This is a genomic window from Mesorhizobium onobrychidis (genome assembly GCF_024707545.1).
GTDB lineage: Bacteria > Pseudomonadota > Alphaproteobacteria > Rhizobiales > Rhizobiaceae > Mesorhizobium > Mesorhizobium onobrychidis.
Map to the genome: position 1 here is coordinate 4,388,490 of NZ_CP062229.1, position 55,950 is coordinate 4,444,439.

54 protein-coding genes and 6 pseudogenes (2 of these 60 running past the window's edge) are annotated in these 55,950 nt (G+C 60.3%); 30 read left to right on the top strand and 30 right to left on the bottom strand.

Annotated elements, in window-relative coordinates; genetic code table 11:
* The 4 genes from IHQ72_RS21780 to IHQ72_RS21795 all read right to left on the bottom strand — a co-directional run.
* Nucleotides 1-758 carry the 5' portion of a hypothetical protein gene (locus IHQ72_RS21780; protein WP_258117157.1) on the bottom strand. 493 nt of this gene lie to the left of the window's left edge, so only the first 758 of its 1,251 coding nucleotides appear in the window; the start codon lies at nt 756-758; the stop codon falls past the left edge of the window.
* Entirely contained in the window at nt 742-1,368 is a 627-nt protein-coding gene (locus IHQ72_RS21785) for a hypothetical protein (protein ID WP_258117158.1), read from the bottom strand. The genes IHQ72_RS21780 and IHQ72_RS21785 overlap by 17 nt, the downstream gene beginning before the upstream one ends.
* Nucleotides 1,358-1,906, bottom strand: a complete 549-nt coding sequence (locus IHQ72_RS21790; RefSeq protein WP_258117159.1) for a ParB/Srx family N-terminal domain-containing protein — start codon at nt 1,904-1,906, stop codon at nt 1,358-1,360. Before IHQ72_RS21790 ends, IHQ72_RS21785 begins: the two co-directional genes overlap by 11 nt.
* A gap of 175 nt (nt 1,907-2,081) precedes the next feature.
* Nucleotides 2,082-3,668: an adenylate/guanylate cyclase domain-containing protein gene (locus IHQ72_RS21795; protein WP_258117160.1), complete on the bottom strand. Its 1,587-nt coding sequence runs from the start codon at nt 3,666-3,668 to the stop codon at nt 2,082-2,084.
* A gap of 786 nt (nt 3,669-4,454) precedes the next feature.
* On the opposite strand from IHQ72_RS21795, the gene IHQ72_RS21800 reads away from it, so the two are divergent.
* The gene (locus tag IHQ72_RS21800) at nt 4,455-4,733 is read left to right on the top strand and encodes a hypothetical protein (protein ID WP_258117161.1); all 279 of its coding nucleotides are present in this window, start codon (nt 4,455-4,457) and stop codon (nt 4,731-4,733) included.
* 277 nt (nt 4,734-5,010) lie between these two features.
* Here IHQ72_RS21800 and IHQ72_RS21805 read toward each other — a convergent pair whose 3' ends face one another.
* From IHQ72_RS21805 to IHQ72_RS21825, 5 genes are read right to left on the bottom strand one after another with little or no spacing between them, the layout of a single operon-like run.
* On the bottom strand, nt 5,011-6,510 hold the full coding sequence (locus IHQ72_RS21805; protein ID WP_258117163.1) for an ABC transporter substrate-binding protein: 1,500 nt from the start codon (nt 6,508-6,510) through the stop codon (nt 5,011-5,013).
* 49 nt (nt 6,511-6,559) lie between these two features.
* Nucleotides 6,560-8,206, bottom strand: a complete 1,647-nt coding sequence (locus tag IHQ72_RS21810) for a dipeptide ABC transporter ATP-binding protein (protein ID WP_441338653.1) — start codon at nt 8,204-8,206, stop codon at nt 6,560-6,562.
* Between the two features lie 26 nt (nt 8,207-8,232).
* A complete protein-coding gene (locus IHQ72_RS21815; RefSeq protein WP_258117167.1) occupies nt 8,233-9,081 on the bottom strand; it encodes an ABC transporter permease in 849 nt (282 codons plus the stop codon).
* The gene (locus IHQ72_RS21820) at nt 9,078-10,016 is read right to left on the bottom strand and encodes an ABC transporter permease (RefSeq protein ID WP_095491566.1); all 939 of its coding nucleotides are present in this window, start codon (nt 10,014-10,016) and stop codon (nt 9,078-9,080) included. The genes IHQ72_RS21815 and IHQ72_RS21820 overlap by 4 nt, the downstream gene beginning before the upstream one ends.
* A gap of 51 nt (nt 10,017-10,067) precedes the next feature.
* Entirely contained in the window at nt 10,068-10,958 is an 891-nt protein-coding gene (locus IHQ72_RS21825) for a proline iminopeptidase-family hydrolase (RefSeq protein WP_258117171.1), read from the bottom strand.
* A gap of 116 nt (nt 10,959-11,074) precedes the next feature.
* Here IHQ72_RS21825 and IHQ72_RS21830 point away from each other — a divergent pair, with 116 nt between their 5' ends.
* The 4 genes and pseudogenes from IHQ72_RS21830 to IHQ72_RS21845 all read left to right on the top strand — a co-directional run bounded on the left by IHQ72_RS21830 (nt 11,075) and on the right by IHQ72_RS21845 (nt 16,117).
* On the top strand, nt 11,075-11,836 hold the full coding sequence (locus IHQ72_RS21830; RefSeq protein ID WP_258117172.1) for a LuxR family transcriptional regulator: 762 nt from the start codon (nt 11,075-11,077) through the stop codon (nt 11,834-11,836).
* A gap of 112 nt (nt 11,837-11,948) precedes the next feature.
* Nucleotides 11,949-12,065, top strand: a pseudogene (locus IHQ72_RS21835) (proline iminopeptidase-family hydrolase); the annotation flags it as partial.
* Nucleotides 12,066-12,226: 161 nt separating this feature from the next.
* Nucleotides 12,227-15,379: an ATP-binding protein gene (locus IHQ72_RS21840; RefSeq protein ID WP_258117173.1), complete on the top strand. Its 3,153-nt coding sequence runs from the start codon at nt 12,227-12,229 to the stop codon at nt 15,377-15,379.
* 327 nt (nt 15,380-15,706) lie between these two features.
* Nucleotides 15,707-16,117: a peroxidase family protein gene (locus tag IHQ72_RS21845; RefSeq protein WP_258117174.1), complete on the top strand. Its 411-nt coding sequence runs from the start codon at nt 15,707-15,709 to the stop codon at nt 16,115-16,117.
* A 225-nt stretch (nt 16,118-16,342) separates the two neighbouring features.
* Here the strand turns inward: IHQ72_RS21845 and IHQ72_RS21850 are convergent, their stop codons facing one another.
* The 5 genes and pseudogenes from IHQ72_RS21850 to IHQ72_RS21870 all read right to left on the bottom strand — a co-directional run bounded on the left by IHQ72_RS21850 (nt 16,343) and on the right by IHQ72_RS21870 (nt 20,611).
* A complete protein-coding gene (locus tag IHQ72_RS21850; RefSeq protein WP_027151090.1) occupies nt 16,343-16,525 on the bottom strand; it encodes a hypothetical protein in 183 nt (60 codons plus the stop codon).
* Between the two features lie 1,012 nt (nt 16,526-17,537).
* Nucleotides 17,538-17,675 (bottom strand): hypothetical protein, encoded by a 138-nt coding sequence (locus IHQ72_RS21855; RefSeq protein WP_258117180.1) that lies wholly within the window; start codon nt 17,673-17,675, stop codon nt 17,538-17,540.
* Complete coding sequence (locus IHQ72_RS21860) at nt 17,662-19,668, bottom strand: hypothetical protein (RefSeq protein ID WP_258117181.1); 2,007 nt, start codon at nt 19,666-19,668, stop codon at nt 17,662-17,664. Before IHQ72_RS21860 ends, IHQ72_RS21855 begins: the two co-directional genes overlap by 14 nt.
* Nucleotides 19,669-20,019: 351 nt before the next feature.
* A pseudogene (locus IHQ72_RS37415) lies at nt 20,020-20,206 on the bottom strand (hypothetical protein); the annotation flags it as partial.
* Between the two features lie 27 nt (nt 20,207-20,233).
* Entirely contained in the window at nt 20,234-20,611 is a 378-nt protein-coding gene (locus IHQ72_RS21870; RefSeq protein WP_258117182.1) for a hypothetical protein, read from the bottom strand.
* 228 nt (nt 20,612-20,839) lie between these two features.
* Here IHQ72_RS21870 and IHQ72_RS21875 point away from each other — a divergent pair, with 228 nt between their 5' ends.
* Entirely contained in the window at nt 20,840-21,055 is a 216-nt protein-coding gene (locus IHQ72_RS21875) for a hypothetical protein (RefSeq protein ID WP_258117183.1), read from the top strand.
* A gap of 207 nt (nt 21,056-21,262) precedes the next feature.
* Here IHQ72_RS21875 and IHQ72_RS21880 read toward each other — a convergent pair whose 3' ends face one another.
* Nucleotides 21,263-21,487: a hypothetical protein gene (locus IHQ72_RS21880; RefSeq protein WP_258117184.1), complete on the bottom strand. Its 225-nt coding sequence runs from the start codon at nt 21,485-21,487 to the stop codon at nt 21,263-21,265.
* Between the two features lie 394 nt (nt 21,488-21,881).
* Nucleotides 21,882-22,133, bottom strand: a pseudogene (locus IHQ72_RS37140) (hypothetical protein).
* A gap of 92 nt (nt 22,134-22,225) precedes the next feature.
* Here IHQ72_RS37140 and IHQ72_RS21890 point away from each other — a divergent pair.
* Entirely contained in the window at nt 22,226-22,510 is a 285-nt protein-coding gene (locus IHQ72_RS21890; RefSeq protein WP_258117186.1) for a DUF982 domain-containing protein, read from the top strand.
* A gap of 491 nt (nt 22,511-23,001) precedes the next feature.
* On the opposite strand, the gene IHQ72_RS21895 is transcribed toward IHQ72_RS21890, so the two are convergent.
* The 3 genes from IHQ72_RS21895 to IHQ72_RS21905 all read right to left on the bottom strand — a co-directional run bounded on the left by IHQ72_RS21895 (nt 23,002) and on the right by IHQ72_RS21905 (nt 24,970).
* Nucleotides 23,002-23,448 carry a carboxymuconolactone decarboxylase family protein gene (locus IHQ72_RS21895; protein ID WP_258117187.1) on the bottom strand — a complete coding sequence of 149 codons (447 nt, stop codon included), beginning with the start codon at nt 23,446-23,448 and terminating at the stop codon, nt 23,002-23,004.
* Between the two features lie 174 nt (nt 23,449-23,622).
* Nucleotides 23,623-23,844: a YjiS-like domain-containing protein gene (locus tag IHQ72_RS36910; RefSeq protein WP_309508606.1), complete on the bottom strand. Its 222-nt coding sequence runs from the start codon at nt 23,842-23,844 to the stop codon at nt 23,623-23,625.
* A 52-nt stretch (nt 23,845-23,896) separates the two neighbouring features.
* Nucleotides 23,897-24,970 (bottom strand): class I SAM-dependent methyltransferase, encoded by a 1,074-nt coding sequence (locus IHQ72_RS21905; RefSeq protein ID WP_258117189.1) that lies wholly within the window; start codon nt 24,968-24,970, stop codon nt 23,897-23,899.
* Between the two features lie 211 nt (nt 24,971-25,181).
* Here IHQ72_RS21905 and IHQ72_RS21910 point away from each other — a divergent pair, with 211 nt between their 5' ends.
* Entirely contained in the window at nt 25,182-26,237 is a 1,056-nt protein-coding gene (locus tag IHQ72_RS21910; protein WP_258117190.1) for a GlxA family transcriptional regulator, read from the top strand.
* Between the two features lie 40 nt (nt 26,238-26,277).
* Here IHQ72_RS21910 and IHQ72_RS21915 read toward each other — a convergent pair.
* Both IHQ72_RS21915 and IHQ72_RS21920 read right to left on the bottom strand, forming a co-directional pair.
* A protein-coding gene (locus tag IHQ72_RS21915; RefSeq protein WP_258116855.1) for an IS630 family transposase occupies nt 26,278-27,224 on the bottom strand; the annotation gives its coding sequence in 2 pieces (ribosomal slippage) (nt 26,278-26,883 and nt 26,886-27,224; 945 coding nt in all).
* 329 nt (nt 27,225-27,553) lie between these two features.
* The gene (locus IHQ72_RS21920; protein WP_258116659.1) at nt 27,554-27,805 is read right to left on the bottom strand and encodes a hypothetical protein; all 252 of its coding nucleotides are present in this window, start codon (nt 27,803-27,805) and stop codon (nt 27,554-27,556) included.
* A gap of 611 nt (nt 27,806-28,416) precedes the next feature.
* Between IHQ72_RS21920 and IHQ72_RS21925 the strand changes: the two genes are divergently transcribed.
* The 5 genes from IHQ72_RS21925 (at nt 28,417) to IHQ72_RS21940 (ending at nt 32,578) form a co-directional block, all read left to right on the top strand.
* Nucleotides 28,417-28,545 carry a hypothetical protein gene (locus IHQ72_RS21925; RefSeq protein ID WP_258117191.1) on the top strand — a complete coding sequence of 43 codons (129 nt, stop codon included), beginning with the start codon at nt 28,417-28,419 and terminating at the stop codon, nt 28,543-28,545.
* Nucleotides 28,546-29,195: 650 nt separating this feature from the next.
* Nucleotides 29,196-29,375, top strand: a complete 180-nt coding sequence (locus IHQ72_RS37145) for a hypothetical protein (protein ID WP_374120265.1) — start codon at nt 29,196-29,198, stop codon at nt 29,373-29,375.
* A gap of 37 nt (nt 29,376-29,412) precedes the next feature.
* Nucleotides 29,413-29,631 (top strand): DUF3072 domain-containing protein, encoded by a 219-nt coding sequence (locus IHQ72_RS21930; RefSeq protein WP_091591041.1) that lies wholly within the window; start codon nt 29,413-29,415, stop codon nt 29,629-29,631.
* Nucleotides 29,632-30,163: 532 nt separating this feature from the next.
* Nucleotides 30,164-31,624, top strand: coding sequence for a phospholipase D-like domain-containing protein (locus tag IHQ72_RS21935; RefSeq protein ID WP_258117192.1), 1,461 nt, complete (start codon nt 30,164-30,166; stop codon nt 31,622-31,624).
* 153 nt (nt 31,625-31,777) lie between these two features.
* Nucleotides 31,778-32,578 (top strand): endonuclease/exonuclease/phosphatase family protein, encoded by an 801-nt coding sequence (locus IHQ72_RS21940; RefSeq protein ID WP_258123903.1) that lies wholly within the window; start codon nt 31,778-31,780, stop codon nt 32,576-32,578.
* A 357-nt stretch (nt 32,579-32,935) separates the two neighbouring features.
* Here IHQ72_RS21940 and IHQ72_RS21945 read toward each other — a convergent pair.
* A pseudogene (locus tag IHQ72_RS21945) lies at nt 32,936-33,207 on the bottom strand (hypothetical protein); the annotation flags it as partial.
* A 51-nt stretch (nt 33,208-33,258) separates the two neighbouring features.
* The gene (locus tag IHQ72_RS21950) at nt 33,259-33,522 is read right to left on the bottom strand and encodes a hypothetical protein (RefSeq protein WP_258117193.1); all 264 of its coding nucleotides are present in this window, start codon (nt 33,520-33,522) and stop codon (nt 33,259-33,261) included.
* Between the two features lie 58 nt (nt 33,523-33,580).
* Here IHQ72_RS21950 and IHQ72_RS37420 point away from each other — a divergent pair, with 58 nt between their 5' ends.
* A complete protein-coding gene (locus IHQ72_RS37420; protein ID WP_441338638.1) occupies nt 33,581-33,709 on the top strand; it encodes a DUF768 domain-containing protein in 129 nt (42 codons plus the stop codon).
* 261 nt (nt 33,710-33,970) lie between these two features.
* On the opposite strand, the gene IHQ72_RS21960 is transcribed toward IHQ72_RS37420, so the two are convergent.
* From IHQ72_RS21960 to IHQ72_RS21970, 3 genes are all read right to left on the bottom strand, one after another.
* The gene (locus tag IHQ72_RS21960; protein ID WP_258117194.1) at nt 33,971-34,177 is read right to left on the bottom strand and encodes a hypothetical protein; all 207 of its coding nucleotides are present in this window, start codon (nt 34,175-34,177) and stop codon (nt 33,971-33,973) included.
* 531 nt (nt 34,178-34,708) lie between these two features.
* Complete coding sequence (locus IHQ72_RS21965) at nt 34,709-34,927, bottom strand: hypothetical protein (protein WP_095493706.1); 219 nt, start codon at nt 34,925-34,927, stop codon at nt 34,709-34,711.
* Nucleotides 34,928-35,018: 91 nt separating this feature from the next.
* A complete protein-coding gene (locus IHQ72_RS21970) occupies nt 35,019-35,789 on the bottom strand; it encodes a recombinase family protein (RefSeq protein WP_374120266.1) in 771 nt (256 codons plus the stop codon).
* A gap of 477 nt (nt 35,790-36,266) precedes the next feature.
* Here IHQ72_RS21970 and IHQ72_RS21975 point away from each other — a divergent pair, with 477 nt between their 5' ends.
* Both IHQ72_RS21975 and IHQ72_RS21980 read left to right on the top strand, forming a co-directional pair.
* The gene (locus IHQ72_RS21975) at nt 36,267-36,830 is read left to right on the top strand and encodes a DUF899 family protein (RefSeq protein WP_258117195.1); all 564 of its coding nucleotides are present in this window, start codon (nt 36,267-36,269) and stop codon (nt 36,828-36,830) included.
* 1,498 nt (nt 36,831-38,328) lie between these two features.
* Nucleotides 38,329-38,427: a hypothetical protein gene (locus IHQ72_RS21980; protein ID WP_374120403.1), complete on the top strand. Its 99-nt coding sequence runs from the start codon at nt 38,329-38,331 to the stop codon at nt 38,425-38,427.
* Nucleotides 38,428-38,479: 52 nt separating this feature from the next.
* Here IHQ72_RS21980 and IHQ72_RS21985 read toward each other — a convergent pair whose 3' ends face one another.
* The 4 genes from IHQ72_RS21985 to IHQ72_RS22000 form a co-directional block, all read right to left on the bottom strand.
* Complete coding sequence (locus tag IHQ72_RS21985) at nt 38,480-39,304, bottom strand: methyltransferase domain-containing protein (RefSeq protein ID WP_258117197.1); 825 nt, start codon at nt 39,302-39,304, stop codon at nt 38,480-38,482.
* 624 nt (nt 39,305-39,928) lie between these two features.
* Nucleotides 39,929-40,054: a hypothetical protein gene (locus tag IHQ72_RS21990; protein WP_258117199.1), complete on the bottom strand. Its 126-nt coding sequence runs from the start codon at nt 40,052-40,054 to the stop codon at nt 39,929-39,931.
* Between the two features lie 372 nt (nt 40,055-40,426).
* Nucleotides 40,427-40,660, bottom strand: coding sequence for a hypothetical protein (locus tag IHQ72_RS21995; protein ID WP_258117200.1), 234 nt, complete (start codon nt 40,658-40,660; stop codon nt 40,427-40,429).
* Between the two features lie 86 nt (nt 40,661-40,746).
* Nucleotides 40,747-41,049: a hypothetical protein gene (locus IHQ72_RS22000; RefSeq protein ID WP_258117201.1), complete on the bottom strand. Its 303-nt coding sequence runs from the start codon at nt 41,047-41,049 to the stop codon at nt 40,747-40,749.
* 229 nt (nt 41,050-41,278) lie between these two features.
* Here IHQ72_RS22000 and IHQ72_RS22005 point away from each other — a divergent pair, with 229 nt between their 5' ends.
* The 14 genes and pseudogenes from IHQ72_RS22005 to IHQ72_RS22070 all read left to right on the top strand — a co-directional run.
* Nucleotides 41,279-42,421, top strand: a complete 1,143-nt coding sequence (locus IHQ72_RS22005) for a helix-turn-helix domain-containing protein (RefSeq protein ID WP_258117203.1) — start codon at nt 41,279-41,281, stop codon at nt 42,419-42,421.
* A 295-nt stretch (nt 42,422-42,716) separates the two neighbouring features.
* Nucleotides 42,717-44,459, top strand: coding sequence for a putative bifunctional diguanylate cyclase/phosphodiesterase (locus IHQ72_RS22010; RefSeq protein WP_441338639.1), 1,743 nt, complete (start codon nt 42,717-42,719; stop codon nt 44,457-44,459).
* A 172-nt stretch (nt 44,460-44,631) separates the two neighbouring features.
* A complete protein-coding gene (locus tag IHQ72_RS22015; RefSeq protein WP_258117205.1) occupies nt 44,632-45,153 on the top strand; it encodes a ubiquinone biosynthesis methyltransferase UbiE in 522 nt (173 codons plus the stop codon).
* Nucleotides 45,150-46,325 carry a class I SAM-dependent methyltransferase gene (locus tag IHQ72_RS22020; RefSeq protein ID WP_258117206.1) on the top strand — a complete coding sequence of 392 codons (1,176 nt, stop codon included), beginning with the start codon at nt 45,150-45,152 and terminating at the stop codon, nt 46,323-46,325. The genes IHQ72_RS22015 and IHQ72_RS22020 overlap by 4 nt, the downstream gene beginning before the upstream one ends.
* On the top strand, nt 46,322-48,706 hold the full coding sequence (locus IHQ72_RS22025) for a SpoIIE family protein phosphatase (protein ID WP_374120267.1): 2,385 nt from the start codon (nt 46,322-46,324) through the stop codon (nt 48,704-48,706). Before IHQ72_RS22020 ends, IHQ72_RS22025 begins: the two co-directional genes overlap by 4 nt.
* Nucleotides 48,707-48,708: 2 nt before the next feature.
* Nucleotides 48,709-49,269 (top strand): slr1658 superfamily regulator, encoded by a 561-nt coding sequence (locus tag IHQ72_RS22030; protein ID WP_258117208.1) that lies wholly within the window; start codon nt 48,709-48,711, stop codon nt 49,267-49,269.
* Between the two features lie 25 nt (nt 49,270-49,294).
* Nucleotides 49,295-49,633: a slr1659 superfamily regulator gene (locus tag IHQ72_RS22035; protein WP_258117209.1), complete on the top strand. Its 339-nt coding sequence runs from the start codon at nt 49,295-49,297 to the stop codon at nt 49,631-49,633.
* 403 nt (nt 49,634-50,036) lie between these two features.
* Nucleotides 50,037-50,474 (top strand): IS66-like element accessory protein TnpA, encoded by a 438-nt coding sequence (gene tnpA, locus IHQ72_RS22040; RefSeq protein WP_258117210.1) that lies wholly within the window; start codon nt 50,037-50,039, stop codon nt 50,472-50,474.
* A complete protein-coding gene (tnpB, locus tag IHQ72_RS22045) occupies nt 50,471-50,821 on the top strand; it encodes an IS66 family insertion sequence element accessory protein TnpB (protein WP_258117211.1) in 351 nt (116 codons plus the stop codon). Before tnpA ends, tnpB begins: the two co-directional genes overlap by 4 nt.
* A gap of 71 nt (nt 50,822-50,892) precedes the next feature.
* On the top strand, nt 50,893-52,476 hold the full coding sequence (gene tnpC, locus IHQ72_RS22050) for an IS66 family transposase (RefSeq protein WP_258117212.1): 1,584 nt from the start codon (nt 50,893-50,895) through the stop codon (nt 52,474-52,476).
* Nucleotides 52,473-53,069: a UPF0149 family protein gene (locus tag IHQ72_RS22055; protein WP_258117213.1), complete on the top strand. Its 597-nt coding sequence runs from the start codon at nt 52,473-52,475 to the stop codon at nt 53,067-53,069. The genes tnpC and IHQ72_RS22055 overlap by 4 nt, the downstream gene beginning before the upstream one ends.
* 184 nt (nt 53,070-53,253) lie before the next feature.
* A pseudogene (gene istA, locus IHQ72_RS22060) lies at nt 53,254-54,508 on the top strand (IS21 family transposase).
* 53 nt (nt 54,509-54,561) lie between these two features.
* Nucleotides 54,562-55,358: pseudogene (gene istB / locus IHQ72_RS22065) on the top strand (IS21-like element helper ATPase IstB).
* Between the two features lie 162 nt (nt 55,359-55,520).
* Nucleotides 55,521-55,950, top strand: the 5' portion of a protein-coding gene (locus IHQ72_RS22070) for an ATP-dependent DNA ligase (protein ID WP_258117215.1). It continues 197 nt past the right edge of the window; the window shows 430 of its 627 coding nt (coding positions 1-430); it begins with the start codon at nt 55,521-55,523; its stop codon lies off the right edge, out of view.

The window sequence follows — 55,950 nt, forward strand, 5'->3', positions numbered from 1 at the left end:
TGAAGCTGCTCGCCGAAGGGAAGCGGCCGGAATTCCACGGGAACGAACTGGCCGGCCGCAGCCGCCGAAGTTATCGGCGCAAGCAAATCGAGGCTGAGCTGTTGCAGCGCGGCGCCTGCGCCAAGCCAGCGGATGAGCTGGTCTTTCCATACGCCGAGCGCGTAGAGACCGATGAAGACCCAAGTTGCGTCCGTCGCCACGATCAGTAGCCGCCAGTACGGGTGAGAGGCGCGCGCATTCAGTCGCTTGGCGGCAAAACGCACCAGCCAGCATATGACGATCGACAGGACCACGCCGCTTGACTGAAGAATGGCGAAGATGTCGACGCTCTTGCCGAGATCGGCCTGGGCCAGCGCCATGCGCGAATATTCGCGAACCGTATCGCCAAGGAAACCCCAGGCGGCATAGTAGGCGAAGAACGGCAGGATCGCGGCCGCGGTAATCGCCAGGATCGGCTCGCGTTTTGTTTCGTCCGCTTGCTTTTTCGCTTTTTGTCTCAGTGCCGCGACCGCCGGCATGTGCGGCCGGAGTACCACGAACATTATGACCAGTACCGTCAGCTTAGCGAGAACCACCAGCGACAGTATGACCATCCCGCCTAACGGGAATTGGAGGCCGATCCTCACGGCGCCCTGAAGCAGCAGATCATGAGCGATCACACCGAGGCAGCCGACAAGCAACAGCTGCGGCCAGCACTGGGCAAGCAACCGCGCGGTTAACGCCAGCGGCCGGTATATGTCGTCAATCGTCGTGGTCATCGCGCGTCGGGTGGCTTTCGTGACTCCGGTCCCGGACTTTAAGACCGCGTTCGCCAGACGATCCTCCTCCATTCCTGTAGGCCGTTGCGTCAAAATTCAAACCACCTGGGGTTGAATTTGATCGTAGGTAACGCAAGTTTACCTCATCCGCTTTTCCGGGCTTGACCCGACGGGCCTGACGGGCCGCGCGCGTTGAGGTCAGCACCGAGCATGCTGATTTCTTTGTGCGCAACCTTGTCGCCATCCTCGCCGAGGAAAGGATCGGTTTTGCCGTCAAGCAGCCGGCTGCCTGACCTATGACGGCCGCATGCCACACGTACATCACGTCTCCGGGGAACAGCGCCCATGCCTCGCGCCAATCAGACCGGTTGTCATTCAGGACCGTTCCGGTTGCCAAACCTTCTGCGGGGATGCCGAGCCTCACGCGCCAAGCCGGATCGTAGCTGACGCCAAAAGGCGGGTCTGTGACCAGCAGATGCGGCATCACTCCGGCGAGAACGCGCTCGACATCCTTCGCATTGGTGCTGTCGCCGCAAATCAGCCGATGCTTGCCGAGCGTCCAGACATCGCCCGGGAGGGTGGTTGGCTGCTCCGGCGGGTCAGCACGCATCTGGATCGGTAAGGCCAGGTTTACCAATGTTGGTCAGGGCGGCAATTTCCAAATCGTCGAAGCCGGTGAGGGACAGATTGAAGCCAAGCTCGCCCAGGTCGGCCAGTTCGAGACCCAGCAGCTCGGTGTCCCAGCCGGCATTGAGCGCCAGCTTGTTGTCGGCTATGACCAAGGCTCTTTTCTGCGCCTCGCTCAGGCCAAGGAGTTCGATAACGGGTACTTGCTGCAAGCCGAGCTTTCTCGCTGCCAGGAGGCGGCCGTGGCCAGCTATGATACCGTTCGCGCCGTCGACCAGGACCGGGTTCGTCCAGCCGAATTCCCGGATCGAGGCGGCGATCTGCGCCACCTGGGCATCGGAGTGGGTGCGGGCGTTCTTCGCGTAAGGGATCAGAGCCGCGGCAGGACGGTACTCCACTGCGAGGAGAGGAGGAGCATTCTCGACGCCGCCGATTTGACCGACAGCAGGCGGAGAGATAGCAGCCCCATCCGCCACAAGCGCGAAAACGATAAGGGCTTCATCGCCGTGGTCCACCTGCATCGGAGTTCCTTTCCGTGCAGGCTCATCGGCCATCCGCCTGCTTCAAGTCCCGATTATAGCAGGGCCGCTATGTGTCTGTAATCTCTGCTGTTCTTCGTGGGAGAACGATTCTTTGCGAAGAACTTCGATCGGCCCATGCAACGGGGAGTCCTGCGCCGGTCCCGCCGCTTCAAATTTATAAAGCGGCGGGCTTGCTTCGGATAGTTAAGGCCAGGAGCGCCTCCGAAAGTCTTTTCTTCGCCCGCTCGACCCCGTTCTCGTCGATTGCCTCAACATCGAGGAACAAGTCGAGGCCAGTCGCGTGCTCGCTGATGACCTGAGGGCGCTGGGCAAGTTCACCCAGGAGGCCCTCGACTTCGTAGGGGACAACCTCCCGGCTGATCCCCTTCATGGCAATTGGTGCTAACGGACGCGCCCGGACAAGGTCGCGGACGAGCGCGTAAGTCTCATAGCTGAGGCAGATGCCGCCGGGCTCGGCAATCGACTGCAGACGGGCCGCCAAGTTCGCTTCGGCTCCGATGATCGTGTAATCCATCCGATCATCGGAACCGAAATTCCCAACATTGCAATAGCCCGTGTTGATGCCCATGCGAGTTCGGAAGGGCCGTTCAACTCCGCGGTCACGCCACACCCTGTTCAACTGCTCCAGCCGACGCTGCATGTCGACAGCCATGCGCAAGCAGGCTCTCGCGTCGTCCTCGATGCCTTGCGTCTCGGGGTCTCCGAAGAACACAAGAAGCGCGTCGCCGATGAACTTGTCGACGGTGGCGCCGTGTTTGAGCGCGATCGTCGACATCTCGGTGAAGTACTCGTTGAGGAGAACCGTCAGGTCCTCGGGCTGGAGCCGTTCCACGATCGCGGTGAAATCCTTGACGTCGGAGAAAAAGATCGTGAGCTTCTTGCGCTCGGTGGCGATGGTGACGTCCTTCTGGCCGCTGAAGATGCTTTTGTAAATTTGAGGCGAGAGATATTTGGCGATCTTCAATGAAATCGCGGCCAGGAAGTCGTTTGCCTCGGAAAGCTCCTTATTGATGCCCTGAACCAAGGCGGACTGCCGACGCTGCAGGAGAATGAACGTCAGGCCCGCCGCCGCAGCGAAGCCGAAATATAGGAGCAGATACTTGAAGGTGAGGACGTTCGCAGCGATAGGCTGATTGACTGATATCTCCTGGATCCCTCGGACATCCCCTACCTTCCAGTCCGTCTTGGGGCTGTCCGGGTGTGAGTTATGGCAGGTCACGCAGACTTGTCCCATTACAACAGGGGCCGCGGCGCGGACGTGCCGGTCAAACAGCGAACCCGAGACTTCGATGATCGGCTCCCTCGGGTTGGCGCGCAAAGCAAAGATTGCATTCCGCTCGAATATATCGAGCTGGTGGGGGTCGCGACCTTTGAAAGGTAGATCCGAGACGAACCGATATTTGACGGACCCGTCGTGAGCGCTGATGCGCTTGCCGAGTTCGATCGAGAGGGTTGCTGGAATAGGGATCGCACCTGGCACGTCCCGGTAGTTGTGCGTCGCGGTCACGGCGTCGTCTGCTTGCAGCACGCGTCCCACGACGTCGCTGCCGTAGAATCCGCGCATTTCGTCGATGATCCGGCTGATTTCGCTGGCTTGAGTGCGCAGCATCCGTTCCGACAGGTCTCGGAGGTCGAGCCAGGCTGCGACGGGCAGACCTATAAGGCCGAGGACCACTGCCGCCACCAGGAGCGGTCCCATGGTGCGCTGCTGACGCGCAATCTGTTCACCCAGTCCAGCCATCGTCCAAGCGCCCGGCCGTCATTAGTATCTGAATTATAGCTCATTCCCGGCACGGTACTAGCGTCAGTCTTGGCTCGATGAAAACACGTCAGCCCTGCAACGACGGACCGACCTTGAGCGGTTGTTGCTAAGCCCCCACCGTCACAGCGGATTTCGCATTTCTGGCGCTAGACGGGCAGTGAATCAGTGAAGGGGATGTCGCAAAGTCGGTTGTGGCCCGGAATGCGCTCCGCGATAACCGCTCAGGGGTCAGAAGTTCACTTTGGCAAGGTTGAGACTTCTGCGGCCGGAGAGCGCGTCGGAAAAGAAAGTGTCCCGCGAAGCGTATCCTTCGGCGCCCGGCCAACTGCGGACTGTTCTCACGCTTGGAGAAGGAACGCTCAAAGCCACTGTCCGACTCTCTAGGGGTATGGGACAGGGGACAGCGTTGAAACATGAACCCATTGGGAGTTAGCGGCTTGCCTTTCACGTCCATCCACGGGATTCATCCGTGTTCTGCAAAGCCACAAGGATGGAGTCAGTGGCCAGAACTTCTCGGCTCCCGAAAAGCTCCTTCAGATCATTCAGTAAGCTAACGCCGAGGCTGGGAGTGCTCTCGTTGGAAAGCGTCCAGCTGCTGGCCGAACGCGTGGACGTGACGGTGGACAGCCTTTCCATCCGCCTACGCACCAAGAGTTGGCCGGTCTTGCGGTCGATCTCAACCAGCGTCAGGATGTCAGGAGCGCCGCGTGATGTCCGATGCTGAGGTCAACGGCAACGCAAGCATCATCACAATTGAAGGTTCCGTTGACGCTTCGCAAGCGGGGAGGGCGCAAGCTGATCGTCGCGCCGGTTGGCCAGGAGCAATGCGCCGCCAAGGCAGAAACAATCAGTCACTCCTACGTCAATCGTCTCTTGCAACTGATGCTGCTTTCTCCGGCAATCGTCGAGACGGTCCTCGACGGGCGCCAACCCGCCACGATGACCACCGCTGATCTACTTCAGCCGGTACCGGGCGCAATGGCACGCACAAAGGGCGCTGGTATGTTAGGTCCGCTTTGCGCCGCATATCGACCATTGAGGTGACCGTTCCCACTGACTGAAAGCAGACATTGTTGGCGACCACTCTGGAGGTCGCGGCTGCGCCATGAGCGGTCCTTCAAGCCGCTGTTATGGAACGACCTGTGTGGGGCCGAGTGCGGACCGTCCGCAATCAGCGCGGAACTGTCAGAAAGCGGAAGTAGCGACAGCAGCAGATCGCTCACCTACCAAACGACGCGCGGTGAGACGGGCGGCACGCAAACGTGCTGTCAGGGCTGGGCGGAACGCCGCAGAGCGGCGTTCCGTGGCTTCGTTCACAAGTCTAGTTCTTGACCACGTCTTCCAGAAAGAACCGGCCCAGCGGATTCTGGTAGAAGTTCTCGATGTTATTACGCGAGACGTTGATGAACGGGCTGTAGTACAGATCGATCCAGTTGACGTCCTCTTTGGCCATCTTCTGCAGATCAGTGTACATTTGCTCGCGCTTGGCCGGATCCATCTCGATGCGCGCCGCCGCGACCAGCTCCTTGACCTTCTCGTTGTTGTAGCGGGTCATGTAATTCATGTTCGCGTCGTGGCCGAGAACGAAGGTGGTCTTCTGGTCTGGGTCGAGGATGTCGTTGGTCCAGTAGCCGACACAGATGTCATAGTCGCCGGCCACCAGCATGTCCCATTCCTGGCTCGGGTCGACCTTCTGGATGTTGACGGTGACTCCGGCTTTGGCGAGCTGCTGCTGCAGCAGCACGGCCGTCTGCTCGACGATCTCGTCGCCGGCCCGCACGACGTAGTTGAGCGTCAGGTCCGAGGCCCCGGCGTCGGCCAGCATCTGCTTGGCCTTTTCCGGATCGTAGGGCCGCTTCAGATTGTCGGCGTAGTAATAGAGTGCGCCCTTCGGGACGTAGGAGTTTGCGACCTCGCCGTAGCCGAACGTCACCGTGTCGACCACAGCCTGCTCGTCGATGGCCATGTCGAGGGCCTGCCGCACCTCCTTCTTCGCCAGCGCGCCATGCTCGTGGTTAATCAGCAGGTGATCCTCGCGGGTCGACGGGTCGAGATGGACGGTGAGGTTGGAATCCTTCTGCAGTTCGGCGACGCGTGAGAACGGCACAAAGATCGCGGTGTCGAGCTGGCCGGCCTGCACGTTCAGCATGCGGGTGTTATCGTCCGGCACGGAGATCCACTCGATGCCGTCGAGGCTGACACGATCGGCCTCCCAGAAATGCGGATTTTTCGCCAGGATGACACGGTCGCCGCGCCTCCATTCCGTGATGGTGAAGGCGCCAGAGCCGATGGGTGTTTCGGCATATTTCTCCGGACCGAGCGTCTCGAAGCCCTTCTTGGAAAGAACCGAGGCGATCGGGAAGGCCAGCGTCGCCAGGAAAGGCGCGGTCGCCTGCTTGAGTTTGATCGTGACGGTCTTTGGATCGGTTGCCTCGACCGTATCCATCACCTTGAAAGGATCCGCCCATAGCGAGCCCTCGTCATCCCTGATGCGGGTGAGGCTGAACACCACGTCGTCGGCCGTCAGGTCGGAGCCGTCCGAGAACTTCGCGTCGCGCAGCTTGAGCGTATAGGTGAGGCCGTCCGGACTGACCTCCCAACTCTCGGCGAGACCGGGCTCCAGCTTGGTGCCCGTCTTGTCGACGCGGATCAGCACGTCATAGACGTTGGCGAACACCCACAGGTCGATGTTCTGGGCGGTCTTGATCGGATCGAAGGTGGTCGAGTCTTCGCGCCGGCCAATCGTGAGTACGCCGGCGGCTTCTGCGAGCGTCGCCCCCAGGGACAGGCTGGTCATAACGGTGACCAAGCCGATGCGCATCCATTTGCTTCTTAACATCGGTATTCCCCTTTTTGTTTTGCCGTTGGTTTCAGTTTGCGACCCCGTCGGCCTGCGGGGTCGCCATCTTCGAGGGAGCAAGCAGCGGCTTGTCCGGATCGATATGCGGAACGGCGGCAATCAGTGCGGCGGTGTAGGCATGCTTCGGCCGGGAGAACACTTCCTCCGACCGACCTTCCTCGACGATCACGCCGCGGTGCATCACCACAACACGCTGGCAGAGATTGCGAACGATTGCGAGATCGTGGGCGATAAATATCAGCGTGAGCGACATACGTTCCACCAGTTCGCGGAACAACTCCACGATCTGCGCCTGGATGGTGACGTCGAGGGCGGCCACGCACTCGTCCGCAATGATAAGTTTCGGGTCGACAGCGAGCGCGCGCGCTATGCCGGCCCGCTGGCATTGGCCGCCGCTCATCGAGCGCGGCTTGCGGTCGAGGAACGCGCGCCCCAAGCCGACCAGGTCGAGCAGTTCGCCGCAGCGTGCCGGAATTTGCGCGGTCTCGATCTTGCCCTGTACCCGCAGGACCTCCGCCAGCATCTTGCCAACGGTAAGATGAGGATTGAGGGCGTTGTAGGGGTCCTGGAAAACCATGGCGGTTTGACGTCGCAGCATGCCGAGGACTGCGCGACCCGATGCGATGTCCGTACCATCGAACCGTATCGTGCCTGACGAGACCGGCGTAAGTCCAAGGACGGCGCGCGCCAGAGTGCTCTTGCCGCTTCCGGATTCGCCGACAATGCCGACCGTTTCGCCCGGCATGACACGGAGTGTGACCCCATTGACGGCATCAACCGCGCCTCGCCGGAACAGGCCGCCCGTGGCGAAGCGCACGTGCAGCTTCTCGATGTCGACCACCGGCACCGCTCCGGGTGCCCGGAGCTTCTCAGCCTTTGCCGGCATGTCCTCCTCCGGCAGGGAGGGATGACTGGTGATCAGCGAACGGGTGTAGGCATGCGCCGGCGCCGCAAGCAGACCGCGCTTCTCTCCAATCTCCACCAGTCGACCTTGCCACATCACCGCGATGCGGTCGCAGACTTGGGCGACGATGCCGAGATCGTGGGTGACCAGGATCACCGAGAGTCCACGCCTGGCGCGGATGTCCATCAGAAGCCGCAGGATCTGCGCCTGTATCGTCACGTCGAGTGCCGTCGTCGGCTCGTCGGCGATCAGGATCCTGGGATTGCTCGATAGCGCCGCGCCGATCATGGCGCGCTGGCGCATGCCGCCGGAGAATTCGTGCGGGTAGCTATCGTATTGCCGAGCCGGATCCGGAAACCCGACCTGGGCGAGGATATCCACCGCCGCGGCGCGCGCCGCCTTGGCGTCCAGCCGCTGGTGAAAGCGGATGCCCTCGGTGATCTGGTCGCCGATCCTCATGACCGGGTCGAGATGGCTGCTCGGATTCTGAAAGATCATGCCGATTTCACCGCCGCGCACCGCGAGCATCTCGGCTTCCGGCGCGGTCGTCAGCTCACGCCCGGAAAGAGTGATCGAGCCACCGCTGATCCTGAGCCGGCTCGATGGCAGCAGCCTAACGAGTGAGCGGCAGAGCAGGCTCTTGCCCGACCCGCTCTCGCCGACCAGCCCGAGCACTTCTCCCGGGGCGAGATCGAGCGACACGGCATCAAGCAGGGTACGCTCCCCGCCGTCACCGTCATGGACGACCGTCAGGTCGGTGACCTTGAGCAGCGCCGCGATCACTCGTGAACCCCGAACAAATCGGCCAGCCCGTCGCCGATCATGCTGAAGGCGAAGGCGAGCGTCACGATCGCAAGCCCCGGGAACAGTGTAATCCACCAGGCGGTGGTGACGAAGGCTTGGCCTTCCGCCACCATCACGCCCCACTCCGCGACTGGCGGCTGCACGCCCAGCCCGAGATAGCTAATGGCCGCGCCATTCAGCAGGACGAGGACCGCGTCGGACATCGCGAAGACGACCGAGCCGGCAGCGGCATTGGGCAGGAGGTGACGGAACATGATGCGCATGCGGCTGAAGCCGAGGCTGACCGCCGCAACCGCGTAGTCGTGGTTCTTGAGCACGAGCATCTGGGCGCGGATGAGCCGCGCGTAGGAAACCCAGCCGACGAGGGCTATGGCGATGTAAAAACTGGCCAGGCCAGGCCCCAGGATCGCAATGATCGACAGCATCAATACCAGGAACGGGAAGGCCAAGATGACGTCGACCAGCCGCATGAAGATGGCGTCGACTATCCCGCCGAAGAAGCCGGCTACCGTACCCAGCGTGGTGCCGATGAGAAAGGGGAAGATAACGCCGATGACGGCGATCTTGAGGTCGATGCGCGTACCCCAGATGACGCGCGAGAGGATGTCGCGGCCGAAATTGTCGGTCCCGAACGGGTGCAGCCAGGACGGCCCCTGGAGCCGTGCTGTCGCGTCCTGGGCGATCGGATCGTAGGGCGCGATCAGCGGCGCGCCGAGCGCGAGGAAGACGAACGCCCCAAGCAGGAAGACGCCGGCCGCCAGCGTACCGCGGCGGCGAAAGCGGCCCTTCCTGCCGAGCGCGGGCGCGGCCAAGGGCTCGCTCACAGCTTCACCCTCGGATCGAGAGCCACCGTGACGATGTCAGCCAGGAAGTTGATCAGCACGGTGGCGCAGGCGAAGACCATCGCCACGCCCTGCACGACCATGTAGTCGCGCGAGAAGATGGCGCGCACCAGCAGCTGGCCCATGCCGGGCAGCGCGAATACGGTCTCCACCACGACGGTGCCGCCTATCAGCCAACCTATGTTTACGGCGAGAAGGTTGACGGTCGGCACCAACGAATTTGGCAGCACGTGGCGCCAGAACACGATGCTCTCCGGCATGCCGCGCGCGCGCGCGGCAGTCGCCACGTCGGACTTCAAGCCTTCGACCATCGCCGCACGCAAGCTGCGCGCCAGAACGGTCGACAGCGACAGCGAGACAGTGAGGCTCGGCAGCACGAGATGTGCAAGCTTTTCAGAAAGCGTGTTGCCGTAACCGGACACCGGGAGAATGGCGAGTTCGACGCTGAACAGGATGATCAGCATCAGGCCGAGCCAGAAGGGCGGGAAGCCGATGCCGAAGGTGGAAACGATGCGGATAACTTGGTCCGCCAGCCTGCCCTGATTGCGCGCCGCGATCGCCGCCACCGGCACGGCGATCAATACCGACAGCACAACGCTGCAAAGCACCAGCGTCAGAGTGGGCTCGATGCGCGTGGCGATCAGCTTCAGCACATCGATCTTGTAGAGGATCGAGCGTCCCATCTCGCCGTCGGCGAGGTTGCGCAGGAAGTAGAAATACTGGGCGAGCATGGGCTCATCGAGGCCGTACTGCGCGCGGATGCGGGCGATCGCTTCGGGGGTGGCGCGGGTGCCGAGCAGAACGCGAGCGGGGTCGCCGGGGATCAGCCGGACAAGGATGAACGTGATCACGCTGATGCCGAACAGCACCGGCAGGAACTGAAGCGGACGGTATAGAACGAACTTATAGCGGTGCATGGCCCTGAGGTGTTTCCCCGTCCGCTCCCTTCCCCCTGCATTCCGCCTGCATCAGCCTGCCTTGTTGCGCGAGAGGAACCCCGAAAGGATCGGATAGTATGCAGCTGGGTTCTCGTAGAAGGGCATGTGACTCGCATTCGGGATGATGTGCAACTCCGACTGCGGCAGGCCAAGCTTCATGCGCAGACCACAGGCTGGTGTCAGTTCGTCGTGCTCGCCATGCGTGATCAGCACCGGCACCTTGATCCTGGGCAGGTCGGGCACCCGGTTCCAGTCCTTGAGATTGCCGATGTAGAGAAACTCGTTCGGACCTTGCATGGTCGCGTAGGGTCCCATGTTCCAGTCGTCGAGCGAGCGGCGCACCGGCGCCGGCCATTCGGGCAGGCGGCAGACATGGCGGTAGTTGAGGATCGTCACCGCCGCCACGTATTCCGGATGATCGTAGGTTCCCTGCGCCTCGTGCTTCTGCATCATCGATACGGTCTCGGGTCCCAGCGAGGCGCGCAGGCGTTCCAGTTCCAGAACAAGATGCGGCATGTCGGCGACGGTATCCTCGAGGATCAACGTCTGCAGGTTCTCCTGGTAGGCAAGCGCATAGTCGATCGCCAGCCAGCCGCCCCAGGAATGACCCAGCATGTGTACCTTGCCGAGTCCCAGTGTCTTGCGAACCGTCTCGGTCTCCTCGACGTAGCGCGCGATAGTCCACAACGAGGTGTCCGTCGGCCGGTCGGAGGCGCCGGTGCCAAGCTGGTCGAACGCCACGACCCTGTATCCCTGGTCTACCAGGCAGGAGTGCGATTCGCGAAGGTAGTCGCAAGCCAGGCCAGGCCCGCCGTTGAGGCAGAACACCGTCTCGGTGCTGGAGCCGAAGCTGTAGGCGACGACCTTAAAGCCGTCGACATTTACCTCGATGCGATCGTCGGCCGCCATCTCACGCCACATGATACGCTCCGAATGCACAGCTTTTAGGCATGCTCATACTTTAAGCGAAACGTTGGGAGTGCGTCAGCTATAAGAAGTGATAGGGTGGGTCCGGGAGGATGTCGGCGGAAGAGCTCATGCTGGACGAAATCACAACGATCAGGCGGCGTTTCACTCGCCATGGCACCTTGGACGAATGCATCGACGAGGCGTTCGCCGCCCTGTCCGCTCTAGGCTACGACGCGCTGGTCTACGACTACACGCCCATCCCGTACGATCTCGACGGCGCTATCATGATCCCGTCGATGCTCAAGCTGCGTAACATCGATGACGACATGCGCGACTATTGGTGCGATCGAGGTTACTTCCGCATCGATCCGGTGCAGATCGTGGCGGCGCGCAGCTCCACCCCGTTCGCCTGGAGCTACGACAAGGAGATCGACACCGAGATAGGCGCGCTCCTCGACGAGACTACGGAACCCGTTGCGCGCTATCTGCGCGAGCGCGACCTCACTAGCGGCGTCACGATCCCTATCCACATGCCGCGCGGCGGCTATGCCACGGTTACTGGCATCCGCCTCGGCGCGGACGAGATGGTAGATCGGGATGCGGGAACCATCGCGCGCTTTAGCTTGCTGGCGCATGTCTTCCACGACACGGCCTACGCTCTCTACGACCGATCGGCTCTCAGTCCGCTCCTGCCGTCCTTGACTGAGCGCGAGCGCGAGTGTCTCCGCCATTCGGCTCATGGCCTCTCTGCCAAGGAGATCTCGCGCGTCATCGGGCGCTCGATTCCTACGGTCGTCATGCACCTCACCGCCGCCGCCAGGAAGCTGGGCGCCAGGAACCGCACGCAGGCCGTCGTTCGCGCCGCGCATTTCCGCCTGCTCGACAACTGACGAAAAGACCCTATCACTTTTCATAGCTGCCCCTCTGACAGGCTCGCCCTATGATGCTCGCCGCAACGAGGAGAGCCGTCGTGCCGGAAGCGAAGGAAGGCCATGTCGCGTTCGCGGCTACCGCACTTGGTACCGCATCACCGGCAACCTGGATTCGCCGAGGCTCCCCCTGGTTGTCGCCCATGGGGGACCAGGCTGCGGCCACGACGATGTCGACGGGAGTTTTGACCGGCGAGGAAACCGCTTTGTTCTTGTTGAGAAGCGGCTGTATCGTGAAATCAGCACCCATGACAGTCCGCAACTTGTCAGCGGCGTGGGGAGGCTAAGACCCGGAGCCGTGCCATGTCATCGGATAACCATCTCCGGCCGAACCCGAAGCGGAGGCCTAAGGTGGCTTCCTCGGTTTCAGCTAAGCCGGCCGCGCCGGAAGCGCGGGAGCCCGGGCCGGACGCCCGCAAGACGGTCACCATCCTCTTCGCCGACATCGTCGATTCCTCGCGGCTTAGCCTCTCCCTCGATCCCGAAGCGCTCCGGAACCTGCTCTCCCGGTACTTCGGCGAGTTGAGCGCCGTCGTTCAACGGCACGGCGGAATCGTGAACAACTATATCGGGGACGCGATCATGGCTGTGTTCGGCATGCCGTTCGTCCACGAAGACGACGCGCTGCGCGCGGTGCGGGCAGCGGTGGAGATGCGCGAAACACTTGCCATCCTTAACCACGAGCTCGAAGCCGGTTGGGGCGTCCGCCTTATGAACCGAATCGGCATCAACACCGGCGAGGTGATCGCCGGCGACCAAACGCAGGGATACTTGTCAGTCGCCGGAGAGGCCGTCATTGTCGCGAAGCGCCTTGAGGAGGCAGCGACGGCGAATGAGATCCTGATAGGGGAGCCGACGCACAAGCTCGTGCGCGATGCGGTCGTCGTCGAGCCGAGCGGGCCGCGCGCACTCAAGCGCGGCGCGACCATCCGCGCCCTCGTCGTGTTAGAAGTCCTCGCCCACGCCCCGGGCGTTGCGCGCCGCTTCGACTCGCCTTTCGTCGGGCGCGAACGCCAACGAGCCTTGCTTGAGACCGTCTTCCGCAACGCGGTCGGCGATAGAACCTGCCACCTGGTCACCATTCTCGCCGACGCGGGTGTGGGAAAGTCGCGGCTCGTACGGGAGTTCACGAGCGGCCTTGCCAAGGATGTCACAGTCTTGCACGGCCGCTGTCTGCCCTATGGCGAGGGCATCACCTATTGGCCGCTGGCCGAGATCGTCCGGGAGCTTACCCGCGCGGAGGGACCGGACTCCGGCAAGCAGCTCGCAGCGGTGATCGAGGCGCGGCTCGCAGGCGACGAGAAGGCCGGGCTGATTGCCGAGCGTGTGACCGGGGCGCTCGGGCTTGGCGGCGCGAGACAAGGGACGACCGAGGAGACCGCCTGGGCCGTCCGGAGGCTGTTTGAGGCGCTCGCGCGAGCGGGGCCGCTCGTCGTTGTGGTGGACGACGTCCATTGGGCCGAGTCGACATTCCTCGACTTAGTCGAGCACGTCGCCGACTTCTCACGCGATTTCCCGATCCTGCTCATCTGCATCGCGCGGCCGGAGCTCTTCGACTCGCGTCCTGGCTGGGGGGCCGGCAAACGCAACGCGACGTCGATCGTCCTCGAGCGGCTCAGCGACGCGGAATGCCGCGAGCTGATCTCCAACCTGCTTGGCCCCGCGCCGCTGCCGCCCGCTGCCGAGTCGAGGATCGCGAGCGCGGCCGAGGGCAATGCGCTCTTCGCTGAGGAACTCGTGGCGATGCTCATCGACGACGCGTTGCTCAGGCACGCGCCCGACAGCTGGGTCGCTGCGTCGGACCTCGTTGAGCTGCCCGTCCCCTCGACTATCAACGCGCTTCTCGCTGCCCGTCTCGAGGGCCTCCCGTCCGTCGAGCGCGCCATCCTGACGGCCGCAGCGGTCGAGGGCTCAGTATTCCATCGGAGCGCCGTCAGCGAGCTCGCCGGCCCGGTGCTCGACACATTCGAGGACGGCTTGCTCGCGCTCGTCCGCCGGGACCTGATCCGCCCGGAGGCGCCGTTGTTCGCCGGCGAGAAGGCCTATCGCTTCCGTCACGTCCTGATCCGCGACGCCGCGTATCGCTCCCTGCCGAAGAATACGCGCGCCGACCTGCACGAGCGCTTCGCCGCCTGGCTCGAGCTAGCGGCCGCGGACCGGCTACGCGAGTTTGAGGAGATTGTCGGCTATCACCTCGAACAGGCCTTTCAGTACCGTGTCGCGCTCGGTCCGCGCGACGTGCGCGCGGCCTCGCTTGCCGCCCGGGCGTGCGAACGGCTCGAGGCAGCCGGGCGGCGGGCGCTTGTTCGCAGCGACCTGCCGGCGGCGATCAGCCTGCTTGAGAGGGTTTCCCGGCTGCTTCCCACCGATGACACACGGCGGATCGCGCTGCTCGCCGAGTTGAGCGGCGCGCTGATCGAAAGCGGCCGGCTGGACGACGCCGGGCGCGCGCTGGACGAGGCGGAGCGCTTGGCCGCTGCCGCTGACGACCAGCGCTTGGCAGCGCATGTGCTCGTTCAGCGGCAGTTCCTCCGGATCTTCCACGGCGAAGAGGGCGGGCTGGAGGAGGCGGCACGCGCGGCAGCTGCGGTGATCCCGGTCTTCGAGCGCCTCGGGGACGACCTCGGCCTCTGCCGCGCACGGCGGCTCGAGGCCTGGCTATCCTTCACCGCGGCTCGCGGCGAGGCCGCCATTGCAGCTTGGGAGCAAGCTGCTGCTCACGCGCGACGTGCGGGGGATTGGCATGAGTACTACGAAATCCTCACGTGGATCGCTTCCTCCTTGTGGTTCGGGCCCACCCCGGCAGCCGAGGGCATCCGCCGTTGCGAGGCGATGCGCGTGCAGGTGGGCGAAAGCCCCGAGTCCGAGGCAGCGATCCTCCGCCAGCTCGCGTGCCTCAACGCGATTGTCGGCCGCTTCGCGATTGCCCGCAGGCTGATCGCGACGAGCAACGCCACCTACGCCGACCTCGGCCTTACGCTCTACGTGGCGTCCTCAGAGCACGAGGCCGTCATCGAGCTGCTCGCCGGGAACCCCGCTGCGGCCGAGACGAGCGCGCGCGCGGCGTATCGCGCGCTTGAGGAGATGGGCGAGCGCGCGTTCCGATCGACGATGGCCGCGTCCCTCGCCGTGGTGATCCTCGAACAGGGACGCGACGAAGAGGCCGAGGACTTTGCTAAACTCAGCGCCCAGCTGGCTGCGAGCGGAGACCTGGTGACGCAGGTCCGTTGGCGCCGCGTGCGCGCACGCGTGCATGCGCGGCGGGCAGAATTCCGGGCGGCGGAAGCGCTCGCGCGCGAAGCAGTGACGATCGCCGAAGCGACCGACTTCGTCAACGACCGGGCGGATGCACTGGTCGACCTGTCGCACGTGCTCGAGGCCGCCCGCCGAGGCGACGAGGCGGTCGCCGCTGTGTCCGGAGCGCTGCATCTCTACGAGCTGAAGGGAAACGTGGTCGCCGCGGCCGCGACCCAGCTCCGCCTAGGCAAACTCGTCAAAATGTGACACCGTCGGGAGGCGGCAAGGGGCACCGCCCGCACCTGCTTGTGAACCGCTCTGGATCGGAGGTGATGTGATGCCACCGAACTTCGATACGATCGACGAGCATAAATTTGCCTCACCGCTGGCCCCCTAGAGCTAGACCGGGCGAGACAGTGCTGAGGCTCGATACTTGGGTCCTCCAGCCGGGTGGCGCCTGCATGGGCTTTTCACGTCAAAGAGTCTATCCTCGCACTAAAGCCAGGGATTCGACGTTTTCACGGCGTTAAAATTCCGCTCTACTGGTTCCCGTTTCCCTGGCTGAGTTCTGGAATCGTTGCCGGATTCTCTGGAATGATGGCGATTCTGGCAACGCGAAACCTCCGGCGCGGTCTGGCTCTCGGTCTGCCGAGCGGACAGGGCATGGCTAAATCATTCGGCATCGCGCCGATGACCGCGGCGCAGCTGAAATCCGGGTTGCCGGCGGCAGAAGTGGCTGTGCTGAATTCCAGCGGCGGCTTGCTGCTGAAAAAGACGCCTCTGTGGTATTACGTCCTTCGCGAGGCTGCGGTCCTTGCCGGCGGAAATCAGTTGGGTCCGGTTGGCCGTAGGATCGTGGCGGAGACGTTTGTGAGGATGTTGAAGCGGGACGCGTCATCCTATCTGAACGTCCCCGGTGGGTTCACACCTATTCTTCCTTCGTCCATGCCTGGAGACTTCACGGTGGCGGATTTGGTGGCCTTCGCCGGGGTAACGCAACCATAGAGATCGCGTTGCGAACGCCGATGACGGACCTTCAGCCGCGCTGACTTCATCTGCGATCTGGTCCAGATCCAGTTCACCGGTCCCCCTGGCAAGCCGCTCATGCAGTATCGTCGCAACTTGACGGTCCCGCGAATTTTTCCGCTCGCCTCTGTTCGATGAATAGCCGCTTTTTGACCCGTGTTGGTCATTCCGAACCAACACCGACTGCCTTGAGCCGCCGGACCTTTACTTTTTTTTAAAAACGTCCTCTATAGCTTCCTTAGTAGATTTCCCCTCGTTAACTTGCTGCTCAACTTCCGCGAGCCGTTTTTGGGCCCTGCCGATCGCAGCCTCAATCCCCGTCTTCATGTTCTCAAGGACCTGGACCTGATTTTGGAAACTCTTCATATAAACATCGTCGATGGGCATTTCATTCCTCCATCTATGCCGCGCTCGATAGTTAGCGGCCGTTATGCAAGCCAGACTATTTCATACCACCATTCGAATTCAGTGGTATTGGGATTTGTGGCGGTATCCCGATAAGCCAAGAGCGCGATCCCCAGTGCGAATCCGCTCGTGAATTTTCCGTATGCCCACCCCGGGTCGTCTGCCTTCCACATAGTATACGGCCCCGCCCCCCAACCTGACCAATGTGGAGTGTGGCCTGAGCTTTGACTGGGGCCCACATATTTAATCCCGTCGAACGGAAACACGGCTCCAGCGTCAGCCTGCACAACCCAGGCGTCGACCCACCTGGGTTCTTCGGAGGGGTTGAGGCCTGTGATCGGACCCGTCGGCCACTCGACCCGACCATTGTTAAGTGTCTGCTCAGTGTCCCAATTGGCTGCCATGACATATCTCCAATCGCTGCCGGGCGACTCGCCCGGATTCATGAACAAGAGATCATATGCTCGTCAACTATGTACCATTTCTTCGAAATCGGCTAGGTTATACATTAGGTGTAGGTAATGTGCCGTAGGCGCTCGCGCGCGAACTTCTGGAACGGGTCCGACTGCTACCGTTCATTGGGGATGCCTCGAACTTCCGCAGATGGCGCAATCGCGGCGTCCAGAATGGTCGCCAACAATGTCTGCTTTCAGGCAGTGGCAACGGTCACCTCGGTGGCCGATATCAGGCGCAAAGCGGCCATTCGCTACACGCAAGACATAGGTCGCCAATGGGTCAAAACACGTCGGCAAGCGTGACCCGTTTGGAATGTCGGCTTTCAGAAGCAGCGAAAGTACCCCCAACGACCGAGATTGGGGCGCAGCGGACGGATAGCCTTTGCACGTAAAATGCAATCGCACGGTTCGAGGGGTACCCACGAGCCAAGGAAAATTGAAGCCCAAATCAACGCGCCTAACCAGTCGCGCTCGGAAGCCGATGGGAGAGCGGAACCTCCCTTGTCGGGCACCAGCATGGCAGAGCGGATTCTCGATCACTACTTGAAAGCCGCGACGTAGTCCTGCGGTGTGGCAATCGGCTCGCCTGCAGGTATCGAACCAGCCAAGGCAGCAAAGTCCGCCAAGTTGCGCATCAGGATCGCCGGTCGGCCTTCGCAGCCATCAGCGAGCAACATGCCGACATCCGAGATGGCGGCTGAGGAAGTCATGATCGCCTGCTGGGCACCATTGAACTCCTCCTCGGTTGTGCATACCCCGACGACATTGCCCCATTGGTCGACGACGCAGCCCGGCCTGTTCAAGATCGCGTTGAGCCCAAAGAGCACTGCCCGCTCGGCATCCTCCTGATTGTCGGCCTCCCCACTCATCGCCCGTGCGGTCGAAACCTGCGCCATGCGAGTGAAGAAGCCCACGATCGACGTGGCGTCCCCCGAGCTTGGGGTACGACTCCAGGGCACTGATCTTTGATGCGTTCCAGCGTCGTCTGGTAGTAGGCCATGTCGTCAAAGCCCTGCCAGGCCACATCCTGCCATTGCCGGTCGAGCAAGGCCTGGGTGATGTCCGGGCGCGACAGGTTCGATGGGTTTTCCCGTTCGCGGTACGCCTGGCAGTTCTTAGGCGGCTGAGCTCTGCCGGAACTGCATCGGCTTCAAACGTTTTGCGCGTAAACGCGGCAAGCGCATCCCGGCCAGCGACGGACGGAGGCAGTTGCTCGACCCATTCGCTCAGCCTCGCCTCGGAGCGACGCACCATGTCGAGCGACAGGGCGCGGGAGCGATCGCGGTATGCGGTGTGCCTTTGCGACAGGTCATCCATCGGTCTCGCATGCCGCTGGAGCCGGTCGCCGATGTCGTCGAAACGGGCGAGGTGTCCGAAAGCTTCATAGCCGGCGCCAGCATTGTCGGAGAGCGTCGCCTCAGCCTCGTCGAGAAAGCCCGGCCACAGCAGTCCCGCACGTTCGGCAGCGGCGGCCTCGTACGCGTCCTGAAGTGCTGCGGAGCCGGCTCTGGCTTGATAGGGCTGGAGCGCCTGCTGATGCTCACGGAGCATGCCGTCCAGCTGCTCGAACCGCCTCGTACGTCGATGGCAGGGAAGCGAAATTCCTGGCCATGCCTTCGGCGATGCGCAATTCAAGCCCTCGCCGAGCGTCGAGAAGCTGTGCCTCGAATTGTGCTTACGATCGGGGGGACTCAGCAACCGAAGCCAGCCTTCCGTGTTGCGCGAGGTCTGCTCGCGCTCGCGATCCGCAAGCTCCAGGCTCTGTGGCTGTGCCGGAAGTGCCGCGATCTCCGCGAGCTTGTCGTCCAATGCTTGCTGCTGCTTCCTCGTGACAAGCGGTACCTGCTCGGCGATCAGCCAGTCCTCATAGCCGCCCGCGCTATTCAGCGAAGCCCGGAGGGGTGAAGGCACCCAGTCCTGGACCTTGGAGGCCAATGTCCGATCGGCAGCGTCCATGCTCTCCGTCAGCATTTGGCGGCAGATCTGTGCCAGGGTGTTGATAGTCATGCTGTCGCCCGGCCGGAAGTGTTCAGGGGCTTTGCCCAGCACCCGGAGCATGCCGTCCACGTCGGTGATGGCGCTCGAGAGGGCCCTGACGTCGCCGAACTGGAGCAGGGTTTGCTCGGCCAGCCATTCGGCATAGATCCGGCAACGGGGCGCATCGAGGTCGTGGTCGCGCTGGCTGCGGACATGGAACAGCAGGCCATCGAAGTTCTGCGTACGGTTCGGCTTCGGCGGTTCGGGCTCGAGTGCGAAGCTCGTACAACCCTGTACCCCAAGAACCTGACCTGAATACTCTCCCCTGGAGGCATCCAATCGTCCCTCAAGTGTAATCGGCGTGCGCCCTTCCATCGCAGGTTGCAGCACCCAGGCGGACGGATCGATGCGCAGCCCGTCTGCGTGCAGCGACACGGGAGTAACCTCGAGGATGCCTGCCGGATAGTACCGCACCATGGAACTGCCGAACTCCATCCGTCCTGACGTCCCATTTGCATTGATGGCGAGCTTCAGGAATACCGGCCCGCCCTTACATTCGTAGTACCCATAGAGATGCCGGGAGCCATCGGGTGGAGGAGGCGGATCGAACCGCCCAGCGTTGGCCTCGGCGAGCGTCTTACCCAGCGCCTCCATGGCATCAAGTCGGGTGAAGACCGCGGCGATGGCCCACAATGCGATGCGCTTCTCCTGCGAGTCGCCGAGAGGAGCAAGCAGCCACCCGCCTGTCGTTCTCTGCGTGCGCTGCACGGTCTTGGCCAAGGTCTTGGACTTGGCGTCACGCTGCCTGCCCAGGATGTTGGGGCAGGGTGCATTGGCGGAGGGACCATCCGACTGTGCTGCAAAGCAAACGGGCTGTCAGTTTCACAAGCACCAGCAGCGCGCTCGTATCGATGCTTCTGCAATCGTACCCGAAGTACTAGTCAGGATGTTCTGGCTACTCTAGTTTCCCAGCGCTACCCAGCCGTAGGGAATGGCGCTTACGGCTTCGGGTATTTGCCAGCCTTTTTGAGCGGCTATGCTTCGTCATATTGCATGGCACTTTTTGTGCTTGGATTTCCAGAAACCGCGGCCCTTTGCAGCCTTTAGGGCGATGAGAGAGCGCACATTATCCTCAACCCAAGGCCGAACGGTTCGAGTGGCGAAAGTCGAACTCTGCGAGATAGCGGTGCAGATGGTGTTCGGCGCAATGCTGGAAAACGCCCTTCATGCCGAGCGATTATATATTTGAAACCCGGCCTCAATCATCTAGCCAGTATGCTCGAAAACAGCCAAATTGGGGCGCAATCCCAAGCCGCCGTTTGGTGTCAAATTCCATCTCCGACATACTCCAGAGTGAGTCGTTCTCGGTCACACTAGGCACGATGGTGTGCCCTTCCGCGACCAACTGCAGTCTCATTTCCTCGAAGTGCCTTTTGAAGCCGTTCTCAATTTTTCTCTGCGGGTAGCGCCGCCCGTGCATGCATTCTTGGCTCAGAATGTCGGAATACCGTAGGGCGCTCGCCATTCTCACTGTTTCTTCCGAGATCGGCTTGTAATGTAGCTTGTCCTTAGACCAGCATCGTCCTACCGACGCCACCAGCGCCGCGGCCAACAGGCCTGCCAGGAACTTCTCCACTTTGGTCCCTTCCGACCAAGGAGATATGCATTAGCCCCAACTAATAGTAACGGCAGATCCTCTTGGTTTCAAACTGACCCGCTGCCGGTTCGTGACCCCATGGCGTGCGGCCACCCAATCGCGCCTCGCTGCAGGATTTTTGGGATGAGAGTTAGCGACCAGTGGCAAGGGATCAGCATTCAGGAATATAATCCTCCATTTGCGGCGAGCCCTTCAACCGAAATCGCCATGCTTCGAAAGACCCTCGCCGACACTCTGGCCGCCCGCGAAACCATCTATGTCAATTGTGCGCACCCGATGTGCTGCAAATCGACGAAGCTCGACATCCAGGCGCTGATTGACAGGCTCGGGCGTGACCACGGCTCGATGCATGACGACCTGTCGGACTCTTTGCAAGGCTGCCGGTCGAGACCGCCGGCAGGTGTTCTTCACATGCATTCCTGACTACGAAGGCCAGCAGCGGGCGCGCAATCGCGACTGGAAGCCAACTTTCGAACGAAGGGGCTGAAAGTGGCCGGCGCCGCTTGTGGGGGGCGTTGGGGTAGATTGCCTGTAGGGCGCCGACCGGCGGATTGGGCTCCCGTTGATACTGCCGAGCTTGGCGATTCGAGTAATTCCGTGATCGCGGAATGTGAGGAGGCGGTCGAACGCTCAGTCCTTTGCCTCGTCACCGTCTTGCACAGAGCCATCGTTTTCATCTGCCGGGCTTTCTAACCCGGCCAGTTGCCGGTCGGCCATTTCTTTAGCGAGGCCGACCAGGGCATCGACCTCTTGCATCTGGTCCACGTGACCGCCATTGGCGACGCGTTTGCGGATCCTCTTCAGTTGGTCAGAGGTAAGTCGCAATATTCCGGTGATGGACGGCTTCTTGGCCACGCCTGCATCTCCTTCATCTTAACCCACGAGACAAGCAAGCGTTCCGGCCCGAAACTTTTTACGGCAAAAGTCGACATTCCATCGACCCGCTTTTAATCCGGGTCATGAACCCCGCCATGCGTTACGCAAGCTCGATCGGCCCAGCGGCTTGCGATGGGGGGGAGACCGCTGGGCCTGACCAGCGAGCCTTAGGGGAGCTCGCCTGGCTGGCAATATATTAGCTAAATCTAATGTAATCGAAACATGCGAATGAAGTACGTCGGCGGTAATTCCGCTGTGTAGAAGCCATAAGGTGCCTCGCAATGGGTCAATACGTCTGGCACCGCAATTGCCTGGTCAAGTATGGGGGAATGGGGTGGGGGCCCGTCGCTTCGCAAATGTAGCGGCGGGTCTTCTACATAAAGGTCGCGCCCCAGCCTACGCGTTGCCCGTCCGTCTCGCTTTCCTCGTCTATCGTGCGCACAGGCAGATAGGTGTTGGTTCCAGCCATTCGCGCAGCACGATCTAATGATCTAAATGAGGTCGGGCCATGAGGTCTGGCCGACCAGAGCGCGTCCTCCGTTGCGGGCTCCAGCGGCACGCCTGAGACGTTCCTGAGCATCAATGCGGCGCGACGCAGGATGATCTGTAGATCCGCGCGCGACATGTCCGCGATGCGATCGGCAGCGTTAGTCGCGATGATGCAACCACCGCCATGGCCTTCGCGTTTAACCGCCTTATTCCTGGCGAGCGATAAAAATGGCGGCGTTTATTCCGATTACAGTCTACCTGAATCACAAGCCGATGGTGGTCGCTTCTATAGCCGACGCCGAGATGGCACTTCAGCAACCATGGCCACTCATGGAAAAGCCGTCCCGGCTTGAAGCAATTCGAATGATCGAGGAATGCCTGGCCGGACATTGCAGTCACCAAGCTGCGTTCGCTGCTTTCAAGGCGGCCGCATCTGAACAGGGACTTCTTAAGCGAAAGCGCCCAAGCGCAGGCCTCAAGAAATTTGACGGGGTTGCTGAAGACCTGATTTGAGTTCGAGCGGCCCGACAGCCAGCCGGCCGCCGGGCCTGACCGCCGGGGCGTCTTGGGGGGCGGTCGCCGGCTGGTTTGACTATGAGCATCTACATGCATCGAGGGCCGAAACCATGGCTGTATCGGTGACGCTCATGCCCATGTTGACGAGCGCGATGAGCATGATCGGCGCCGCAAGGCTGAGGAGGGATCGCCCTTCCTGCATCCACGGGCTTGGCCGGGCGTCTGCCGCAGGCCTGGACGGGCGCACAAAAATTGTAGGCGCGAGGAACATCGTGATTCTCCGAAGAACGCAATTGTGATTTCTGGTGCCGATGCAGCCGGTCAGCATCTCGCGCGGATGTTCAGGCGGATGCCGATTCGCGGGTTGGAGAGCTTCGGTTGATTTTGGCCACGCGTCACCGGTCCAGACACCTGTCCTGGCGCCGCACCTGTCACACGAGCTAAAGGGGAGGCAGCGCCCGGCGGGTAAGACCGGGCGCTGCCAAGCATCAATCGCCACCAAATTCGGTTTTGAAGGTTTCGAAATCGATCTGCATTCCGTTCAGGACTGTGCTCCAGTGACGGACATATCCCGCGAGCGCGACCGCCTCGGCGACCTCCTCGTTTGTTGCGCCACGATCCTTCGCCATTTTGGTTTCAAGCCAGATGCAGTAACGGCATGGGATCTGCGCCGCCACCGCAAGGTTGATGAGCGACTTCACCTTCGGTTCGAGCGCGTTGCCTTCGTCGCCGAAGTCGAGGCCCTTAGTCATGGCCCAGGCGCCGGCAATCGCCGATTTCGGATAGGCTTTGAGGTGAGTGGGCACCGTGCCAATTGTAGCCTCGATTTCCTTGTAGGTCTCCTCGGCGGTCGGCAGATGCTGCGCGGCGGCGAAGGATGCGGCGAACAGGACGCTCGCGGCGGCAAGCGCCGCGATGGTAAGTGTCTTTTTCATAGGTCGTTTCCTTGTCGTTGTGTTTGGGATGAAGGGAAAAAATTGCCCGTCTCCGCGCCCTCCGCACAGCGAAGCAGGAATCGCCCGGCTTGCGACCGGCGTCTGGTTCTCTGGAGATCTCTTAGAAAAGCGATGTCAGGCACGCGGGCGCAGAAGCGTCCGAGCCCGACGGGCTCAGCGTTCGCGGATGACCCGCCCGATGTCCGATCTCGACAGGCCGATATCCTTCAATTGTCTGTCCGAGAGGTCGCCGAGAAGCCGCGCGGTACGACGCGCGCGAAGCGCGGCAGCGAAACCAGCGAGCCCCATCGCGGCCTTGTCGCGTTTTCGAAAATGCTCATGGTCCATCCTTTGTGTAGGTTGCGATTGGTCGCCGGATCGGGGACCGGATGTCATCCAGATCCATCCATGCGAGTCCGGTCGCCACCAGGTGCCGCAGATCCGCGGATCAGAGCCGCGCCTCGAGGATTAAGTTGAACGGCGTCGCGAAAGCGCGGCGGAAGCGGCTGAAGCCGGCTTTGCGGAACACATCTGCCAGCCGCTTCTCGCCGGCCTGCGCGCCGAGCACCAGATGGCCGCCTTCGGAGATTGCGTGCGCACAACAGATCGTCGTGGAGGCCGCGTAGTACAATCTGGCTATCGGCGAGATGTTGTCTTCGACCCGGTCATTGGCGAAGGGCTCGACCAGCATCACGGCGCCGTCGGGCGCAAGCGCCTTGGCCGCATGCTCCGCCGCGCCCAGCGGATCGCCCATGTCGTGCAGCGCATCGAAGAAGCAGATCAGGTCGTAGCCCTTGCCGGGATAGTTGTCGGCCCGCGCCGCCGCGAAGGTCGCCCGCTGCGAAACCCCCGCCTCGGCAGCAACCGTCCGAGCTTCTGCCAGCGATTGCTGGTGCGTGTCGAAACCGCGGAACTGCGAGGCCGGAAAGGCCCCCGCCATCAGCACCGTCGAATGGCCGTGCCCGCAACCGATATCGGCCACCAGGGCGCCTGCCTTGAGCTTGTCGACGACCCCGTCGAGGGCCGGCAGCCATTCGGGGACCAGGCTTGCCTTGTAGGCGTTGCGGTAGAAACAAGCGACCCCGCAGGCGAGCCGTCCGTCATGATCGCCCCAGGGTATGCCGTTGCCGGTGCGGAATGCCTCCACGGCCTTGTTCTCGTCGGCCCACATCGATGCGGGGACGGCCCAAGCATTGGGAAAGAAGGCGGGGCTGTCCTCGTCTGCAAGGACCATCGCCTGCTCCGGCGTCAGCTCGTAAGTGTCGCTGACCGGGTGGTAGGCCACATAGCCGCCGGCAACCTGTGCGTTGAGCCACTCGCGCACATAGCGTTCAGCGCAGTCGGCACGGGTGGCAAGCTCACGCGCGCTCAGCGGGCCGGCCCCGGCCATAGCCTTGTACAGGCCGAGCCGGTGGCCGAGGCTGATCATCACTCCGCCGTAGCCGGCCGAAAGATCCCCGAATGCGCGTGCTACCAACGCGTCGAGCTTCGCGGAATCGACATTGTTGTGGGTGTGTTCCATTTTCTGCTCTCCTGTTTGTGACCCAGAGAAATCTGAGGCTGCCCATACATCACAGGGACAGGAGGCGAGCGGCAGAGCCGGAATCCCCAGAATCGGGCCGTTTATGCCACGCCGCTCGGCGATCAGTCGGCAACTCGCCTGCCTGATATGCCGGCAGCGGGCATGGCTTCATCGCTCCACCGGTGTTATTTTCGCCGTCGAAGGGGACGGCATGCTGCGAGACAACACTGCCTCGACCAGACCTCAGACGCTCCATGTGAGCCTCGTCGCCATTCCGGAGGCCGTAGTATCGACGCTCTCCGGCGTTTTCGACGTGATGAACGCCTTCTCCATGTTGCACCCGCCCGGAAAGACGCTACAGGCGCGGCCGTTCCAAGTGGAAATCGTGGGGCTCCGGACAGGCCCGCTGGAGCTGGCCAGCCTCATCCCTGTCACCGTGCAGCGAAGCGTTGCGGACATTGATGCGACCGACATAGTCATCGTCCCCTCGATCCTGCTCGGGCCGCAAGGCTGGTCGAAAGGGCAGCACCCGAAGTTGATCGAATGGTTTCGCGCCATGCATAGCCGCGGCGCGCTTCTTTGCTCGGCCTGCTCAGGCATCTTCCCGCTCGCCGAGACGGGGCTCTTCGACGGCATGGATGCCACGGTGCATTTTGGCTATGCCCGGGCCTTTGCTTCCGCCTTCCCGCAGGTGCTGATCCACCCTGAGCGCGTGCTGGTCGTCTCCGGCAAGCGCGAAGAACTGATCACGTCCGGCGCCTCCATGACCTGGCACGATCTGGTGCTCTACCTGATAGCCCGCCATGTCGGAGCGACCGCGGCACAGGAGGTCGCGCGGCTCTTTGCGCTGCAATGGCATCAAGATGGGCTGGCACCCTATATCGTCTTCGAAGGGCGAAACGACCATGGCGATCTCGCAATTCAGGCGGCCCAGGACTGGGCCGCCACGAATTTCTCGGTGGCCAATCCCGTCGAAGCGATGATCCGGCGCACCGGACTTACCGAGCGCACCTTCAAGCGCCGCTTCACGAGCGCGACCGGCTTGAGCCCCATCGCTTATGTGCAGCGCCTGAGAATCGAGGACGCCAAGCGCCGCCTTGAGCGGACCGAAGCCTCGGCCGACGAGATCAGCTGGCAGGTCGGCTACGAGGAACCGGCCTTCTTCCGCCGCCTTTTCAAGCGCGTCACAGGGCTCACGCCTGGGGCCTATCGACGACGTTTCAAAATCCCCGACTATGCGCGACCGAGAGCGCGGCTCACATCGTGAGGTAGCGGACGCGCCTCGGGTCGCCTAGAGCGGGATGAATTTAGGTTGGCGCATAGCCGGCCTCGATGAAGTAATTTCTGCATTCGGTTGAAGTGACAGTGCCGAGGATTTGGCCGATGGCGTCACAGACGGTCTCGACCGTTCGCTTGGCAGCCTTGCGCAGCCAATGCTTGAGCTTGGCGAAGAATTTCTCAATAGGGTTGAGGTCGGGGGAGTATTTGGGCAGCAAGAACAGCCTGGCGCCGGCCGAGCGGATGGCACGGCGCACGGCCTTGCCCTTGTGCGAACCGAGATTGTCCATGATGACGATGTCACCGGGCTTGAGGGTTGGGACGAGAACCGCATCGACATAGAGCTGGAAACGCTCGCCGTTGATCGGTCCGTCGATCAGCCATGGTGCATCGACACGGTCGTGGCGCAGTGCCGCCAAGAAGGTCATGGTCTTCCAATGACCGTGCGGCACCTTGGCCTTGATCCTCTCGCCGCGCGGCGCCCATCCTCTGAGCGGCGCCATATTGGTCTTGGTCCAGGTCTCGTCGATGAACACCAGGCGGGAAGGATCGATGCGGTCCTGATACTTTACCCACTGTGCCCGCCGGCGCGCCACATCCGGGCGATCCTGCTCACTGGCGATCAGCGTCTTTTTTTGTGACTGAGCTTCTCGGCGTGAACGAACTCCCACACCGAGCGGTAATCGACCTTCAGGCCGTGATCGCCAAGCTCGGCCACAAGACCGCGCAGTGTGAACTCCGCCGCCCGGCAGCGCCGCAGCAGCCACTCCCGATGCTCTCCGGCAATCTTCTTCGGTCTGTGCCCACCCATCTTGCCGGGTGTCAGCTTGTTCGTCTCGCGCAAGCGGCGCACCCATCGGATGACCGTGCTGATTCCAACCCCGTAGCGCTCTGCCGCCTGACGTCGCGACAGGCCCTCCTGCTCAACCGACGCTACCACCCGCGTGCGAAGATCCATCGAGTAAGGCTTGCACATCCATGCTGGCCTCCTGACCCAGCCAGCAGGTTGAATCAGATTTGCTCGCCTTCGGGAATCCCCTTTCGATTCAGACTCAATTCATCCCGCTCTAGGCGGTGCGCCCGCCACCGTTTATCGCCTCGCAACGAGGGACAGGTGAGAAAGGCAAACTTGAGACGGGCTACAGGGGCAATTAACTGAATCGCCAGAGAAAAACCACAAAGGTGGAACCAGCGACGGCGTCTCTGCGCCAATCCTCGCGTCATATCCGGGAATGATGATGGCGACGCCACCTTCCCGTATAAGCGTAAGAAGTAGAACGCCGCACGTGCGACGCAGCCGCCCGATCAGGATGCTTCCTGCACTTCCTCGACTTGTGGCGTCACGGGTGCAGAATTGACGACGTAGGTGTTCGAGGTCAGGTCGCTTGTAGATCGGATGATGATACCGTCGTCTCTTAATCGGGCAAACGTTGCCCTTGCGATACGCATGGGCTTGCCTTTGGCATCTGCGGCTGTGACTTTGTTCGACCAGGGAACGTGAGTGATGGTGTCAACGCGCTTGAGAAAGCGCTTTTCCCTCTCGGTCAACTCGATCACGCCCGTTCCTCCATACCATATGGCAGCGTTTGCTTGGCCGGTAACGCCGATGATGCGACTCCGTTCCAAGGGCCCACGGCACCAAACCATGGTGGGGAGCTAGCGGGTCCGCCGGGCTTGCTTATCCGCTGAAGCACCCTCCAACGAGGGCGAAGAAATTACCATTTGCCCACCAGGCACTCCTTCACCTCCTGAGCCTCAGCGCCAGCGATTCCAGCGCGGGCGAGCCAATCCCTGATAGGGGCAACACATGGCCGCCGCCGGCAGCGGAAGCGCAGAAGCGGAAGGCAGTTTAGAATTCAAAGGGGATGCGATCCGACCCCCGACCATCGGAAGCAATTCGGGAGCGCCCCGATTGGGATCGCCGCCCGGTTGAATGCCGGGCATCTCAGCGCTAGCGTATTTCCAGACCAAGGAACTGGCCGCCGCAGCCCTATCAAGCGGCAGCGTCAAAGCTGCGGAGTTTGCGCGGATATCAGAACGGCGGACGGATGACGCTATTTGGACTCACGAAGCCAAGCGACGATCTTGCGTGCTTCTCCCTCAGCCTCGTCGAGCCGCGCAAAATATCCAGATGGGATATGGTTGGTGGGTCCCCATTCGGGGTCCGGGTGACCGAGGTCTGGGTCTGGGTCTGGGTCTGGGTCTGGGTCTGGGTCTGGGTCTGGGTCTGGAGGAATGATCTCCTGTTCTATCCATTGAAAGAGACCATTCTCGTTTTCATAAAAGACGACGCGTAGTTTGCCGTCTGCGGATGAAAGGACCTTGTGTGTTTGTTTCATTTTCTTGCCCCAAGGCGCTGGTCCATCCGTTCGAACTGCTGTGCATTTCTCTCGAGCGCAGCAACTGAGCCTCGTTGAACGCGGACTAGCTTCATTATGAAGTGTGCGTAAAAAGCCAAGATTACCACCATAGGTATCCACGCTATGAAATAGCCAAGAAGAGATTCACTCACATGTGACCTTTCGAGGTTGTTGGTAGAAAGTGGTCGGCACCGAGGCCGCCAGCGGGAAGTGCAGAGGCCGAACCGGCTTACTTACCACCAGCCAACAGGTGACGCCGAACGGATGGACACTGGCAAGAAGGGCTCCCGCGGCCGCAGCAGTCGCGAGCAGGGTCTGGTACCAGTCGAGCGTCAGCTTGCGTCCATTACGACAGCAGTGCCCTTCCAATAGAGCCGGTCACCATCGACCTCGAAATTGTCGAGTTCGTCTTGCCCGATCGTCTTGCGCATATCTGTCATCGGTTTGAATAGCCGACGGAAAATCAAACGGAAATCAAAGCATGGCCACCAAGAAGCGCGGCGGCCGGCGCACCGGGACTGGAAGGCCATCAGGAGCGCGGTCCAGGGCAACGAAGCAGGCCAAGGCGCGGCAAAGGCGTGCATGTAATGGCGCCACTGCAGGCTGTGATCACCCACGACGCCGCCAGGCAGTATGCTCGCAAGCTGGCGCAGCAGTTGGTCAGCAAGGGTCCTGATCGCTACCTTTTGTCGGCTGCGCCGTCCGCCCGCCCAGGCCGGTTACGGGCAAGCGCGACACGCATACCAATCTGGCGGAACAAATCATGATCATTCTCATTGTGGTGATCATCAAGGGAGATTGATCATGGGCGACCGGCACAACCCAAAAATCGAGGCACCGGCAAATGTCGAAAAGGACCCGGAAGATTGGATCAGCGGAGATGACCCCATGACCCCCGCACAAGCCTCCTATTTGAAAACTTTGGCCGAACAGGCCGACGACCCTGACGCCTATGCTGACGGCCTCAGCAAGGCGGAAGCCTCTAAACGCATTGATGCACTCCGGGAGAAGTTAGGCCTGTAGTGCCCGCTCGTGGCTTTTGGTCTCCAGCGACGGGGAGCCGTTCCATCGAACCAGGCGGCGGCTCTGTCCAGTTTGTTACCGTGGTCTGGAGGCTTGCGGTGCTCTGTATTGCGAATTGGGTGACTGCGGCGGCAAGCGTGGCGACGCCGAGGGAGATCAGCCCTAAGAGCGGTCGCGGCAGCCGCCGTGACGGCATTCTACTGCCGGCGCGCCTTCGCCACCGGTTAGCCTGATCGGCACCCTGATATCGGTGGCCTTTGCCCACGCCCCTTCTCCCGAAATAGAGAATGCTTCCATTGCGGGCCAGAGTCCAGCTTGCTCGGGCTTTACCGCGGGCCTTACGCGATCCGATTTCTGTTCGACAGAACTCGCGCCTGGCATCGCTATCAACCGCACAGCGGCGAATGCGGCCAAAACTTAGTCAAGAGGTGCTAATATGCGAGACAGCGCTCTTCGCTCTGGGTCTGTTGAGTATCAATGCCGGGAATGAGCTGCATTGCGTTCTGCAACCGCTCGCTGGATAGTCCTGGCGATGTTGCAGACCTTAATGACTCATTGGCCCCAGATCCTCGCGATCATTCCGGTGGTGATGGCGGCCATCGGCATCGTCCACGCCATAATGACGAAGGAAGACGTCCGCGCCGCCACAGGTTGGGTCGGCGTGATGTTCCTGTCGCCATTCCTTGGCGCGATCATCTACGCCGTTGCCGGCATAAACCGCATCCGTCGTGCAACGATCAGCGCCATGCGGCCCCTTTCCAGCGAGGCGGCTTCCGCAAAACATGAGCGCAACATTGCCGCCGAGGAATTGATTGCCGAGCGGTACGGCCAACGCTTCACCGGCCTGAAGACATTGGGCGACAGGGTGGCCCGGCGTGCCCTGACCTCGGGAAACGCGATTGCGATATTGGAGACAGGTGACGAGGCCTATGCCGCAATGTGCCGAGCGATTGATGGCGCTCAACGCACTATCCTTCTCGAGACCTACATCTTCGACAATGATGATGTCGGGCGGCTTTTCGTGGAATCTCTCGCCGGAGCCGTCCAGCGGGGTGTCAGCGTTCGCGTGCTGATCGATGCCGTCGGGGCGCGTTACTCCGTCCCCAGCATTCTTGGGCGTCTGCGAGAGGCAGGAATCACAGCAGACCTCTTCAACGGCAACATTGTCATGGGCCTGCGTCTTCCCTACGCCAACCTCAGAACGCACCGGAAGATCCTGGTCGTCGATGGCACGATTGCGTTCACCGGAGGGATGAACATCCGAAAGGGATTCTCAGCCGAGTTCGCCGGCTCCTCCAGCGCGAGGGACACGCATTTTCAGGTCACCGGGCCGGTCGTGGCCGACCTTTTTTCGGTTGCCGCCGAAGATTGGCGCTTCGTGAGCGGCGAGCTCCTGAAAGGCGACACCTGGCAAGTGGCCGCGCTTCCCGCGGCTCCCGGTCAACCGATGCTGGCGCGGGCGGTTGCATCCGGGCCGGATGCCAGCATCGAAACGAACCACAACTTGCTGATCGGGGCATTTTCCGTCGCCCGCAAATCGATCCGCATCATGTCGCCTTATTTCCTGCCGGATCGGGAACTGATCAGCGCGCTGACGACCGCGGCCAGGCGAGGCGTCGAGATCGACATCGTGGTACCGGCGATGAACAATCTCTTCCTTGTCGACCGGGCGATGACGGCGCAATTCGATCAGGTCCTGAAGCACTATTGCCGCGTATGGCGCACGGAGGGCTCGTTCGATCATTCGAAGCTGCTGTCGGTCGATGGAGTTTGGGCTTATATAGGATCGTCCAATCTTGATGCCCGGTCCCTGCGGCTGAATTTTGAGATTGATGTAGAGGTTCTTGATGCAGGCTTTGCCGCGGAGATTGAAGCGCGGATCGGATCGGCAATCGCCTCCGCCGCGTCTGTAACGATCGAAACCTTGAGAGCCCGGCCATTCATCGTCCGCCTGTTCGACCGAGTGTTGTGGCTGGGATCGCCCTACCTTTAGAGGCTTTCTCGTTCTGCCGGGGGAATTCGGGTGACGCAGCCATCGCTCCTTTTGAGCGCCGCATCTCGTCAGGGCAGGGAAGCAGCGATTGCAGATCCTATTTGAGTGAGACAAAGCTAAGTCTTGAAGGTAGTGAGGACGAGCAGCAGACTCATGCAAAGAACTGGACATAGCTTTCCTGCAAGTGTGCTCAAATCCATTCGCGACAGAAAAAAGCAGAAGGCGAAGGCTGCGCCGTCCGAAGGGACACGCCCCGCGGGGATTCTGGTCGCATCTTACAACGTTCACAAATGCGTGGGCGTCGACAGAAAGTTCGATCCCGAACGAATCGGTCGCGTCATCCGGGAAATCGCCCCGGATGTCATTGCGTTGCAGGAAGCGGACAATCGCTTTGGAGATCGTGCCGGCCTTCTGGATCTGCTGCGTCTCGAATTGGAAACAGGCCTGGTGCCGGTGCCGGTGTCCGGAAACGGCAAAGGGCACGGCTGGCACGGCAACGTTCTGCTTTTCAAACAGGGCATCGTTCGCAATGTCCATCAGATAAAGCTCCCGGGGCTGGAGCCGCGCGGAGCCCTGGTTGCCGAAATCGATCTGGACGAGAAACGAACTCTGCGCATTATCGCAGCCCATCTCGGCTTGCTGCGCCGATCGCGCTCCGAACAGGCCCGTGTCGTGCTCGAAATCATGAACAGACCGGACGAAAAACCAACACTGCTGCTCGGCGATTTGAACGAATGGCGACTCGGAAACCGTTCCGCGCTGAATACGCTGCACACGACTTTCGGTCCCGCGCCGCCGGCGGTCCCCACCTTTCCATCGAGTCTGCCGCTGCTGTCGCTCGACCGGATCATGGCAAATCGACACGGAATGATCTCAACCGTCGAAGCCCATGACACGCCGCTTTCGCGGGTCGCCTCCGATCATCTACCGCTTACAGGATTCGTTCGCCTATGATGTAGCTGCCCAGCCCCATGGATGGAGATCGGTTCAAAGGGAAGCTCTAGTCTAGACTAAGACTAGCGGAGCGGGGGCGGCCCAGCGGCTTTGGTTGCGGGGGGAGGCCGCTGGGCCTGACCAGCGAGCCTTCGGGGGCGTGCTCACGTGGCTGGTGAATACGTGAGTTAAAGCTAATGCAATCGAAACATGCGAACGAAGTACGTGTCGGTAATTCCGCTGCGCAGAAGCCATAAGGTGTCCCGCAATGGGTCAATAAGTCTGGCACGGCAGTTGCATTGTCAGGTATGGGGGAATGGGGCGGAGGCCCGTCGCTTCGCAAATGTAGCGGCGGGTCTTCTGCATAGAGGTCGCGTTCTCGCTTTCCTCGTCTATCGCCCGGACCGGCAGATAGGCGTTGGTTTCCAGCCATTCGCGCAACACGATCTGGATGAGGTCGGATCGGCCGATTCCCATCTCGGCAGCGATGGAATCGAGCGTGTCTGCGGTGGCTGCTCCAGCGGCACGCCGGAGACGTTTCTAAGCATCAATGCAGCGCGACGCAGGACGACCCGGAGATCCGCGCGCGACATATCGGCGATGCGGTCGGCGGCGCTTTCAAGCTCTTCCGAAACAGATAGGCGGGTCATTCAGAGGGCCGCATAGTCAGTAGTAGTGATAGCTGCCCGTCTTGTGGTTCGTCATGGTGCACTGCTGGGCTTTCGATTCTTCAGTATGTTGGCATCGCGCAGCAGTGATGATCGATCCGTTCCTAGCAATTCTATGAGCGTGAGAGCCTGATCCCGGGTGATCCCGGTTTCACGTGCGAGCGCCTGCGCCTGGAGTTCCTTTTGCCGCTCGGGTTCACTTTTTCTATCTTCGCCCATGGTGAGATGTTCCTTCCCACTACGGAACCCAACTTGCGACATAGCGCCTTGTTCCTCTTTGTTCCGAAATTCGTTCATCCGCTCTGTTGTTCGTGTTCAAGCTGGAACTAATGTCCGTTCGGTAGCTTATGCCCAAATGAGCGCACGCGGCATCACCTTCCTGCACAAGTGGATTGCGAACAGCGTTCCTAAAACGGCCCGGCCGGATGTGATTTCGATCAATGAGCTGACGCACAAGCTGTTTGCCGACGCGCATCAGGCGTGAAGAGATCGACGAGGAAGTCGACAGTCTCTACCGCACCATCCTTAATGCCATTGTGCATTTCGACCCGGGATTGTCGGAGTAATGGTTTTATCCACGAGCGCCCGCCTGAAGCGCGCAGGTGAACGCGTATGGCAGGGCCAGGGCTTCACTTTGCCGTCGTCGAATTTCTCCAGGCCGGGAGGGAGACGACGCGCCGACATTTGCCGTCGAGCGTTCGAGTAATGGGTCCAGTCGGCATAACAGCGTCCGACGCCGGCCGCGCTAACCGCGCGTACTGGCTTTCGGTTCAGCCGCGCTTTCCGATGGATTTGCAATCAACCTTGCAGATCGCCGATCCCTTACCAACAGCAACTTCTTTTTTCTTGCCAGCAGTTTATCGCGATTTCCATTAGCGACCGCTCGCCCATGCTTCGCGGCAATCGCGTAGTCGGCTCTGTTCGTTCGATAGTCTTCCTTTTGCACAGACATGTCTCTATCTCCCGATACCGAACTTTAACGCGCCACAACGGCAAGCAGTTCCGAAAACAGCATTCAGAACGCTTATGAAGAATGGTTAGGTTCGATAACTTTAATCTATCATGTCGCGCAGTGGCTTCTTGCGCTTCTGCGGTCGGTATTTCTCCACCAGCCTGACCTTGTCGATATCCACCGTCACCAGTGGTCCTAGGTCGATCGTCACCCTCTCCTTATCCTTGGTAAGGCACGCGGCACTACCGAGGGGATGAAGAGGCCGGTGACACAGTGGTCAAGCCGGGGATGATCGGCCCTGTGGTCCACCTGCACCGCGCCCTTCGCTACAAGGCTTTCGGGAATACGAGGAAAAGGGGCCTTACCTTGTTACGCGCCGACGTCCTATCTGGCCTACTTTCAGTCTGAGGGGATGGGGTATGAAACAGAATCAGGAAGGTACTCGGCGATCATCCGCCTGGGCAAAGCGGCCCAATCCCCATTTCGCCCGGTATTCGTCGGGGGTCATGCCTTCCCAACGGGCCGAAAGGCTCAGCCCACGTTGTCCGTGCTGTTCGGATCGATCTTCGTCAGTCGCTCTCTGGCATCGATCACGCGCCTTTGCTCGGCCCTTATCCGGCCGCACAACGCGAGATTAAGGGCGACGCCACCGTCCTCGTCCAGCAACTCATTCGCGCGCTTCAGAGAGTTCTCGGCTCGTTTTACACCCTGTCTAGCCTTGGCCACTTCGAGGCGATAAATTTCAAACATTTTCCCGCGTCCTTTGCGGTTGCGTCCCTTCGCTAGTAGTTAACCGGCGTCGATCCCGTTTGTTCCGGCCGCGCCGGTGGCTATTTCCCGCTTATAAAAGAGTAGGGGATTGCCGCGCGAGAACGTTGCGCACGTTCGACACCTGCCATTGGCCATTGCGCGCTGTGCGAACGCCACGGTTGTTTAGAGCGATTGCCAGTCCACGTAGGCTGGTGATGCCCGACCGCTGAATGGAAGCGATGATTGGCAGCACGGTCTGGGCAAACCGGTCGGCTTCTTCGATCGACATCTTCCGACCTTTCGCCGCAGCTTCGGCGGTGTTGGTCGGATTGCCGAGCTTTATGCTCGTCCTGCGTGAGGCGAGGGCGGCTTTGGTGCGCTCCGAGATCAATCGACGCTCCTTCTCGGCCAAAGCGGCGTAAAGGTGCAGCATAAACGGGTCGGCGTCAGCGCCGAGTTCGGCGACGATGAACGGAACGCGCTGGACCATCAGTCCGGCAATGAAGGCGACATCACGAGAGAGGCGATCGAGCTTGGCCACGACCACCGGGCATTTTGTCTGGCGGGCAAGGGCGAGGGCGGCATTCAATTGCGGCCGTCGATCAAGAGCATCCGCGCCCTTTCCGGTTTCGATCTCGGCGAACTCCTGGAGGATGATCATCCCCTCGGCCTCGGCAAAGCGGGCGACCGCGGCACGCTGGGCCTCGATGCCCAAGCCCGAGCGTCCTTGCCGCTGTGTGGAGACTCGATCGTAGGCGACCGCGCTCGTCATGCTGCTGTTTCCGGGGTGTTCAAACTGCAAACCACCGTTTGCAGTTTGCTTACTCGCCACCGGATAGCAAGACAACCCATTGATATTCATGGGATTTCTGTTGCGGCGCAACAAAAGCCCGCTCGGGAGAGGATAACCGGCGGGCTGGGTTTCACCGACGGCTGGGAGGAGGGGAGCCGTCGACGGCGCTGATGTAGCAATGCAGTATGCCGGTACCAATCTAGCGACTTTACACAACTGCTATGCGCCCAGTGTTCGCTGGCGAAAATCCACCCTTGGTGACCGTAGTCAGATTCCCGCTTTGGGTGGAAAGCGGCTGTTTGTTTTGTCCACCGAACGAGCAACGAGCGCCATTTCCCGACATCAGGGGGCGTTCTGCGGAGCGGACATTCACCCATGGGCAACAGTCGACCCGGCCGACGTTGGTGGGGCAACCTACGGCCGATTTGGGCTGGTAGCGATTCCTATATGTCGAGCGCCGATGAGGAGGAACCGACGAGTCGTCACAGGCTGGAACTATGGAACGCCCGGCAGCTTTATATGGATGCCCCATCCCGGAGAGAGGAGATGAACATTAGTGAACTCCGGTATCCTAACGAAAGCAACGAGTATCGCGATGCGCGCGCAGCATTGCTCAAGGATGAGCAAGAACTTATCGACAAGGTGAAATCCGTGGCGGAAAAACGTCGCAACCTCCCTCCCGGCGGGCAATTAAAGGAGGACTACGTCTTCCAGTGGGCCAACGATGGGAAAGTTGGAACGAGCGTGAAGTTCTCTGAGCTGTTTGCCGATAAAAACACGCTGCTGCTCTACTCATTCATGTTTGGTCCGAACTGGGACAAACCTTGCCCTTCCTGCACGTCACTGGTCGATGGGTTCGATCGAAGCTGGTATCAAGTAACCCAAAGTGGCGCCTCGTTCGTCGCAATTGCCAAAGCCCCAGCCGAACGAATTAATGCCTGGGCCAAACAACGCGGATGGTCGCAGATCTGGCTGGTTTCCGGATCGGAGTCTCCCTATCAGGCGGATTACAAGTGCCAGGGGGATACTGACGACATGCAATGGCCAGTGATGCATGTATTCATGAAGCGGGACGGAAGGATTTTTCATTTCTGGGAACTGAAACGATGATGAATCATGTCGACACCGCGTGGCCGTATTGGAATCTTATGGACTTTACGCCGGAGGGTCGGCCGGACATTGACACTCCGCCACAAAAGTTCAGGTCCGAATTTCTGGAAAAACACTTCGCCGACGATCCCAAGGGCCGGTCAGGGTCAACGGCGTGAGCTAGGCCGGAGGGCTTGCGCGCCGCCAAAAATCTCCTCGTCACCGAACTACCCTTGGACATCCTAGAGAAAGTCGTTGAGTCCACTCCAAAAGCCCATGCACCTTGCTGGTTGCGACCGATGACACCGGCGTTGACGGAAATGTCGCTCCGGATGCGCAACTAAAGGAATACTGAAGTCGAAGCGAAATCGCTTGAGACAAGCATTTACAGGTGACCATGATGAACGAATGCGCCGGATCAGGCTGCTCGACGAAATCCTTGCCTGCACCGAACGCGTGCTCAATCCAGCCGCTCATGCTGGGGCTACGCCACTTTATGAGAAGGAGGTTCAGGACGCACTCAAGTTGATCAAAGACCTTGAGGTTTCGCTCAGTCCATAAGGCGCCGTGAAATCAACACGGAAGACCGGTCGTGCTGTGCTATAAGAGGCAGCTGCCTCCCTTGAGCGGCAGAATCAGTCACTGACGCGCCGCCACAGTCAAATCTCGACTTCGGAGGCGCCGCGGCGCGCTTGGAATGTCCGAGTTCAGATCGCGAGATTGCTGTGCCCAGTTTGATCCCAGCATAGGTCGATGACCGAGCACAATTGCGAAATGGTACACAGCCCACACCGGCATAAGCTGCTGAAATCGTTAGGTACGAACGCTGTGAACCAAATGCGGCTGGTTCACAGGTTCGGAGAATATCTGCCCTAGAGAGAGCAGCGCAAACGTCGTTTAGAACTCGGCAGGTTCATAGCTTCCCGCAGGAAATCCCGCGGAACATGGGGATTTTAAGCAGCTGCGGCTTGGTCGGAGAATAGTTGCGCGGCGCGTCTGGCGGAGGGAGAGGACCTGAAATCCAACCTTCTCCACGGATCTGCGATCACCTTCGTAGGTGGGGTGTTCGGCTGATGCTGTTCAGTCGACCTGTTCAATCTGTGGACCTGGGTCAACCGGCGGAGCCGGCGTGCAATCTTGCCCCTTGCATTCCTCGACAGGGTCATCAGCTGGTGGAAGGCAGTTTTGGCCCTCGCAATGAACTGCCGGCTCTGGCGCTTCTTCGTGGTTAGGCGGAACAAGCTGATCCTCAGCGCGAACGGCCGGCATTGCTACGCTGATCATGCCCGTGCACAAGAGCGCAATCCCAAGCAATTTCATTTCCGCCTCCGTGCCTGGCAGCGAGCTGTACCCTACACTGTCAAGCTTCGGCCGCATCCTCTCACCCGCGAACGACGTTAACAGTGGGTTTCAGTGCTGGCCTGAAGGGAGCAGGCCGAATGATGCCCGAGGGGCCGCTGCGGAACTCATGAAGTGGGCCAAGCGGGGACCCAAGTGGACGAAGGCGGTCGAAGCCTGCATGGCCTGCATTGAAGGTGAGGGCACACCCGAGGACGTAAGGAAGGCCTTCGAGGTTGCTGCCAAGGAGGAGGGGTTGCTACGCTCCTCCTCTAATTAGGCTCACTTTGCGTGGGCGCTGTTGAACACCGGATGCCGCAGAGTCAGCTGCACTATTTGCGTGCGAGCACGACGTGAGCCTCTTGGGGGAACATCAGCTCCCCTCCAGTTGAATAGATTGCCAGCGAAGAACTTACATCACCCATGATCGCTGCGACGACTGCGTCGCGATGTCCGGCATCCATTCCGCTGACCAGCCCAGCCTGCGGAGTCGCTGCCAGCTGTAGTCGCACATATGCCTTTGACGAGGGGAACCGGATGTTCTGTGTCGTCGTGTCGAAGGTCACCTGACGAAATCCCGCCCCGGCCACCAATCGGTAAAGCACGTCCGCATCGGCAAGTGAATGCTCGGACCGTTTCGTTGCCGAAGCGCCTGGGCCAAGGTGTCGATCCAAGGCATCCGCCAGCGCCTTTGCCGCAGGAGTGTGCTCAATAGCGCTGAAAACGCTTAAGGCCAGTCGGCCGTTAGGCACCAGAACCCGGAACATCTCACGTAGCGCACTCGATCGGTCCGGAAAAAACTGCAGTCCGAGTTGGCAAAGAACCAGATCGAAGCTGGCGTCAGGGAACGGCATTTCGAGCGCGCTTCCCTCGTGCCACTCGATACGTGGTCCAGCGCCTCTCGGGAGCGATCGAGCAACGGCAAGCATGCCCGTGTTGATGTCGAGGCCGACGACCTGCCCACTTCCCATACGCTCGGCCGCCAAGCGTGCCACCACGCCGGTGCCGCAAGCTACGTCCAGAACCCGCTCACCAGATTGAGGCGCAGCGCGATCCACGAGGTCGGCAGCCCACAGGGTTGTGATTGCCGGGACCAGGTAGCGCTCGTAGAGTTCCGCGGCGCTGCCTTCCAGCTGCCACTGCTCCTGCTGGGCCATAGCGTCCCTCCCGCACAACGAGCCGCTCGGCAAAAGGCCCGATCGGCGCTTTTGAGCAGCCATCATAAGCGCGTGTCTGTCAAACAAGCAACCGGGCCAACCGGCGGTTGGTAGACGCGACGCTGCCGGCGCGCGTAGGATTTCCTACGATCCAGGCGCACCCACCCCCGCCCACCCTGTGCCTGGTGAACGACTGAGAAGTCTCGCCCGCCGTGCCGAAAGGTACGGCGGGTTTTTTGTTTCCAGATGGAACACTGGCACGGGGCGGGCGTTCGGCTCCTGCAGCAGCTGTTTGCCGAGCAAAGTCAGTGGGCATCAGGCGTGAAGAGATCGACGAGGACGTCGACAGTCTCAACCGCACCATCCTTGTGCCATTGTGCATTTCGACCCGGGAGCCGGAGTAGTGGGTTATCCGGGAGCCCGCCTGATCTGTCAGCTTTCGGTTAATCGCTTGAGCGGCTGACACTCGCCTTTGGGAGGTGGCCGGCGCCGCTTGGGGGGCGTTGGGGTAGAATGCCTGTAGGGCGCCGGCCTGACGGATTGGGGTCCGCCGTTGGATAGTACCAAACTTGGCGATTCGAGTAATTCCGTGATCGCGGAATGTGAGGAGGCGGTCGACGACGCTCAGTCCTTTGCATCGTCACCGTCTTGCACAGAGCCATCGTTTTCATCTGCCGGGCTTTCTAACCCGGCCAGTTGCCGGTCGGCCATTTCTTTAGCGAGGCCCACCAGAGCATCGACCTCTTGCATCTGGTCCACGTGACCGCCATTGGCGACGCGTTTCCGGATCGTCTTATCGCAATGCCCCTTGGGCGGCTAATAGCCTGTACTTTTCGAAGATCGCTAGCTTCTGCGGATAGGTGATCCGTACCTTGGCGTTGCACCCGTCGCATCTGAAGTGCGCGATCGTTCTTAGCGCAGAGCCCTTCCTTACCGCCGGATGCGAGCAATCCGGACAATCGAATGTGAGCGCAACATCAGACAAGTCTTGGGCTAAACCCATTTCCATCTCCTTCGCAAGCGCTGTGGCTACACTCTGGCGGGACTCAATGGGGCAATGCAGATGCCAATCCGGCTGTGCCAACGCGGGACTAGAACAATTCGCCTCGGAACACCGCCAAGCTAGTGCGCCTTCTCTGCGCCCTTTGAGAGACGAAGAGACCTAACTTCATCCAGCAGTTCGCGCTCCTTGGTAGTAATGTTTCGGAAGATTGCGACAATCGCCACCGCTAAGGCCTCGGCATCCCGGCTTGAAGAGTCAATGTGTTCATCTGCGCAAACCTGATCGAACACGCGTTCGCAAATAGCCAAATCATGAGGGCTGAGGCAGGTGCGATTGAAACGCCGGCGCAGCATCTGTGCGAACCTTTCAGGGCCCGTTGCCCGTGTTTGCGGCGGGCTTTTTTTGCCGATGAACCGCTGAGGCGTGTATTGGAATAAGTTTACTCGCTGACCGATAATTGGTCTTTCAATAGCCCCAAAATCAGCGCGCACTCGCGAGCTCTATACTGTCCAGCAATCATAAGTTGGCGGTAATCTCGCAGTTTTTGTTCTGGGACATGAAATCCTCGCCGAAATTCCGCCGCCTCTTTCGGAGTTCGAGTGCAACCGAGTTTACTGGCGGTGACTTTCAAACTCGCCAGTGAGCATCCGACCTTGGCTGCAATATCTTTCAAAGGTTCGTTATTAAAATATCCATCAAGAATTATCTTGCGACGAGCTTCCGCTTTGAGCTTTGCGTTCATTTCGTTGTCTCCTCAACTACGCTTTCACCGTGCCAGACTCTATACGCACCAGGTTGAAGAGTGTCGTTATCGTCGCATCCAGAAACTTATCTCGGAATGCATTTCTTGCTGTAACCCAGCGTGATGGCGCTCTGTGGACTCGCGTTCCGCTAGTCTTGCCAGATGCCTGTGATACACCACATGATTGAGGTGGAGATGGGCATACCGGAATCGGATACGGCACTACGCGATGGACGCTAAGAGGCAGGACAAGGCGCTTGCGAGGCAGGCGCTTCAGCGCGATCGACGTCGTTGGCCGCGCGAAGCTCAATCTTACAATGAGGCTGCCCCGTCACTTGCGCCGGCGCTCGAACCTTTGCCCTTTTCGACGCTCGAACTGGCGCCAGAGGATCAATTCGTCGCTTGGCAGGCGCATATGGCTCCGCTTGTCGAGATCAAGTTGCCGGATGACAAATCGCTCGACGATGGCTTTCCCGCCGACCACACGGCTTGGAACCTCGGCGGCATGCTGATCGTTCAACAGCGCGCACCGGCACATAGTTATATGCGTTCTGCTGCGAAGCTTCGGTCCAGTTCGATCGATCACTGGTATATCGCTTTGCCGCATACTGGCCGGTCGTGGACGGAGGTCGATCGCCGCGTAGCGGAAAACCAGCCGGGCAAATTGGAGATTAGATCGCTTGGCTACCCGTTTCGCGGGAGGGCAACGGAATCCCAAAGTCTCTTTCTCTATTTGCCGCGTGATTTGTTCGCCGACGCGGCGGCAACCCTGGACGCAAAGAATAATTCAATTCTGTCCGGCAACTTTGCCAACCTTTTACTCGACTACCTCAACAGCATCGAAGCAAGACTGCGCAGTGTCACGGCTGACGATCTGCCCCGCATCGTGCACGCAACGCGCAGCATGATCATTGCCTGCCTCTCGCCCCCGGCGGAACATGCCGCGGCCACCGAACAATTGGTGAGTGTCGCGCTGATGGAGCGAGCCCGTCGATACGTCCACAACAATCTGGATGCGGCTCATCTGACGCCGGATTCAATGTGCCGGGCGCTCGGCGTCTCGCGCTCTCGTCTTTATCAGTTGTTCGAACCGAGCGGTGGTGTTCTCCACTACATACAAAGTCGCCGACTTCTGGCAGCCCATGTTGCGCTTAGCGATCCGGCGGACAGCCGGCGCATTGTTAATATTGCCGAAGCCGTCGGGTTTAGTTCAGCGGCTAATTTCAGCCGAGCATTTAGCAAGGAATTCGGTTACAGCCCCCGCGAAGTCCGAAGTTCCGTGGTGTTGCCGCGCCCCGCCCACTCTGTTTCGCATGCTGGACACGAGGAGGCCTCTTCCTTTGAACATTGGCTCAAAGCGCTCGGAAGCTGAGTACAGGATCGGGGATGGTTGAAGTGGGGCGGGCTCAAAACAGGGGCGGGGAAGATCAGCCGCCTCATGGACCAGAATATTTCGTGTCGCGTCCACCGCGCCATCAATTATAGCCAATTCCCGATTTATTAACCAACTGTTGATCGATGTCGCCGCCAATCACAGCGGAGCATACATTGCAACTACGCAGCATGTGACACTTGTTGAGACTGCGAGTTGTATGTTTGCCAAGCTTGACAGTTATGCTATTTCTGGGCTGGGGGACGTGGATTCTCACCGCCTATGGAGGTGGCTATTGCACCCGGAGGCATCAGGCGTCGGCACGGAGAGTGAGGGGCCTTCCTCAAGCGATGCACCACGTCCCGGCGAAGCGCTGCTCGCTGACCTTTTGGCGAACACGACCGAACTTTTGTCGTTCTATGATCGCGACTTCTGTCTGACGCACTACGCAACCAAGCTCAAAGGCGTATACGGAGGCGCGGTGGTGCCGGGTGCCGCCGTTTGGGAGATCTACCCGAGCTTCCTCGATGCGAGGTATCGCGACGAATTTCTTCGTGTGTTCCACGGCGGCTCACCGGCAAGCATCGATTTGCCGCGATCATCGGGCGAAGCGCCGCGGTCCGCTTTCGTTTTCGCCACTGCAAATGGTGTGGGAATCATTGAATTAAGAGAGCGCGATGGGCGGAGCGTAGTGGAGGAGCAAGAGCATGTAATTCTGCTCCATCAGGCGACGCACGACGTGCTGACCGGACTGCAGAATCGGCGGCGATTCGGCGAGCGGCTGCAGCAGGCAATGGCGGCCCTCGGCGGATCAAAGCCGAAAGCCGCCCTTCTGCAAATCGACCTTGACGATTTCAAAGCGGTCAACGACACGCTCGGCCATGGAGCAGGCGACACTCTTCTTCAACTCGCGGCGGGTCGTATTCGCGACGCGCTGCAGGACGGCGAATCCGCATACCGGTATGCCGGCGATGAGTTCGCTGTCATCCAATTGGGAAAGGAGCAGCCGGCAGAGGCTGAGCGCCTCGCCGGATCGCTAGTCGACGCGTTCAAGAACCCGTTCGTCATTAACGGCATTCCCGTCTTCGTCGGCTCGAGTATCGGAATTGCTTTCGGGCCGGAGCACGGGACCGATGGCGAACAGTTGATGAAAGCCGCTGACATTGCTCTTTACGCGGCCAAGACAGATGGACGCGGCTGCGCTCGAACATTCAACCGTTCGATGCTGCTCTTGCTCGAGCAACGCGAGAATCTGAGGCGCAGACTTCGAACCGCGCTGGAGCGGGGCGAGCTTTATCTGGAGTATCAGCCGCTCATCCGGCCTCCCTCGTCGGTGATGGGTTTCGAAGCGCTGCTGCGGTGGCGGCACCCCGAGGTCGGAACCATTCCACCCAACGTGTTCATACCGATCGCCGAAGCCGACGGTTTGATGGACGAGATTGGACGATGGGTGCTCGAGGAAGCCTGTCGCCAGGCATTGACGTGGCCTTCCTCGCTGACAGTCGCAGTGAACCTGTCGCCGGCTCAGTTCCTTAGCGGTTCGCTGACGGACACGGTCGCTCAGATCATCGACGCAGTTGGAATCGGAGCCGACAGACTTGAACTTGAGATAACCGAGACGGTCCTGCTTGAAAAGACGATCGACAATATCGACACGTTGAACACTCTGAACGTTTTGGGAATACGAATTTCGCTCGACGATTTTGGAACATACTATTCATCGTTAAGCTACCTTAAAAACTTCCCCTTCGATACTTTGAAGATAGATCGGTACTTTATTGCGGACCTGGAGACCGATCTCAAAAGCCAAACGATCGTGCGATCGATCATGACTCTGGCGCACGGCCTGGGGATAAATGTCACTGCCGAGGGGGTCGAGACGTCGGCACAGGCACGGTGGCTGATCAAGGAGCATTGCGATTGCCTGCAAGGCAACTTCCTGGGAAAGCCGCTTGGAGCCGAGGCGATCAGCGATTTCATCAGGCGGTCCCCGCTGAGGGTGGTACGAGCGATGGAGGAATCAAATCGGGCTCTCTAGCGCCTTGCACCCTTTGTTAACGATGAAGTGGGGAGTTGTGGAAACGATCAAGGCAGATATCGCGCAATTCTTCGAGTCAGTGCGGGACTGACAAATCACGACGGTCAAATTTCCGCCTCGGAGGTCATCGCGCCACTTGGGCCCAAATACTGATGGATAAGTGAGGATACCGATGGGACCTGTTCATCATGACGGAGCTGGCGAGCCGACTTTTGAGCCTATGATTCAGATCGACATGGAAATAAAAGCTTTTGTCTCTGCTTGGAGACACTGCGATTATGTCTCGACATACATGGCCCGCATGATCAGTCAAAATAGATCAGACTCGGTCCGGCATTCAAATCTCTTTTCTTCTGCCTTTAACGAATTGCTGGAAGTCGCCTTTCGTATGCGCCATGCCGACGGCGAATTGGCATGCAGGGTGTCTCGCCATGGCGCGACGGATAGGATCGAATTGACATTCCCTTGCGTGCCGGAAGAGCGCCAATTCTACGAAGAAGCCGTGTCGCAAGTCGCAGGATCTGAGGCCAGGGAGCGATACCTCAATTCGGTGTCCGGGGACCTCGCGCCCAGCCGTGAAGTCGTACTCTTGGAACTGGCCATTGACTACAACGCGACATTCCGACTCGATGAAGCCGGCGCTGATACGATCACGCTTGTCGTGGATCTTCCGCTTGAGGGCCTGCCAAATTGAACCCTTACCTTCTCCCGCGTTTCGAAACGCAATACGACATCAACGATCAGGAGTTCTCTATTTCGGGGATAGTGCGGCCCCAGTCAATTGATGAGCTTGCGCCCAGCATTGCCCTGTTGAAGGACTCCATCGATCGTGTACGCGGTATACTATATGTGAACATCAGGCGCCTGACGCAAATGAACAACACCGCGTTTCACGCCTTCTCGCGGGTCATCATTGACGCCTGTCGCGCGCGACCCGATCTAAAATTTGTGGTCATCACGTCAAGCGTCGTCGGATGGACGACGCGAAAATTCGGTCGCTTGAGCGGAATTGAACCAAACATCACGGTTGAGGAGTATGACAGCGAGTTCTATCCGGGGCAGACCTTCCTTGAAGAAGGCGGGTTCATTCCGATCCTCCGCACACAGACGAAGTTGACTTGGCGTCACGAGCGCACAATTCTGCCGCGACATGGCATGCAACCCGGTATTGTCATGGCTGACATCTGTTGCGGAATCGGGGATTTCGCCGTGCTCGTGCAGAGGGAGTTCGAGCCGTCGCGGATCGTCGCCCTCGATCACGCCAGGACAAGCCTCGCCTATGCGCGAAACGTGGCGGCGGAGTTCGACATCAAGAGGATTGAGTACACTTATGGCGATGCGTCAGAAATGCTGCTCGAGGACGATCAGTTCGACCTCGTCACGTGCCGCCATTCGCTGCAGGTGTTCAATAACCCCAAGCTGATCCTCAAAGAACTCTTCCGCATCTGCAAGCCGGGCGGACGCGTCTACATCACAAATGAAAAGAACTCGCACTGTCTGGGCGAACCGCGCGCCGACAGCATCCAGTGGACCTATAACGAAGTCGCCAAGCTCTGGGCGCACTTCCAGATGGATATCGAGCTTGGCCCCAAGAGCCGACGGTACCTGATCGAAGCGGGATTCGAAGACATTCGAGTCGAATCCTTCATGATCACCAACCACGACGGCGATCCGCAGGACTTCGCGGATGTCATCGCGGCATGGGAGAACGTCTATGCGGGCGAGATGGCGACCAAGCGAGGTGACCCACCGGCATTTATCAGACGGTTCCGACAGGGCTTCCAGGATCATATCTTCGCTGCGCTCCACCCCAAGGGCTATGCCGGCTGGCCGATCTGGGTTGCATCGGGACGCAAGCCACTATGACCGACTCGGATGTAACTCCGCCTAGACCCTGGTCCGTCTTCCGCCTTAACAGCTTCCGCGCGAAATTCATGTTCATTGTAGGTGGGGCGGTGCTCTTCGATCTCCTCGTCGGCGGCAGCGTCGCCCTGTGGAACGTGAACCGGCTGTCCCGCGACGCGACGCAGCAGATCGAGAGCGGCCTCACGAAGGCGACCCAGGAATACCTCCAGAACTATATCGAGACGACGGCGCTGCGCGCCGATCTCCTCTTCGACCGCATGCACTCCGAGGTGACCGCACTTGCAGGCTCCATGCAGAGACTAATCGATTATCCGGAAGCGAAAGATGCGATCGGCAAGGCGCTGGCGAAGAACCCCAATTTTAATGCGCCGCTTGTATATGACGCCACGGGAAACTGGGTGCAGACCCGGCAAGGGTCACCTTCGGTCATGAGTGTCTGGGGATATCTCCTCTCCGCCGATCACCAACCGAAGCCCGAAATTCTCCGCGACATCCAGGAGAGTGCAGTCTTCGATATTTTTGGCACGAGCCAGATGGCAACAGGCGCGAAGAAGCTGCAGGTCTATTACGTTGGGCCGAAGGCAGGACCGATCATGCGCACGACACCTTATTCCGATCAGGCGCAGACCTTCGACAAGCTCTATCCGGGCCACAACAACGCGAATTTCTGGGATTTCTTCTTTCCTGGCGTCTATGAAGGCTGGGAGGGCTGGATCAGGGAGCCGGATTCGCGCCCCGTAAAGGGCGATGACATCACTGCGACTGCTCCTTATATCGACGCGATTACCGGCAAGCTCATCGTGAGCTTCTTCCACCCGCTCTGGACGAAAGACCGCAGTGATGTCGCCGGCATGGTCGCTGCCGACGTGACGCTCGATCAGCTCGCTGACATCGTCGAAAGCGTGAAGGTCGCCGATACGGGCTTCGGTTTTCTCACCATGTCGAACGGCAATGTGCTCGCGATCAAGCCTGAAGGCGAGAAGACGCTCGGGCTCAAGATCGCAAGTGGTGCGGCAGGTCAAGGCGTTACCGGCCTCGACCGCTCGCTCAAAAAGAGTACGCACGCGACCGTCGCAGCGCTCGAACTTCCCGCCGACGACAAGACGGTCATCAAGCATATTTCGATTGAGGAGAACGGCAAGGCCGAACCTTACATGGTCGCACTTCGCCGGCTAAACGCAGTCAATCTCTGGAATAGTAAGGGGTCCATCACGGCCGAAACCCTGATGCTTGGCTTCGTCGTCCCCGAACGGGAAATCTATGCTTCCCTCCTTGCAGCGCAGCAGAGCATTTCCAGCGCGACCAACCGGATCCTGATCACCCAGGTCATCGCAGTTATCGTTTCGCTCCTGATCGTCTTTGCGGCTGTCTTCGGAATTTCAAAGCGGATCACTGCAGGCCTCAGTGCGCTTGCCGGAGCCGCCAAGCGGCTGCAGGCGAAAGACTATTCAGTCCGGGTAAGCATTCCGACGCGCGACGAAGTTGGAGAGGTCGGGGACGCGTTCAACCGGATGGCAGAGCAGATCAGCTTCCATACGGAAAACCTCGAGCATCTCGTTGATGAAAGAACGAAGGAGCTTGAAGGCGCAAATCAAGAGATTTCCGCCCTCAACGGCAAACTGCGAGATGAGAACCTCCGCCTTGGTGCAGAGCTTGCAGTTGCCAAACAGATCCAGATGATGGTTCTGCCGAGAGCCAGCGAACTCGAAGCGATCCCAGGGGTAGAAATCGCCGCCTATATGCGGCCGGCCGACGAAGTAGGCGGCGACTACTACGACGTCCTGCAAGAGGGGTTGCGGGTCAAGATCGGGATCGGCGATGTGACAGGTCATGGGCTGGCGAGCGGTGTGCTGATGCTGATGGTTCAATCCGTCGCACGCGCACTGCAGGAGACTGGCGAGGACAATCCACGTCAGTTCCTCGATCGACTGAACAGAGCCATCTATAAAAACATCGAACGGACCAACACCGACAAGCATCTCTCTCTAGCCTTTCTTGACTTTGAGAATGAGCAGGTGACCCTCTCAGGGCAGCACGAGGAGGTTCTTGTCGTTCGTGCAAACGGAGAGATCGAGCGGATCGACACGATCGATCTGGGTCTGCCGATCGGCCTCGAACGTGACATCTTGCCGTTCATCGCAACGCGCGACATTCCGTTCAACAGTGGCGACGTGATCGTGCTCCACACCGATGGCGTAACCGAAGCGGAAGATCAGGATGGCGAACTGTTCGGTCTGGAACGCCTTTGCATCAGCGCGCGCCATTATTATCGCGGGAGCGCCGAGGAGATCAAAACTGGAATTATTGAGGATCTGATGGCCCATATCGGAACTCAGAAAATCCACGATGACATCACCCTCGTGATCATGAGGCACAAGTAGGAATGACAACACTGTTCGGAACAGCCGGCCTTGCAATCGGAATGAGAGAGAGCGCCAGTCGCGTGCGACTGTTCGACGGACCTCTCGACCTGAGTTGGCATCATTGCGCTACTACCTCGGACTTCATCGCAGACCTTTTCGCCCTGCGCTTTCTGTCATCTCGCAACGACCACAGGGAAGTACGACACAGCATCGGCTATCTGGTCAACGAACTCATTGAAAATGCGGTCAAGTTTCGTGCACCGGGCGAGATCACGATCGAGGCGGCCATCGACTCAGAAAGTTTCAAGGTCAAGGTCTCGAACGTTGTCGATGGCGAAACCACCGTTGAATTTCAAAATCTTCTGTCGGAGATCACAGTCGGTGATCCGGGTGAACTCCTGATTCAACGGATCGAAGCGAATGCCGCGGACCCTGAGACGACACGTTCCGGTCTTGGATTGCTGACGTTGATGAGCGATTATGGCGCGAGTCTGGCCTGGATCTTCAGCCCAGCCGATGAAAGGGATTTGGTTTGCCTGGAAACATATGCTTCGATTCCGATCATACAAATTCATAACTAATAACTAAATGAAACGAACTCACAACATGGAAATAACGACAGCACAATATCGCGTGTGGAGCGAAGCGAGCGAGATTTTTTTTGATGGCGTCATGAGGTTGGCCAGTTTTGAGGCCTATGCGCCAATTTTGTCTTTGTTGATGGAGGTTCTTGACTCGAAACCTACTTCTATTACGCTCAATTTAACGGACCTTGAATTTCTCAACTCTTCAGGCATTAACCTCTTGGCGAAATTTACCATCGAGGTGCGCAAGCATCCCGATGTTCGACTCATCGTGCGTGGAACGCCCGACATACCCTGGCAGTCGAAATCATTGCCGAATCTGAAGAAGCTGCATCCCGCTGTGGTGCTTTTGATGGACTGACCAAGGTCGTCCGCAATCAGAGTAATTCCAGGAAAAGTGTGAGACGGTCTTCCGTCCGGAATTGCAGTCAAAAAACAAAGAGATAGAGCGGTTCTGCGTTTCCGTGAAATGACGAACCGCTCTAGCCAAGGGCTGCGTAGGCTGGCGGGAATCCCGGACAGCAATAAGCCGGGAACGGTGCAAGAGCGCCGCGCCGAGCAAGATATGTACGCCAGGATAAGTATTAGGATGCAAAGCTAACGACAGATCGGCCTCGTGCGTAGATGCTTGCAATGGCTTGGCGGGGGCTCGGCACAGGTGGCAGGCATCATGTTGGGGTGATGTCGTGCTGCCTGTGCCGATTAGCGTAAGCGATGCGCCAAGGCACCTTGCAATAAGCCGATGAACATGGAGTTTTCGGGCCATGACATTGGAACATGCAAGGGGCGATACGGTCGCCGAGATCAGCGGCGCCGCGCCGGCAGAAGATCTTGCAAGGGTGGCCGGGCGCGTGCGGCAACGAAGGCTGTGGACTTGCACCGAGAAGCGCGCGTTGGTCGACCTGGCGAGCGCGGCGGGATCGTCGGTGACCGAGGTCGCGGAAGCGTTCGGCGTAGCTCCGTCACAGCTCTATGCGTGGCGCAAGCAGATGGCCGGCGGCGAGCTCGATGCCGATCAGGCGATAGCGACCTTCGCACGCATCGAGGTGAGCGATCTGCCCGGTGTCGAACGCCCCGTCGCCGATTGCCCGGACCCGGCCGGCGGGATCGTCGTGGCCTTTCCGAGCGGCACGCGACTGCGCATTGACGGGAGCGTCGATCCGACAGCGCTGCGTATCGTTCTGGCGGAGTTGACCAGGTGATCACGGTGGTGCCGACCGACCGGATTTATCTGTGCTGCGGCGCGACCGATATGCGCCGCGGGATCAACAGCCTGGCGCGGATGGTGCAGCAGGTGCTCGCGCTCGACCCGCACACCGGCGCGATCTTCTGCTTCCGTGGACACAAGGGCCATATCATCAAGATTTTGGCGCATGACGACCAGGGGTTCTGCCTGTTCACCAAGCGGCTTACCGATGGTTGTTTTGCCTGGCCAACCACCAAGGAGCAGGTCACCGTATCGCTCACCAAGGCGCAGCTTTCGCTGCTTTTGGACGGGATCGATTGGCGCCGACCGAGCAAGATTTATCGACCGCGTTTGGCTGGCTAATTTGGACGTTTCTTATTGATTTTGTGATGATTCTGCTTCCGTAACGAGGGTCTTTCGGGTATAGGTTTTGGGTGTCGGAACAAGCTCCCTCAACCGCAGATTTCTTCGCCCGGATCGCCCTTCTGGAAGCGGCCGTTTCTGCCCGCGACATCACCATCGCCGAACGCGATGAACAGCTGCGAAGAGAGCGCGCCGAGGCCGCACTTCGCATCCAGCGCCTGCAGCTGCAGATCGATCGCTTCAACCGCAAGGCCTTCGGCCGCTCGTCCGAGAAGCTGGGCCAGATGCGGCTCGAACTCGAAGATCTCGAGACCGATTTCGCCGCGAGCGTGCCCGATATCGAGCTGCCCATCGTCGCTGACACCGCCAAGGTTCGGGTGTTGCCGGTGCGCAAGCTCAATCCCAACCTGCCGCGCAAGCACGACGTTCGCGAGCCGTCTTGCGCATGTTGCCCGGGCTGCGGCGGCGATCTGCGCGCCATGGGCGAAGATAGTGAGGAGATGCTCGATCTGGTCGCCCAGGCCTGGCAGGTGATGGAGACCATTCGACCTAAGTACAGCTGCCGGACGTGCGATAAAATCATCCAGGCGCCGGCACCAGTTAAGGCCATTGCACGCGGCAAGCTCAGCTATGCCGCGCTCGCCCATATCATGATGGCGAAGTGGGGCTATCATCTGCCGTTCTACCGTCAGGCCCAGATGATGGCCGCCAAGGGCGTCGATATCGAGCGTTCCACGCTTGCGCGCAGCGCCGGCTACGCCGCCGCCTTGCTCGACCCGATCTACAACCGCATCCGCGAGATCGGCCGTACCCGCACCAAGATTCATACCGACGACACGCGGCTTCCGATCTTGGTGCCCAGCGCCGGCAAGACGCACAAGGGCGCGCTCTGGGTTTATGTCGCCGACGACCGCAATTCGGGTTCGCAGGAGCCGCCGATCGCCTGGTATCGCGCCACCCTGGGCCGCGCCGGCGAGAGCGTGATGACCGAGCTCGCCGGATTTGCCGGCACCCTCCAGGCCGACGGTTTCAGCGGCTATAACCAGATCTACAAGGGCGGCGCCATTCGAGAAGCTGCCTGCCTGGCCCATCTGCGTCGCAAGATATTCGACGTTCACGACAGCCAGCCGACCGAGCTCAGCACCACGGCCATGGCGGGTATCCAGGCGATCTACCGGATCGAGGAAGAGATCCGGGGACTCCCGCCCGCCGAGCGATTGGCCGCACGACGAAGGCGCACCCGACCACTGGTCCGCGCGTTGCGACGACAGCTTATGCGCCAAGGCAAGGGTTTGTCGCGCCATGCCGATATCGCGAAGGCCTTCGCCTATGGCACCAAGCGATGGCGCGCGTTCAACCGCTTCCTCTACGATGGCCAGCTCGAGCCCGACAACCTGATCGCAGAGCGGGCCATTCGTGGATTTACGGTCGGCAGGCGCAATTGGCTTTTCTCCGGCAGCTTCGCCGCGGCAGAGCGGTCAGCGGTCGTGCTCAGCATCATCGAGACCTGCAAGCTCTGCGGCGTCGATGCCGAAGCCTACATGGCCGATGTCACCGAGCGCATCCAGAACGACTGGCCAGCCTCGCGCTGGGACGAGCTGATGCCGTGGAATTGGGCGCGCCGCCAAGAGATGCCGCTCCCGTTGGCGGCATGAGCGCGCTCGATGACATGGCGCTGTCGGACGAGGCGCTCGAGGCCTGGATGGCTGCCAAGACCAACCGCCCGCTGGTGCGGACCATGTCGGCGCTGGATGGCTTCGTAACGGCAGCGATCACCGGGCCGCGGTTCGCGGACCCGCAGGACTGGATGTGCCCGCTCATGGGGTTGCCGCGCGACGTTTTGGCCAAAGGCTCTGCAACCGATCACGCCGTATTTGCCAGCGTCGCCAGGATTCACAATCGGACCAACGAGACGCTCTTCGACAGACCGCAGGATTATGCGCCCCGATTCGCCACCAAGCCCAGCGGCGGCATCGATCCCCGGCCGTGGTGCCAGGGGTTCTACGCGGCCATGAATCTCAACATCAAAAGCTGGAAACGGCTACTCGACCTCAATAATCCCAATCACGGCCTGCTGCTGCCGATCCTGATCTACTGCGTTGACAAAAAGGGCAGGCCCGTCCTCGGCAAGCCCAGGCCGGGGCCCGAGACCGCGCACATCATCGAGCACGAGGCGTACAAAGACATCGCCCTGGTCATCCCCGCCCTCCGCGAACTCCACTACGTCACCCATTACGACCCGGAGTGATCGGCGCCGGCGCGCCGACCAACAAGCCACCTGTCATCGGGCGATGAATATTCCCTGATTGTGGGCATCGAAAATTCCCTAGTTGGCGCTGCTGTCGCCAGTTCCGGGACGCGTCCCGGAACTGGCGGCTTTCGCTCCGGCGTCGATAGTCCGTCCCGATTTGATCGGAATCGGAGCGGCGCTGGTGGTCCAACTTGGAGAACTTCTGATGATATTGGATCTACACCGTCAGGGCCTGTCCGTGACCGCGATTGCTCGGCGAACGGGCCGCGATCCCAAGACGGTCCGCAAATACATCGAGCGCGGGCTCGAACTTCCCGCCTATGGCCCGCGACAGGCGGGGCGGCCAAACAAGATCGTTCCCTTTGTCGACTATCTGCGCGAACGGGTCTCGGCCTTTCCCGATCTGAGCGCCGTGCGCCTGACGCGCGAGATTCGTGAGCGCGGCTATGACGGCGCCTACACCGCCGTGAAGCGCTTCGTGGCCGCAATCCGACCGCAGGAGCAGGTGCGTCCCTTCGAGGTGCGGTTCGAGACTCCGGCCGGATATCAAGCACAGATCGACTTCGCGCGCTTCGTCACCGAGTTCACCGACGCGCCGGGCGTGACGCGCATCGTCTGGCTGTTCTCGCTCGTGCTTGGCCACTCGCGCTACATCTTCGCCCGCTACGTCATGCACCAGGACCTGCAAACGCTGCTGCGCTGTCATATGCAGGCGTTCGACGCCATTGGAGGAGTACCGATCGAGATCCTCTACGACAGGATGAAGACGGCGGTCACATAACGAAGGCCACATCATCTACAATCGCTCGCTGCTGGCGCTGGCCAAGCACTTTGGCTTCCAGCCCAGAGCCTGCCGGCCGTATCGCGCCAAAACCAAGGGCAAAGTCGAGCGACCATTCCGCTATATCCGCGAGGACTTCTTCCTGGCCCGCAGCTTCCGCAATCTCGAGGACCTGAACGAGCAATTGCGAGATTGGCTCGACACCGTCGCCAATGCTCGCCTGCACGGCACCACGCAACGCATCGTCAGCGAAGCCTTCGCGGCAGAGCAGCCGGAACTTCAACCTCTCCCGGCAGTTCCCTTCGACGCGCTTCTCAAGCTGGAGCGTCGCGTCAGCCATGATGGTCTCGTCTCGATCGGCGGCAACTACTATAGCGTTCCCGATCGCACCCGGCGACTTGTCGAGGTTCACCAGCTTGCCGACTGCATCCGCATCCTGGACGAAGGCCGGCTGGTCGCCAGCCATCCTGTGATCGAGGGGCGCCGCCAATATCGGATCGATCCTGCTCATCGTCAGGGGTTAGCTCGCCACGCCGCGAGGAAGACCGCCCCGGATATCATCGTCGGCCGCCTCGGCGATCATGTCGCCCGGCGCTCGCTCGACTTCTATCAGGCCGTCGCCGAGCGACTGGCCGACGCGGGGAGCCGGTCATGACCATGCACGCATCCACGATCGACAGCATCAGGAAGAGCCTGGTCGGGCTGCGCATGCCGCGGGCGCTCGAAGCGCTTGAAGCGATCCTGCGGCGCATCGAGCAGGGCGAGATCGACGGCATCCAGGCCTTCGAGGAACTTCTGGTGGAAGAACTAACCCTGCGCGAAAGTCGGCGCATCAAGGCTGCTCTGATGATGGCGCGCCTGACCACCATCAAGACGCTCGCCGGCTTCGACTTCGCTTTCCAGCCATCGCTCGATAAAAACCGCATCATGGCGCTGGCCGAACTGAAGTTCATCGAGCGGGCGGAGGTAGTCCATCTTCTCGGCCCGCCCGGCACCGGCAAGAGCCATCTGGCGACCGCGCTCGCCGTCGAAGCCGTCAAGGCCGCAAAGAGCGTCTACTTCTCCACGCTCGCCGACATTATCGCCTCGCTGGCCAAGGCCGAGCGCGAGGGCAGTTGCGCGAGCGTATCCGCTATCTATGCCGCGCATCCCTGCTGGTCGTCGACGAAATCGGCTATCTCCCGGTCGTGCCCGGCGGCGGCAATCTCTTCTTCCAGCTCGTCAATGCCCGTTACGAGAAGGGTGCCATGATACTCACCTCCAATCGCGGCTTTGCAGAATGGGGCGAAGTTTTTGGTGATCCTGTTGTCGCAACAGCATTGCTCGACAGACTTCTTCACCATGCCGTCGTCGTGCAGATCGAAGGATCGAGCTACCGATTGCGCCAGCACGCTGATCTTGTTCCCGAGCATGTTCGCTCCAAAGCGCTCATCAATCCGCCGCCGCCGCCGAAAAAGCGTGGCCGCCCAGCAGGACTGAAATCGACCGATCAAGACGCCGGCTGATCACCGAAACCTTCACCCGCCAGATAGGGAAAATTGGATGCCCACTTTTGCGGAAACTTCGGTGCCCATTGACACCACCTAACCATCAAGACGATTTCGGGAAAGGTGCCTTGGCGCATCGCTTACCGATTAGCCGCCGCTGCGCGATCAAAGGTGGCGTCATTGAGTAAGCGTGCCAAGGTCAATGGCGGCCGGCTGGAGTTTCTTCCGCCGCAGATCCCGACTCGGGTCGAGCGGCCGCCTGAAGATGAGGGCTGGGTCCACGAGGCCAATCTCGACGGCTATCGAACGCAGATCATCATCGATAATGGCGGCGTGCGTCTTTACAGCAAGAACGGCCGTGACTGGACCACGAAATACTGGCCCATCGCACTGGCCGTCGATCTGCCATGCCGGACTGCCATTCTCGACGGCGAGGTCATTGTGCCGGGCGAGCAGGGCGCTTCCGATTGCCCTGCGCTGGAAGCCGCGATCTGGAACGAGCCGAGCCGGCTGGTGTTCGTCGCGTTCGATATCCTCCATCTCGACGGCCGCGATCTAGACTCCTTGCCGCTGCTGCAGCGCAAGCAGGCGCTGTGGCAACTGGTTGAGC

Bases quoted from the DNA above. Each gene is read 5' to 3' on its own strand.
- IHQ72_RS22000 (WP_258117201.1), bottom strand. From the start codon at position 41,049: ATGAACGCAAAGCTCAAAGCGGAAGCTCGTCGCAAGATAATTCTTGAT.
- tnpA (WP_258117210.1), top strand. From the start codon at position 50,037: ATGACATTGGAACATGCAAGGGGCGATACGGTCGCCGAGATCAGCGGC.
- IHQ72_RS21990 (WP_258117199.1), bottom strand. From the start codon at position 40,054: ATGCAAGAGGTCGATGCTCTGGTGGGCCTCGCTAAAGAAATGGCCGAC.
- IHQ72_RS21895 (WP_258117187.1), bottom strand. From the start codon at position 23,448: ATGAAAAAGACACTTACCATCGCGGCGCTTGCCGCCGCGAGCGTCCTG.
- IHQ72_RS22015 (WP_258117205.1), top strand. From the start codon at position 44,632: ATGGGACCTGTTCATCATGACGGAGCTGGCGAGCCGACTTTTGAGCCT.
- IHQ72_RS22030 (WP_258117208.1), top strand. From the start codon at position 48,709: ATGACAACACTGTTCGGAACAGCCGGCCTTGCAATCGGAATGAGAGAG.
- IHQ72_RS21850 (WP_027151090.1), bottom strand. From the start codon at position 16,525: ATGCCCATCGACGATGTTTATATGAAGAGTTTCCAAAATCAGGTCCAG.
- IHQ72_RS22055 (WP_258117213.1), top strand. From the start codon at position 52,473: ATGAGCGCGCTCGATGACATGGCGCTGTCGGACGAGGCGCTCGAGGCC.
- IHQ72_RS22005 (WP_258117203.1), top strand. From the start codon at position 41,279: ATGGACGCTAAGAGGCAGGACAAGGCGCTTGCGAGGCAGGCGCTTCAG.
- IHQ72_RS21940 (WP_258123903.1), top strand. From the start codon at position 31,778: ATGCAAAGAACTGGACATAGCTTTCCTGCAAGTGTGCTCAAATCCATT.
- IHQ72_RS21845 (WP_258117174.1), top strand. From the start codon at position 15,707: ATGATGGCGATTCTGGCAACGCGAAACCTCCGGCGCGGTCTGGCTCTC.
- IHQ72_RS21785 (WP_258117158.1), bottom strand. From the start codon at position 1,368: ATGCGTGCTGACCCGCCGGAGCAGCCAACCACCCTCCCGGGCGATGTC.
- IHQ72_RS21825 (WP_258117171.1), bottom strand. From the start codon at position 10,958: ATGTGGCGTGAGATGGCGGCCGACGATCGCATCGAGGTAAATGTCGAC.
- IHQ72_RS21980 (WP_374120403.1), top strand. From the start codon at position 38,329: ATGGCCTGCATTGAAGGTGAGGGCACACCCGAGGACGTAAGGAAGGCC.
- IHQ72_RS22035 (WP_258117209.1), top strand. From the start codon at position 49,295: ATGGAAATAACGACAGCACAATATCGCGTGTGGAGCGAAGCGAGCGAG.
- IHQ72_RS21985 (WP_258117197.1), bottom strand. From the start codon at position 39,304: ATGGCCCAGCAGGAGCAGTGGCAGCTGGAAGGCAGCGCCGCGGAACTC.
- IHQ72_RS21875 (WP_258117183.1), top strand. From the start codon at position 20,840: ATGCTTCGAAAGACCCTCGCCGACACTCTGGCCGCCCGCGAAACCATC.
- IHQ72_RS21935 (WP_258117192.1), top strand. From the start codon at position 30,164: ATGTTGCAGACCTTAATGACTCATTGGCCCCAGATCCTCGCGATCATT.
- IHQ72_RS37145 (WP_374120265.1), top strand. From the start codon at position 29,196: ATGGCGCCACTGCAGGCTGTGATCACCCACGACGCCGCCAGGCAGTAT.
- IHQ72_RS21960 (WP_258117194.1), bottom strand. From the start codon at position 34,177: ATGTCTGTGCAAAAGGAAGACTATCGAACGAACAGAGCCGACTACGCG.
- IHQ72_RS37420 (WP_441338638.1), top strand. From the start codon at position 33,581: ATGAGCGCACGCGGCATCACCTTCCTGCACAAGTGGATTGCGAACAGC.
- IHQ72_RS21795 (WP_258117160.1), bottom strand. From the start codon at position 3,668: ATGGCTGGACTGGGTGAACAGATTGCGCGTCAGCAGCGCACCATGGGA.
- IHQ72_RS21890 (WP_258117186.1), top strand. From the start codon at position 22,226: ATGGCGGCGTTTATTCCGATTACAGTCTACCTGAATCACAAGCCGATG.
- IHQ72_RS21805 (WP_258117163.1), bottom strand. From the start codon at position 6,510: ATGCGCATCGGCTTGGTCACCGTTATGACCAGCCTGTCCCTGGGGGCG.
- IHQ72_RS21830 (WP_258117172.1), top strand. From the start codon at position 11,075: ATGCTGGACGAAATCACAACGATCAGGCGGCGTTTCACTCGCCATGGC.
- IHQ72_RS22025 (WP_374120267.1), top strand. From the start codon at position 46,322: ATGACCGACTCGGATGTAACTCCGCCTAGACCCTGGTCCGTCTTCCGC.
- IHQ72_RS21975 (WP_258117195.1), top strand. From the start codon at position 36,267: ATGAACATTAGTGAACTCCGGTATCCTAACGAAAGCAACGAGTATCGC.
- IHQ72_RS21930 (WP_091591041.1), top strand. From the start codon at position 29,413: ATGGGCGACCGGCACAACCCAAAAATCGAGGCACCGGCAAATGTCGAA.
- IHQ72_RS21970 (WP_374120266.1), bottom strand. From the start codon at position 35,789: ATGAATATCAATGGGTTGTCTTGCTATCCGGTGGCGAGTAAGCAAACT.
- IHQ72_RS21790 (WP_258117159.1), bottom strand. From the start codon at position 1,906: ATGCAGGTGGACCACGGCGATGAAGCCCTTATCGTTTTCGCGCTTGTG.
- IHQ72_RS21855 (WP_258117180.1), bottom strand. From the start codon at position 17,675: ATGTTGCTCGCTGATGGCTGCGAAGGCCGACCGGCGATCCTGATGCGC.
- IHQ72_RS21965 (WP_095493706.1), bottom strand. From the start codon at position 34,927: ATGTTTGAAATTTATCGCCTCGAAGTGGCCAAGGCTAGACAGGGTGTA.
- IHQ72_RS21910 (WP_258117190.1), top strand. From the start codon at position 25,182: ATGCTGCGAGACAACACTGCCTCGACCAGACCTCAGACGCTCCATGTG.
- IHQ72_RS36910 (WP_309508606.1), bottom strand. From the start codon at position 23,844: ATGACATCCGGTCCCCGATCCGGCGACCAATCGCAACCTACACAAAGG.
- IHQ72_RS21950 (WP_258117193.1), bottom strand. From the start codon at position 33,522: ATGAACGAATTTCGGAACAAAGAGGAACAAGGCGCTATGTCGCAAGTT.
- IHQ72_RS21905 (WP_258117189.1), bottom strand. From the start codon at position 24,970: ATGGAACACACCCACAACAATGTCGATTCCGCGAAGCTCGACGCGTTG.
- IHQ72_RS21995 (WP_258117200.1), bottom strand. From the start codon at position 40,660: ATGCTGCGCCGGCGTTTCAATCGCACCTGCCTCAGCCCTCATGATTTG.
- IHQ72_RS21820 (WP_095491566.1), bottom strand. From the start codon at position 10,016: ATGCACCGCTATAAGTTCGTTCTATACCGTCCGCTTCAGTTCCTGCCG.